General features: G+C 68.8%; 48 protein-coding genes and 1 tRNA gene (1 of these 49 running past the window's edge). 17 read left to right on the top strand and 32 right to left on the bottom strand.

Translation table 11 applies throughout. From position 1 onward, the window contains the following. Positions 1 to 156 precede the first annotated feature (156 nt). Complete coding sequence (gene nucS, locus CHB84_RS17310) at positions 157 to 837, bottom strand: endonuclease NucS (protein WP_089302677.1); 681 nt, start codon at positions 835 to 837, stop codon at positions 157 to 159. A 102-nt stretch (positions 838 to 939) separates the two neighbouring features. Between nucS and CHB84_RS17305 the strand changes: the two genes are divergently transcribed. The 3 genes from CHB84_RS17305 to CHB84_RS17295 all read left to right on the top strand — a co-directional run bounded on the left by CHB84_RS17305 (position 940) and on the right by CHB84_RS17295 (position 2,833). Then, positions 940 to 1,470 carry an NUDIX domain-containing protein gene (locus CHB84_RS17305; protein ID WP_089302676.1) on the top strand — a complete coding sequence of 177 codons (531 nt, stop codon included), beginning with the start codon at positions 940 to 942 and terminating at the stop codon, positions 1,468 to 1,470. A 118-nt stretch (positions 1,471 to 1,588) separates the two neighbouring features. Then, positions 1,589 to 2,356, top strand: coding sequence for an acyl-CoA thioesterase (locus tag CHB84_RS17300; RefSeq protein WP_089302675.1), 768 nt, complete (start codon positions 1,589 to 1,591; stop codon positions 2,354 to 2,356). Positions 2,357 to 2,389: 33 nt separating this feature from the next. Beyond that, entirely contained in the window at positions 2,390 to 2,833 is a 444-nt protein-coding gene (locus tag CHB84_RS17295; protein WP_089302674.1) for a winged helix-turn-helix transcriptional regulator, read from the top strand. A 25-nt stretch (positions 2,834 to 2,858) separates the two neighbouring features. On the opposite strand, the gene CHB84_RS17290 is transcribed toward CHB84_RS17295, so the two are convergent. Then, entirely contained in the window at positions 2,859 to 3,632 is a 774-nt protein-coding gene (locus CHB84_RS17290; RefSeq protein ID WP_089302692.1) for an enoyl-CoA hydratase-related protein, read from the bottom strand. Between the two features lie 181 nt (positions 3,633 to 3,813). Here CHB84_RS17290 and CHB84_RS17285 point away from each other — a divergent pair, with 181 nt between their 5' ends. Both CHB84_RS17285 and CHB84_RS17280 read left to right on the top strand, forming a co-directional pair. Continuing rightward, positions 3,814 to 4,008 (top strand): hypothetical protein, encoded by a 195-nt coding sequence (locus CHB84_RS17285; RefSeq protein ID WP_089302673.1) that lies wholly within the window; start codon positions 3,814 to 3,816, stop codon positions 4,006 to 4,008. A gap of 9 nt (positions 4,009 to 4,017) precedes the next feature. Beyond that, the gene (locus CHB84_RS17280; RefSeq protein WP_089302672.1) at positions 4,018 to 4,797 is read left to right on the top strand and encodes a hypothetical protein; all 780 of its coding nucleotides are present in this window, start codon (positions 4,018 to 4,020) and stop codon (positions 4,795 to 4,797) included. Between the two features lie 26 nt (positions 4,798 to 4,823). Here CHB84_RS17280 and CHB84_RS17275 read toward each other — a convergent pair whose 3' ends face one another. Then, positions 4,824 to 6,851 carry a protein meaA gene (locus CHB84_RS17275; protein WP_089302671.1) on the bottom strand — a complete coding sequence of 676 codons (2,028 nt, stop codon included), beginning with the start codon at positions 6,849 to 6,851 and terminating at the stop codon, positions 4,824 to 4,826. A 93-nt stretch (positions 6,852 to 6,944) separates the two neighbouring features. Continuing rightward, positions 6,945 to 8,207, bottom strand: a complete 1,263-nt coding sequence (murA, locus tag CHB84_RS17270; protein WP_089302670.1) for a UDP-N-acetylglucosamine 1-carboxyvinyltransferase — start codon at positions 8,205 to 8,207, stop codon at positions 6,945 to 6,947. A gap of 215 nt (positions 8,208 to 8,422) precedes the next feature. Between murA and CHB84_RS17265 the strand changes: the two genes are divergently transcribed. After that, positions 8,423 to 8,995, top strand: a complete 573-nt coding sequence (locus CHB84_RS17265) for a cob(I)yrinic acid a,c-diamide adenosyltransferase (protein ID WP_089302669.1) — start codon at positions 8,423 to 8,425, stop codon at positions 8,993 to 8,995. Positions 8,996 to 9,067: 72 nt separating this feature from the next. On the opposite strand, the gene CHB84_RS17260 is transcribed toward CHB84_RS17265, so the two are convergent. The 21 genes from CHB84_RS17260 to argS all read right to left on the bottom strand — a co-directional run bounded on the left by CHB84_RS17260 (position 9,068) and on the right by argS (position 31,046). Then, positions 9,068 to 9,502, bottom strand: a complete 435-nt coding sequence (locus CHB84_RS17260) for a DUF2550 domain-containing protein (protein WP_089302668.1) — start codon at positions 9,500 to 9,502, stop codon at positions 9,068 to 9,070. A gap of 24 nt (positions 9,503 to 9,526) precedes the next feature. Beyond that, positions 9,527 to 9,892, bottom strand: a complete 366-nt coding sequence (locus CHB84_RS17255; protein ID WP_089302667.1) for a F0F1 ATP synthase subunit epsilon — start codon at positions 9,890 to 9,892, stop codon at positions 9,527 to 9,529. Between the two features lie 188 nt (positions 9,893 to 10,080). Next, a complete protein-coding gene (gene atpD, locus CHB84_RS17250; protein ID WP_089302666.1) occupies positions 10,081 to 11,535 on the bottom strand; it encodes a F0F1 ATP synthase subunit beta in 1,455 nt (484 codons plus the stop codon). 4 nt (positions 11,536 to 11,539) lie between these two features. Continuing rightward, the gene (locus CHB84_RS17245) at positions 11,540 to 12,490 is read right to left on the bottom strand and encodes a F0F1 ATP synthase subunit gamma (protein ID WP_089302665.1); all 951 of its coding nucleotides are present in this window, start codon (positions 12,488 to 12,490) and stop codon (positions 11,540 to 11,542) included. A 12-nt stretch (positions 12,491 to 12,502) separates the two neighbouring features. Continuing rightward, positions 12,503 to 14,143, bottom strand: coding sequence for a F0F1 ATP synthase subunit alpha (atpA, locus tag CHB84_RS17240; RefSeq protein WP_089302664.1), 1,641 nt, complete (start codon positions 14,141 to 14,143; stop codon positions 12,503 to 12,505). A 99-nt stretch (positions 14,144 to 14,242) separates the two neighbouring features. Beyond that, positions 14,243 to 15,082, bottom strand: coding sequence for a F0F1 ATP synthase subunit delta (locus CHB84_RS17235; protein WP_089302663.1), 840 nt, complete (start codon positions 15,080 to 15,082; stop codon positions 14,243 to 14,245). 9 nt (positions 15,083 to 15,091) lie between these two features. Beyond that, positions 15,092 to 15,634, bottom strand: a complete 543-nt coding sequence (locus tag CHB84_RS17230) for a F0F1 ATP synthase subunit B (RefSeq protein ID WP_245818803.1) — start codon at positions 15,632 to 15,634, stop codon at positions 15,092 to 15,094. Between the two features lie 29 nt (positions 15,635 to 15,663). After that, positions 15,664 to 15,915 (bottom strand): ATP synthase subunit c family protein, encoded by a 252-nt coding sequence (locus CHB84_RS17225; protein ID WP_089302662.1) that lies wholly within the window; start codon positions 15,913 to 15,915, stop codon positions 15,664 to 15,666. A 62-nt stretch (positions 15,916 to 15,977) separates the two neighbouring features. After that, positions 15,978 to 16,754 carry a F0F1 ATP synthase subunit A gene (gene atpB / locus CHB84_RS17220; protein WP_089302661.1) on the bottom strand — a complete coding sequence of 259 codons (777 nt, stop codon included), beginning with the start codon at positions 16,752 to 16,754 and terminating at the stop codon, positions 15,978 to 15,980. Positions 16,755 to 16,940: 186 nt separating this feature from the next. Next, positions 16,941 to 17,417 (bottom strand): Cg1360 family ATP-synthase-associated protein, encoded by a 477-nt coding sequence (locus tag CHB84_RS17215; RefSeq protein WP_176440015.1) that lies wholly within the window; start codon positions 17,415 to 17,417, stop codon positions 16,941 to 16,943. A 25-nt stretch (positions 17,418 to 17,442) separates the two neighbouring features. Continuing rightward, positions 17,443 to 18,594 carry a glycosyltransferase family 4 protein gene (locus tag CHB84_RS17210; RefSeq protein WP_089302660.1) on the bottom strand — a complete coding sequence of 384 codons (1,152 nt, stop codon included), beginning with the start codon at positions 18,592 to 18,594 and terminating at the stop codon, positions 17,443 to 17,445. A 9-nt stretch (positions 18,595 to 18,603) separates the two neighbouring features. Beyond that, positions 18,604 to 19,254 (bottom strand): L-threonylcarbamoyladenylate synthase, encoded by a 651-nt coding sequence (locus CHB84_RS17205; protein ID WP_089302659.1) that lies wholly within the window; start codon positions 19,252 to 19,254, stop codon positions 18,604 to 18,606. Positions 19,255 to 19,277: 23 nt separating this feature from the next. Next, positions 19,278 to 20,144, bottom strand: a complete 867-nt coding sequence (gene prmC, locus CHB84_RS17200) for a peptide chain release factor N(5)-glutamine methyltransferase (protein ID WP_089302658.1) — start codon at positions 20,142 to 20,144, stop codon at positions 19,278 to 19,280. A 95-nt stretch (positions 20,145 to 20,239) separates the two neighbouring features. Then, positions 20,240 to 21,337: a peptide chain release factor 1 gene (prfA, locus tag CHB84_RS17195; RefSeq protein WP_089302689.1), complete on the bottom strand. Its 1,098-nt coding sequence runs from the start codon at positions 21,335 to 21,337 to the stop codon at positions 20,240 to 20,242. A 128-nt stretch (positions 21,338 to 21,465) separates the two neighbouring features. After that, on the bottom strand, positions 21,466 to 21,681 hold the full coding sequence (rpmE, locus tag CHB84_RS17190) for a 50S ribosomal protein L31 (protein WP_089302657.1): 216 nt from the start codon (positions 21,679 to 21,681) through the stop codon (positions 21,466 to 21,468). A 155-nt stretch (positions 21,682 to 21,836) separates the two neighbouring features. After that, positions 21,837 to 23,933 (bottom strand): transcription termination factor Rho, encoded by a 2,097-nt coding sequence (rho, locus tag CHB84_RS17185; protein ID WP_089302656.1) that lies wholly within the window; start codon positions 23,931 to 23,933, stop codon positions 21,837 to 21,839. A 675-nt stretch (positions 23,934 to 24,608) separates the two neighbouring features. Next, entirely contained in the window at positions 24,609 to 25,499 is an 891-nt protein-coding gene (gene thrB / locus CHB84_RS17180) for a homoserine kinase (protein WP_089302688.1), read from the bottom strand. A gap of 12 nt (positions 25,500 to 25,511) precedes the next feature. Next, positions 25,512 to 26,594: a threonine synthase gene (gene thrC / locus CHB84_RS17175; protein ID WP_176440014.1), complete on the bottom strand. Its 1,083-nt coding sequence runs from the start codon at positions 26,592 to 26,594 to the stop codon at positions 25,512 to 25,514. After that, the gene (locus CHB84_RS17170) at positions 26,591 to 27,934 is read right to left on the bottom strand and encodes a homoserine dehydrogenase (protein ID WP_089302655.1); all 1,344 of its coding nucleotides are present in this window, start codon (positions 27,932 to 27,934) and stop codon (positions 26,591 to 26,593) included. The genes thrC and CHB84_RS17170 overlap by 4 nt, the downstream gene beginning before the upstream one ends. Beyond that, positions 27,934 to 29,370: a diaminopimelate decarboxylase gene (gene lysA, locus CHB84_RS17165; protein WP_089302654.1), complete on the bottom strand. Its 1,437-nt coding sequence runs from the start codon at positions 29,368 to 29,370 to the stop codon at positions 27,934 to 27,936. Before lysA ends, CHB84_RS17170 begins: the two co-directional genes overlap by 1 nt. A gap of 5 nt (positions 29,371 to 29,375) precedes the next feature. Continuing rightward, positions 29,376 to 31,046, bottom strand: a complete 1,671-nt coding sequence (gene argS, locus CHB84_RS17160) for an arginine--tRNA ligase (RefSeq protein ID WP_089302653.1) — start codon at positions 31,044 to 31,046, stop codon at positions 29,376 to 29,378. Positions 31,047 to 31,317: 271 nt separating this feature from the next. On the opposite strand from argS, the gene CHB84_RS17155 reads away from it, so the two are divergent. Next, the gene (locus tag CHB84_RS17155) at positions 31,318 to 32,181 is read left to right on the top strand and encodes a thioredoxin-like domain-containing protein (protein WP_089302652.1); all 864 of its coding nucleotides are present in this window, start codon (positions 31,318 to 31,320) and stop codon (positions 32,179 to 32,181) included. Positions 32,182 to 32,221: 40 nt separating this feature from the next. Continuing rightward, positions 32,222 to 32,995: a DUF305 domain-containing protein gene (locus tag CHB84_RS17150; protein ID WP_089302651.1), complete on the top strand. Its 774-nt coding sequence runs from the start codon at positions 32,222 to 32,224 to the stop codon at positions 32,993 to 32,995. Between the two features lie 85 nt (positions 32,996 to 33,080). On the opposite strand, the gene CHB84_RS17145 is transcribed toward CHB84_RS17150, so the two are convergent. After that, positions 33,081 to 33,995, bottom strand: a complete 915-nt coding sequence (locus tag CHB84_RS17145; RefSeq protein WP_089302650.1) for a cation diffusion facilitator family transporter — start codon at positions 33,993 to 33,995, stop codon at positions 33,081 to 33,083. Positions 33,996 to 34,224: 229 nt separating this feature from the next. Between CHB84_RS17145 and CHB84_RS17140 the strand changes: the two genes are divergently transcribed. Then, positions 34,225 to 34,300, top strand: a tRNA-Arg gene (locus CHB84_RS17140). Positions 34,301 to 34,458: 158 nt separating this feature from the next. Here CHB84_RS17140 and CHB84_RS17135 read toward each other — a convergent pair. Together CHB84_RS17135 and CHB84_RS17130 are read right to left on the bottom strand one after the other, a co-directional pair. After that, the gene (locus CHB84_RS17135) at positions 34,459 to 36,153 is read right to left on the bottom strand and encodes a serine/threonine-protein kinase (RefSeq protein WP_245818801.1); all 1,695 of its coding nucleotides are present in this window, start codon (positions 36,151 to 36,153) and stop codon (positions 34,459 to 34,461) included. Between the two features lie 205 nt (positions 36,154 to 36,358). Further along, positions 36,359 to 36,868, bottom strand: a complete 510-nt coding sequence (locus CHB84_RS17130; protein ID WP_089302648.1) for a TrmH family RNA methyltransferase — start codon at positions 36,866 to 36,868, stop codon at positions 36,359 to 36,361. A 215-nt stretch (positions 36,869 to 37,083) separates the two neighbouring features. Between CHB84_RS17130 and CHB84_RS17125 the strand changes: the two genes are divergently transcribed. Then, positions 37,084 to 37,854, top strand: a complete 771-nt coding sequence (locus tag CHB84_RS17125; RefSeq protein WP_245818800.1) for an ABC transporter ATP-binding protein — start codon at positions 37,084 to 37,086, stop codon at positions 37,852 to 37,854. Between the two features lie 10 nt (positions 37,855 to 37,864). Continuing rightward, the gene (locus tag CHB84_RS17120) at positions 37,865 to 40,402 is read left to right on the top strand and encodes an ABC transporter permease (protein WP_089302646.1); all 2,538 of its coding nucleotides are present in this window, start codon (positions 37,865 to 37,867) and stop codon (positions 40,400 to 40,402) included. Between the two features lie 69 nt (positions 40,403 to 40,471). Here CHB84_RS17120 and CHB84_RS17115 read toward each other — a convergent pair whose 3' ends face one another. Then, positions 40,472 to 41,107 (bottom strand): TetR/AcrR family transcriptional regulator, encoded by a 636-nt coding sequence (locus tag CHB84_RS17115; protein ID WP_245818799.1) that lies wholly within the window; start codon positions 41,105 to 41,107, stop codon positions 40,472 to 40,474. Between the two features lie 124 nt (positions 41,108 to 41,231). Between CHB84_RS17115 and CHB84_RS17110 the strand changes: the two genes are divergently transcribed. The 3 genes from CHB84_RS17110 to CHB84_RS17100 all read left to right on the top strand — a co-directional run bounded on the left by CHB84_RS17110 (position 41,232) and on the right by CHB84_RS17100 (position 45,393). Then, positions 41,232 to 43,031, top strand: coding sequence for a hydroxysqualene dehydroxylase (locus tag CHB84_RS17110; protein WP_089302645.1), 1,800 nt, complete (start codon positions 41,232 to 41,234; stop codon positions 43,029 to 43,031). A gap of 220 nt (positions 43,032 to 43,251) precedes the next feature. Further along, on the top strand, positions 43,252 to 44,325 hold the full coding sequence (locus tag CHB84_RS17105; protein WP_089302644.1) for a glycerophosphodiester phosphodiesterase family protein: 1,074 nt from the start codon (positions 43,252 to 43,254) through the stop codon (positions 44,323 to 44,325). A gap of 264 nt (positions 44,326 to 44,589) precedes the next feature. Continuing rightward, the gene (locus CHB84_RS17100; RefSeq protein WP_089302643.1) at positions 44,590 to 45,393 is read left to right on the top strand and encodes a class I SAM-dependent DNA methyltransferase; all 804 of its coding nucleotides are present in this window, start codon (positions 44,590 to 44,592) and stop codon (positions 45,391 to 45,393) included. Positions 45,394 to 45,468: 75 nt separating this feature from the next. Here CHB84_RS17100 and CHB84_RS17095 read toward each other — a convergent pair whose 3' ends face one another. Both CHB84_RS17095 and CHB84_RS17090 read right to left on the bottom strand, forming a co-directional pair. Continuing rightward, a complete protein-coding gene (locus CHB84_RS17095) occupies positions 45,469 to 46,338 on the bottom strand; it encodes a hypothetical protein (protein ID WP_089302642.1) in 870 nt (289 codons plus the stop codon). Beyond that, positions 46,335 to 47,930, bottom strand: a complete 1,596-nt coding sequence (locus CHB84_RS17090; protein ID WP_176440013.1) for a glycosyltransferase — start codon at positions 47,928 to 47,930, stop codon at positions 46,335 to 46,337. The genes CHB84_RS17095 and CHB84_RS17090 overlap by 4 nt, the downstream gene beginning before the upstream one ends. Positions 47,931 to 48,120: 190 nt before the next feature. Between CHB84_RS17090 and CHB84_RS17085 the strand changes: the two genes are divergently transcribed. Further along, complete coding sequence (locus tag CHB84_RS17085) at positions 48,121 to 49,419, top strand: glycosyltransferase family 4 protein (RefSeq protein WP_176440012.1); 1,299 nt, start codon at positions 48,121 to 48,123, stop codon at positions 49,417 to 49,419. On the opposite strand, the gene CHB84_RS17080 is transcribed toward CHB84_RS17085, so the two are convergent. Continuing rightward, positions 49,412 to 50,389: an FkbM family methyltransferase gene (locus CHB84_RS17080; RefSeq protein WP_217898607.1), complete on the bottom strand. Its 978-nt coding sequence runs from the start codon at positions 50,387 to 50,389 to the stop codon at positions 49,412 to 49,414. The genes CHB84_RS17085 and CHB84_RS17080 overlap by 8 nt on opposite strands. A 425-nt stretch (positions 50,390 to 50,814) precedes the next feature. Here CHB84_RS17080 and CHB84_RS23940 point away from each other — a divergent pair, with 425 nt between their 5' ends. Further along, positions 50,815 to 52,605 (top strand): CDP-alcohol phosphatidyltransferase family protein, encoded by a 1,791-nt coding sequence (locus CHB84_RS23940; RefSeq protein ID WP_217898606.1) that lies wholly within the window; start codon positions 50,815 to 50,817, stop codon positions 52,603 to 52,605. After that, a protein-coding gene (locus tag CHB84_RS23935; protein WP_089302639.1) for a DUF5941 domain-containing protein crosses the window boundary here: on the top strand, positions 52,602 to 53,182 show its 5' portion. Its footprint extends 37 nt past the window's final position; the window shows 581 of its 618 coding nt (coding positions 1-581); the start codon lies at positions 52,602 to 52,604; its stop codon lies beyond the right edge, outside the window. The genes CHB84_RS23940 and CHB84_RS23935 overlap by 4 nt, the downstream gene beginning before the upstream one ends.

Genomic DNA, 53,182 nt, shown 5'->3' with positions numbered 1-53,182 from the left:
CACCATCACCACCCCCACCCGACGGCACTACACCGAACACCACACCCCACCAACACAGCCACAACCCCCCGAACCCAACGCCACCGACCCACCAGGCGACCCGCCGTTCTGAAGCTACGTTCAAACGGGAGACTCGGGCGACCGGGACCGGAACGTTCAGAACAAGCGGAACTCGTCGGGTTCGATGCCCCGCAGGGCGTCGTAGTCCAGGGTCACGCAGCGGATTCCACGATCCTCGGCGAGGGTCCGCGCCTGTGGCTTGATCTGCTGGGCGGCGAACACCCCGTATACCGGGGAGAGCAGCGGGTCACGGTTGAGCAGGTCGAGGTAGCGCGTGAGCTGCTCGACCCCGTCGATCTCACCCCTGCGTTTGATCTCCACCGCCACCGTGGAGCCGCCCGCGTCCTTGGCCAGAATGTCCACCGGCCCGATCGCGGTCGGGTACTCCCTGCGTATCAGGTTATAGCCGTCACCGAGCGTACCGATGTGCTCGGCGAGCAGCTCCTGCAGGTGCGCTTCGACGCCGTCCTTGACCAGCCCCGGCTCGGCGCCCAGCTCGTGCTCGGAGTCGTGCAGCAGCTCGGCGATGGTGACCACCAGCTTCTCACCGGACTTGTTCTGCACCGTCCACACCGACACGGCCTCGTCGTCCTGCCCGCTGTCGTCGATGAGCCAGCACGGGGGGCTCATCCAGTTCAACGGCTTGTAGGCACGGTCATCGGAATGCACCGACACCGAGCCGTCGGCCTTGACCAGCAGGAGGCGGTTGGCCATCGGCAGGTGTGCGGTCACCCTGCCGGCGTAGTCCACAGTGCAACGAGCGATCACGAGGCGCACGGCACGCAGCGTAATTCACCCGGCACCGGCCGCGCGCCACGGGGCGCTCGACGAACCGACCTCGGTGACCGGTGGCTGACCGGTGCGGCAGGATCGGTCGCTATGGAAACCGTGGGTACGCGCGAGGTCTACAGCAACAACTGGATGAGTGTCCGGGAGGACGTGATCCGGCGGCAGGACGGCTCCGATGGCATTTACGGAGTCGTCGACAAACCCGACTACGCTCTGGTCATCCCGCTCGACGGGGACCACGTCCGGCTTGTCGAGCAGTACCGGTACCCGATCGGCTTGCGCCGCTGGGAGTTCCCCCAGGGAACCGCGCCCGGCAGGGACGAGGACTCGCCACGTGAGCTGGCTGCCCAGGAGCTGCGCGAGGAGACGGGGCTGACCGCGAGCACGCTGAACGAGCTCGGCGTGCTCGATCTGGCTCCCGGCGTGTCGAGCCAGCGTGGCCGGGTCTTCCTTGCCACCGGCCTGTGCGCGGGTGAGCACGAGCGCGAGCACGAGGAGCAGGACATGCGCTCCGCGTGGTTCAGCAGGGCCGAGTTCGAGGCGATGATCACCCGCGCGGAGATCACCGACGCCCAGTCGATCGCGGCTTACACGCTACTCCTGCTGCACGAGCGCCGATGAGCTGACCGGCCCGGCATTCACACCGGAGACGGCGGCCAGTCTTGCGTTCCGAACTGGTAAGTTGGAAAATCCAACTTACCACTGCGGGCGCAAGCTCGGGAACGCGACGGGAGAACCTATGTCGACTTCGGTTCAGCTGGACAGCCTGGACACCACCTGGCAGTCCTGGGACGGGATGCATGGCGGGTACCTTGCCGGGCTGCTGGTCAGCCACGCTCGCGAGCAGCTACCCGGCGTCGCGAGCGGCGCCGCCGCACGCGCCCTGCACGTCAACCTGCTCACCGCGGTCCGGGGCGGCCGCATCGACCTGCGCGGCGAGGTACTTCGCGCCACGCGCAACACCACCACCGTCCGCGTCACACTCGCGGCGGCCGGGCAGGATGCCGTGACCGGTATCGCCACGTTCGGGCAGGCGGGCGAGGGCGCCGCGACCGACCGGCCCGGCGAAACCGCCCCGGATGTCGCGCCCGCGCCGGACTGCCCCGTGCTTCCCGTGGATGACCTGGTGCCCTTCGCGCGCAACGTGGAGATCCGGCCTGCGGACGGGCGCGCTCCGCTGCTCGGCGGACCGGAGCCCGAGCTGACCGCATGGCTGCGGCTGCGCACCCCGCCCGCCGACCCGGCCCAGGCCGCGGTGGTCCTGGTGGACACCCTCGCCCCCGGGTTGTACGGCGTGCTTCGCGAGCCGGTCCCCATACCGACCGTGGAGCTGGCTGCGCACTTCACCGAGAGCCTGCGCGGGTTCGAGCCGGGCGACTGGGTCCTCGGCAGGATCCGCACCGAGCACGCCGCGGCCGGGTGGTGCGTCGACGACTGCACACTGTGGAACGTCACTGGCACGATGCTGGCTACCGGAAGGCAGACCCGGCGGGTCCTTCTCTCCTGACCCGGACCGGCCGCACCCGAGGAGGTTCCCCGCATGCCACACCGTCCGCGCCAGTGCTCGATCGCCGATGCGCTGAGCATCGTTGGTGAACGGTGGAGCCTGCTGACGCTGCGTGAGGTCTTCCTCGGGGTCCGGCGGTTCGACCGGATCGCGCGCAACACCGGAGCCAGCAGGGACATCCTCACCGCGCGCCTGACCAAACTCGTCGAAACGGGACTGCTGGAAAAGAAGCAGTACGAGACGCACCCACCGCGCTACGAGTACGTCCCGACGGAAACAGGTCAGGCACTGCACTCGGTGCTGCTGTCGCTGATGGACTGGGGCGACCGCTACATCACGCGCACGGACCCGCCCACGGTCTGGGCGCATGACTGCGGGGCGACCCTGCGGCCGGTGATGGTCTGCGAGCACTGCCGCGAACCGGTTCGCCCGGAGGAGCTGACCGTAGTCCGTGTCGACCAGCCCAACCCGGAATGAGGCGCCCGGCGCGTCACCCGGCACCTCACTCCGGCCACTCCGGCTTGCGCTTGGCCAGGAACGCCGCCATGCCTTCCTTCGCAGCGGGCGACTGGGACGCCTCGGCCATCACCTCCAGCGCGACGTCGTAGGCCTCCGACTCGGGACGGTCGAGCTGCGCGTAGAGGGTGCGCTTGCCGAGTGCCTTGCTCGCCGGGCTACCCCGGGTGGCCCGGTCGAGCAGGTCGGCCACCGCGCCGTCCAGCTCGGCGTCCGGGACCACCCGGTTGACCAGCCCCCACTGCTCGGCTGTCGCCGCGTCCACGGTCTCGCCCGTCAGGGCCATCTCCATCAGCCGCTTCCTGCCGACCGCGCGGGCGACCGGCACGGCAGGGGTATGGCAGAACCAACCGCCCTTACCGCCGGGAAGGGCGAACCCCGCCGACTGCCCGGCCACGGCCAGATCGCAGGAGGCCACCAGCTGGCAACCCGCGGCCGTGGCGAGCCCGTGCACCCGGGCGATCACGACCTGCGGCACCGACTGGATCGTGCGCATCAGCCGGGTGCACAGCTCGAGCAGGCGGGCAACGCCCTCGTGGTCGCGCTCGGCGACATCGGCGAAGTCGTGACCTGCCGAGAACACCGGGCCGTTCGCTGCGAGTACGACCCCGCTCGCGTCCGAGTCCGCCGCCTGCTCGAAGGCGTCGAGCAGCGCGGCGAGGTGTTCCTCGGACAGCGCGTTGCGGCGCGCTGGTTTGTTCATCGTGACGGTCAGGGTCGCCCCGTCCCTGGTGAGAAGGACGCTGTCCTCGTGAGTCATGCCCTCACGGTACTGCCGCAGCCGCGGCGGCACCATGGTCGAACGTGTGACGCGATCACGCCACGCCGCGCGCGTCGGCTCCTGCCATTGTCGGTGTCCGGGCGTATGATCACAGCGGAACCGGTTCCGCCAGCACGACGTCGCAGCCCCGTACGTGAGCACAAGGCTCGAGTGAAGGCGGATGATGGAGATGGTCAGCGAGGAGGATCACCGGCAGCTGGAACAAGCCACCGAGCTGGTGCGTGGGGTCATCGAGCGGCACAGGAGCGAGGACCTCCGGGCGATTTCCGTGCTCAACTCGGCCATCCAGGAGATCCGCGTCGGGGAGCGCTATCTCGACTCGGACACCTCGCCTGCCGGTGACAGCGTCCGGTAGGTTCATACCGTGACTCGCAGCACCGGAGAACGCATCAGCAGTACCGTTACCATCCCGCGCCGCTTCACCGGCCCGCCACGCTCGGCCAACGGCGGCTACGCGTGCGGCGTGACGGCGCACGCGCTGACCGAAGGGGCCGCGGAGGTCAGCCTGCGCACCCCGCCGCCGGTCGAGCGCCCGCTGCGGGTGGCGGCCGACGACCAGCGGTGCGCCCTCTACGACGGTGAACAGCTGATCTCCGAGGCGCGGCACGCCAAGGTCGAGATCACCCCGCCGGAGCCGGTAACCGTCGCCGAGGCCGAGGCGGCCGCTCGCACCTTCGAGTTCGCCCCGTACCGCGCGTCCACACCCTTCCCCGGGTGCGTCGCCTGCGGGCCCGACCGGGCCGAAGGCGACGGGCTGCGCATCTTCCCCGGGCTGGTCGACCGGACGGAACCGCTCGTGGCCTGGCCGTGGACTCCGGACGACTCGCTCGACTCCGGGGACGGCGGCGTCGACGTCCCGACCGTGTGGGCCGCGCTGGACTGCCCGAGCGGCTGGGCCTGGTACCACCAGCCCGGCCCCAACCCGCCGCACGTACTCGGGCGGATGGCCGCGCAGATAGCGCGCAGGCCCGCCTGCGGGGAACCAACCGTCGTGGGCTCCTGGGCACTCGGCGACGCCAACCGGAAACGATTCTCCGCCTCGGCGATCTGGTCGGCCGACGGAACCCTGCTGGCCTGTGCGCGAGCCACCTGGATCGCACTGACCGAGGAGCAGATGGAGCAGTTCGCCGCGTCGGTGTCCTGAGCCCGCCTCAGCCGGATACGGGCGCGTCACACCGCGAGCTGCGGCTGCCCCAGCCCCTTCGCCTCGCGGACAACCGTGACCACCTCATCCATGATCTCGGTGAGCTCGTAGTCCTTGGGGGTGAATACGCGGGCGATCCCCCGGCTGGTCAGCTCCTCGGCGTCCGCCGGCGGGATGATCCCGCCGACGATCACCGGCACGTCGCCGGCGCCCGCGGCACGCAGCCCCTCGACCACATCCGGCACGACGTCCAGGTGCGAACCGGACAGCACGGACAGGCCGACCACATGCACGTCCTCCTGCACGGCCGCCGCGACGATCTGCTCCGGCGTGAGGCGGATGCCCTGATAGACCACCTCGAACCCGGCGTCCCGCGCGCGCACGGCGACCTGCTCGGCCCCGTTGGAGTGGCCGTCCAGGCCCGGCTTGCCGACCAGCATGCGCAGCCGCTCGCCCAGCTCCTCTCCGGTGGCCCGCACGCGCTCGCGCACCGTGGCGAGCTCGCCACCGGCTCCGGGCGCGGCCGAGGACGACACCCCGGTCGGCGCCCGGTACTCGCCGAAGACCTCGCGCAGCGTACCGGCCCACTCGCCGGTGGTCACCCCGGCACGCGCGCATTCGAGAGTGGCCTCGAACAGGTTCTCGTCGGTGCCTGCGACCTCCCTGAGCCGTGCCATCGCGCTGTCCACCGCCTCGGAGTCCCGCTGCGACCTCCAGGACTCCAGCGCGGCCACAGCGCTGGCCTCCACCTCCGGATCCACCGTCTCGATGGCTTCGGCCCCCTCCGCCTGCAGTGGGCTCGGCTCGGAGGTGTCGAACTTGTTCACCCCGACCAGGACCCGTTCGCCCGACTCGACCTTGCGCCGGTACTCCCCGAGCGAGGCCACCAGCTGGGACTTCATGTACCCGCTTTCCACCGCGGCGACCGCCCCGCCCATCTGCTGGACGTGGTCGATCTCCTTGCGCGCGTCGGCGACGATCTCGTTCACCCGCTGGGTGATGACGGTGGAACCCTCGAAGATGTCCTCGTACTCCAGCAGGTCCGTCTCGTAGGCGAGCACCTGCTGCATGCGCAGCGCCCACTGCTGATCCCACGGGCGCGGCAGTCCCAGCGCCTCGTTCCACGCGGGCAGCTGGATCGCGCGGGCGCGGGAGTCCTTGGACATCGCCACCGCCAGCATCTCCAGCACGATGCGCTGCACGTTGTTCTCCGGCTGAGCCTCGGTCAGGCCGAGCGAGTTCACCTGCACCCCGTACCGGAACCGGCGCGCCTTGGGGTCGGTCACGCCGTACCGGTCCCTGGTGATCTCGTCCCAGAGCTGGGTGAACGCGCGCATCTTGCACATCTCCTCGACGAACCGCACTCCGGCGTTGACGAAGAAGGACATGCGCGAGACGACCCTGGTCATCTCCGCGTCGTCCACGCGCTCCCGCACGGCGTCGAGCACCGCCATCGCCGTGCACATCGCGTAGGCGACTTCCTGCGTCGGTGTGGCCCCTGCTTCCTGCAGGTGGTAGCTGCAGATGTTGATCGGGTTCCACTTCGGTACGTGCTGCACCGTCCAGGTGATCACGTCGGTGGTCAGCCGCAGGCTCGGTCCCGGAGGGAAGATGTAGGTACCCCGGGACAGGTACTCCTTGATGACGTCGTTCTGCGTGGTCCCGGTCAGCTGGGCGAGCACCTCATCGGTGTCGCGCCCCTGCTCGCGGGCCTGCTCCTCGGCCACGGTGACATACAGGGCCAGCAACCACATGGCGGGCGCGTTGATCGTCATCGACGTGTTCGCCTCGGCGAGCGGGATCCCGTCGAACAGCTGCCGCATGTCGCCGATGTGGCTGATCGGCACACCGACCTTGCCCACCTCGCCGCGCGAGAGCGGGTGATCGGCGTCGTATCCGGTCTGGGTCGGCAGGTCGAAGGCCACCGACAGGCCTGTCTGCCCCTTGGCGAGGTTCCGCCGGTACAGCGCGTTGGACGCCTCCGCCGAGGAGTGGCCCGCGTAGGTCCGCATCACCCACGGGCGGTCACGCTGATCGTCTGTCGGGTACGGCATTCGCTGACCTTCCCTAAGTTCTACCCACCGTGCCGAGTGCTCGACTCGAGGATACTGGCCGGTAGTCGCGATGTCCCCGACGCTGTGACCAACTCACCCTTCCACGACGCGCTCGATGTGCGCGCCGAGCCGGTTGAGGTTCTCCACGAAGTACGGATAGCCGCGGTCGATATGGAACACGTCCCAGATCTGGGTGACCCCCTCCGCGCAGAGGCCTGCCAGCACCAGCCCCGCCCCCGCGCGGATGTCCGAGGCCCACACCGGGGCACTGGAAAGCTTGTCCACACCGCGTACAACGGCATGGTGGCCGTCGGTACGCGCGTCGGCACCCAGCCGGACCATCTCGTCGATGAACCGGAAGCGTGACTCGTAGACGTTCTCGGTGATCATCGACGTGCCGTCGGCGACGGCGGCCAGCACCACCGCGAACGGCTGCAGGTCGGTCGCGAACCCCGGGTACGGCAGTGTCACGAAGTCGATCGCCTTCGGGCGGTCGTGCTGTACCACCCGGAACCCCTCGTCGCCGAGCACCGTGACCTCGGCGCCCGCGTGCCGCAGCTTCTCGAGCACGAGATCGAGGTGATGCGCGTTGACGCCGTGCACCGTGATGTCACCACGGGTGGCCGCCGCCGCGAACGCCCAGCTCGCCCCCACGATGCGGTCACCGATCACGCGGTGCGTCGTCGGTCGCAGCGCGTCCACCCCGTGCACCGTCAGCGTGGACGTTCCCGCGCCCTCGATCTGCGCACCCATCTCCTGCAGCATCACGCAGATGTCGATGATCTCGGGTTCCCTTGCCGCGTTGTCGATGACCGTGGTGCCCGTGGCGAGCACAGCCGCCATGAGGATGTTCTCGGTCGCTCCCACGCTGGGGAAGTCCAGCCAGATCTGCGCGCCGTGCAGCCCCTCGGCCTCGGCCACCACGCAACCGTGATCGATGTGGCTGTTCGCGCCGAGCTTGCGTAGCCCGTTCTGGTGCATGTCCAGCGGGCGGGAACCGATCGCGTCACCGCCGGGCAGCGCGACGACCGCCCGTTTGAGCCTGCCAACGAGCGGGCCGAGCACGCACACCGAGGCACGGAGCTTGCCCATCGCCGTCGTACTCGCCTGGTGAGCCAGGTCCGCCGGTGTGTCGATCGTGACCGTGTCGGCATCGATCTCGACCGCGCAGCCCACGCTGCGCAGTACATCCGCCATCAGCGGGACGTCGAGGATCTCGGGGCAGTTGGTGATGGTGGTCGTGCCCTCGGCGAGCAACGCCGCTGCCATCAACTTGAGTACGCTGTTCTTGGCCCCGACGACCTGCACCTCACCCGCGAGTCGAGTGCCGCCATGGACGTCGAAGTGCTCGCTCACCCAATCCTCCTCAGCAACGTATTCAGTTCTCGGTCACCGCTGCCCCGAGGGAAGGCCTACACAGTACAGCAGACAGGCGCCACCGGACGGCCCTGTCGCCACGGCGGGTGTCGAGCCCGCGACTCCGGCGCAGCGGCCATGGTAAGCGAGCCCGCACGCCGCTGAAGGGTTCGGGTACTCCCCCGTCCCCGGTAGCCGCGGCGTAGAGTGCCGGTATGTCCGTTCGCATCAACCGCGTCTACACCCGGGTCGGCGACAACGGCACGACCGCGCTCGGGGACAGCTCACGGATCCCGAAAACCGCGCCGCGCATCGGCGCCTACGCCGATGTCGACGAGACGAACTCCGCGATCGGTACCGCGCTGGCTCTCGGCGGGCTCGACCAGGAGATCGCGGAGCTGCTCGGCTCCGTGCAGAACGACCTCTTCGACGTCGGAGCAGACCTGTGCACCCCGGTGGTGGACGGCCTGGAGTTCCCCCCGCTGCGCGTGACCGAGTCCTACATCGAGCGCCTCGAGGGGTGGTGCGACCAGTACAACGAGCAGCTGCCCAAGCTCACGTCGTTCATCCTGCCCGGCGGAACACCCGGCGCTGCCCTGCTGCACCAGGCACGCACGATCGCCAGGCGTGCCGAGCGCAGCGCCTGGATGCTCACCGAGTCCGATCCCGAACACACCAACGAGCTCGCCGTACGCTACCTCAACCGGCTGTCCGACCTGCTGTTCATCCTCGCCAGGCTCGCCAACCCGGACGGCGACGTGCTGTGGCGCCCCGGCGCGCAGAGCTGAGCCGGGACGAGCCGAGGGACTCCTCGGGTGCAGCATGCGCACCGAAGGAGCCCTTCGGCTCGGCACGTGGAACTAGCTGGCGCGCGGCATCTGACGGCCGGGCGGGGCCGACTCGAGCCAGGAGAGGAACCCCGTCAGCGGGCCGGGACCCATCGCGATCTCGATGAACGACCTGGTCCGTGACTCGCAGCTGAGCACCGTGGCTTCGGGCGGAAGCGCGTAGACCTCGGTCCCGCTCGGCTCGCGCCGGGCCGATATCGCCAGGTTGTTGCGGGAGAGAACCCGGTCGGGTCCGCTACGCACACTCATCACGCGGAACCACAGGAACTCCTCACCGTGGTACCGGCCGATGCCCAGGTGCCAGCCGCCATCACCGGCGCGGCGCCGCCATCGCAGCGCGACGTTGACGCCACCTGCCTGCAAAACCCTGCGCCAGCGCACGACCATCCAGCACAGGGCGAGCACCGCCACACCCAGGAGCCCGATGATGAGAAGCGTGATGTTCACGGCAGGCTCCCGATCGCGGCACGCTCAGTCTGACTGCCCCGCGACGCGCAATCGTGCGCTCGCTCTCGCGCGTTCGTCCTCGTCCTCGTCCTCGAGGGCCCGCCGTGCGGCCTCCACGTCGATCTCCCCGGCCAGCTCGGCCGACTCGGCGAGCACGCTCACGGTGTCCCCGGTCACCGACAGGAAACCACCCTGCACAGCCGCGCTCACGTGGTCGCCGTCCGAGGTCGTTACGGTGACGACGCCACCCTCGACGAGCTGACCGAGCATCGGCTCGTGCCCGGGCATAACGCCGATCTCACCCTCGGTCGTCTGCGCGACGACGAACGATCCGGTGCCCGACCACAACCGGCGCTCCACCGCGACAAGCTCGACGGACATCTCGGCCACGTGACTCTCCTTCACACAAGCATGTCACCGGCTACAAGCAGTGGCTCGCAGCAACGAACAACGACTGGCTCCGGCAGGCGCACTTCACAGTCTAATTGGTGTCCGATCCCACTCGGCAACACGGCGGGGTCGACTCCCCTCGACCGGGTCGAGGAGAAAAGCCAGTACGACCCCGCCGTGCCCGCAGGTCACTTGCCGGTGATCTCGGCGTGCTTCTTCTCCAGGTCCTCGAGCCCACCGATGCCCAGGAAAGCCTGCTCCGGGAAGTGATCGAACTCACCCGTGCTGATCTTGTCGAAGGCCTCGATGGTCTCGTTCCGCGGCACCGTCGAGCCGGGCTGTCCGGTGAACTGCTCGGCCACCAGCATGTTCTGGGACAGGAAGCGCTCGATGCGCCGCGCCCGGTTCACCGTGAGCTTGTCCTCTTCGGACAGCTCGTCGATACCGAGGATGGCGATGATGTCCTGCAGCTCCTTGTACTTCTGCAGGATCCGGATGACCTCCGAGGCGACGCGGTAGTGCTCGTCACCGACGATCGCGGGGTCCAGGATCGTCGACGAGGAGGTCAGCGGGTCGACCGCCGGGAAGATACCCTTCTGGAACACCGACCGGGACAGCTCCGTGGTCGCGTCGAGGTGCGCGAAGGTCGTCGCGGGCGCCGGGTCGGTGTAGTCGTCGGCCGGCACGTAGATCGCCTGCATCGAGGTGATCGAACGGCCCTTGACCGAGGTGATCCGCTCCTGCAGGAAGCCCATCTCGTCCGCAAGCGTCGGCTGGTAACCCACCGCCGAGGGCATACGGCCGAGCAGGGTGGAGACCTCCTGGCCGGCCTGGGTGAACCGGAAGATGTTGTCGATGAACAGCAGGACGTCCTGGTTCTGCACATCCCGGAAGTACTCGGCCATGGTCAGCCCGGACAGCGCGACGCGCATACGGGTCCCCGGCGGCTCGTCCATCTGGCCGAAGACCAGGGCGGTGTCGTTGATGACACCGTCCTCACTCATCTCGAGGAAGAGGTCGGTGCCCTCACGGGTACGCTCACCGACACCCGCGAAGACCGAGGTACCGCCGAAGTTGCGGGCCACACGGGTGATCATCTCCTTGATCAGCACCGTCTTGCCGACACCGGCACCACCGAACAGGCCGATCTTGCCACCCTGCACGTACGGGGTGAGCAGATCGATCACCTTCAGGCCGGTCTCGAGGACCTCGGTCTTGCCCTCGAGCTGGTCGAACGCAGGCGGGTCCCGGTGGATGGACCAGCGCTCGAGGTCGTCGCCGTAGCCGGGCTCGTCGAGGCACTCGCCGAGCACGTTGTAGACGTGGCCCTTGACCTTGTCCCCGACCGGCACCGTGATCGGCGAACCGGTGTCCCGCACGGGGCTACCCCGTACCAGGCCGTCCTGCGGCTGCAGGGAAATCGTCCGCACCAGGTTGTCACCGAGGTGCTGGGCGACCTCCAGGGTCACCGTCTTGGCGAGCTCGGCGAACTCGACGTCGACCTTCAGAGCGTTGAACTGTTCAGGCAGCGCACCCCGCGGGAACTCGACGTCGACGACCGGGCCCCGGACCGCCACGATCCGGCCCGTCGCTGCGCCGTCCTTTCCGGCTGCGGATACCGCTGTGTTTGCATCGGCAGTCATAGGTCTACTCTTCACTTCCTGCTGTGGCCAGCGCGTTCGCGCCGCCGACGATTTCGCTGATCTCCTGGGTGATCTGTGCCTGGCGAGCCTGGTTCGCCTCACGGGTGAGGGTGTCCACGAGCTCGTTGGCGTTGTCCGAGGCCGCCTTCATCGCCGTGCGTCGCGCGGCGAGTTCGGACGCGGCCGATTCGAGCAACGCCGCAAAGATCCGCGTGTAGATGTACTTCGGAAGCAGGGCCCCCAGCAGGGTCTCAGCGCTGGGCTCGAAGTCGTAGGACGGCAACAAGCTCGGCGCCGAGGACTCTCCGTCGCCCTCGTCCGCGTACTCGATCTCCAACGGAGCGACCCGTTTCGCCACCGGTGTCTGGGTGAGCATAGACCGGAACTCGGTGTAGACGACGTGAATCTCGTCGACGCCGGGGACCCCGTCCGGGCCGGGCCCTTGCTCGTCGTCGTCCGCACCGGCGAGGAACGAATCGACGAGAGCCTCGCCGGCCTCGGCCGCGTTGTGATAGTGCGGCTGGTCGGAGAACCCGGTCCAGCTCTCGGTGACCTCTCGGTCCCGGAACCGGAAGTAGTTCAGACCCTTCACACCGATCACGTAGAGCACTGGCTCCTTGCCCTGTTCCCGGAGCAGGGAGACCAGCTCCTCTGCCGTGCGAAGCACGTTGGAGTTGTAGCCACCGCACAGTCCCTTGTCACTGGTGACCACAAGCACCGCCGCGCGCTTGGGGTGCTCCCGCTCGACGAGCAAGGGATTGTCCAGATTGGTCGACGCGGTGGCCAGTGCCTGCAGGACCTTGGTGATCTCCTCGGAGTAGGGACGGGCGGCCTCCACCCGCGCCTGTGCCTTGGAGATGCGCGAAGTGGCGATGAGCTCCATCGCCTTCGTGATCTTGCCGACCGACTTGGTCGACTTGATCCTCGCTCGTAGTTCGCGAAGTTGCGCAGCCATCTACTTACCTGGTCACTTCTTCGGTGCCGGCTTGTTGACCTTCACAGTCTCCTGCCCGACCTTCTCGGACTCCATGGCCTCGGCGTCCTGAGGCACGACCGAGCTCCCGTCGGCGGCGGTGAACTGCCTCTTGAACTCGTCGACGGCCTCGTCGATGCGCTTGCCGTTCTCATCGGACCACTCGCCGGTGTCCCGCAGCTCGGCGAGCACGCCCTCGTGCTTGCGGCGCAGGTGGTCCAGGAACTCGCGGCTGAAGCGGTTCACATCGTCGATGGGCACCGTGTCGAAGTGCCCGCTGGTGCCGAGGTAGACCGTGACGATCTGCTCCTCGACCGGGACCGGCGCGTACTGCGGCTGCTTGAGCACCTCGTACAGGCGGCTACCACGATCCAGCTGCGCCTTCGACGCGGCGTCGAGGTCGGAGGCGAACGCGGCGAACGACTTGAGCTCGTCGTACTGCGAGAGGTCGATACGCAACGAACCCGCGACCTTCTTCATGGCCTTGACCTGTGCGTCACCACCGACACGGGAGACCGAGGTCGTCGGGTCGACCGCCGGGCGCTGCCCCGCGTTGAACAGGTCCGACTGGAAGAAGCACTGCCCGTCGGTGATCGAGATGACGTTGGTCGGGATGTAGGCCGAGATGTCGTTGGCCTTGGTCTCGATGATCGGCAGCCCCGTCAGCGACCCGGCGCCGAGCTCGTCGTTCAGCTTCGCGCAGCGCTCGAGCAGCCTGGAGTGCAGGTAGAAGACGTCACCGGGGAACGCCTCGCGGCCCGGCGGCCTGCGCAGCAGCAGCGAGATCGCGCGGTACGCCTCGGCCTGCTTGGTCAGGTCGTCGAAGACGACCAGTACGTGGTTGCCCTGGTACATCCAGTGCTGACCGAGCGCCGATCCGGTGTAGGGCGCGAGCCACTTGTAACCCGCGGAGTCCGAGGCGGGCGCGGCGACGATGGTGGTGTAGTCCATCGCCCCTGCCTGCTGGAGGGACTCGCGGACCGCGGCGATCGTGGACCCCTTCTGGCCGATCGCGACGTAGATGCAGCGCACCTGCTGCTTCGGGTCGCCGGTGTCCCAGTTGGCCTTCTGGTTGATGATCGTGTCGACCGCGACCGCCGTCTTACCGGTCTTGCGGTCACCGATCATCAGCTGGCGCTGTCCCCTGCCGATCGGGGTCATCGCGTCGATCGCCGTGATGCCGGTCTGCAGCGGCTCGGAGACCGGCTGGCGCTGCACGACCGAGGCGGCCTGCAGCTCGAGCGCCCGGCGGCTCTCGCTGGAGATCTCGCCGAGACCGTCGATCGGCTTGCCGAGCGGATCGATGACACGCCCGAGGAACTGCTCACCGACCGGGACGGAGAGGATCCGCCCCGTCCGCTTGACCTCCTGCCCCTGTTCGATGTCCTCGAAGTCACCCAGGATGGCCACACCGAGCTGTGTCGCCTCGAGGTTCAGCGCGACGCCGAACACGCCGCCGGGGAACTCCAGCAGCTCGTTGGCCATGGTCGACGGCAGCCCCTCGACGTGCGCGATACCGTCACCGGCGTCGACGACGACGCCGACCTCCTCCCGGCTCACGTCCGGGGAATAACTCGAGACATAGTTCTCGATCGCGTTGGCGACCTCTTCCGAGGAGATCGTCAGCTCCGCCATGTCGTTCCCGCTCTCACTTGTCGGTCTCTTCGATTGCCCTGATGGTTTTGTCCGAGTATGTCGTGTGGTCCCGCTCACATCGTGCGCAGGCCGGGCGAACTAGCGCGCAAGCTGCCCGCGCACGGACCTGAGCCTGCCCGCCGTACTTCCGTCGATGACCTCGTCACCGACCTTGATGAGCAGGCCGCCGATCAAGTCCGGTTTGACCTGTACGTGCACCGCCATCGACCTGCCGTAGATGCGCTGCAGGCGCTCGGTCAGTGCACCACGCTGCTCCTCGGTCAGCTCCGTCGCGGTGACGACGTGCGCCACGGACCGCTCGCGCCTGTGCGCAGCCTGCGCGGCGAGCTTGTCCAGCGCGTTCGCCACGCTCCGGCCACGCGGCTGAGCCGCCACCTGCTCCAGCATGGTCTGTGTCACGGAGGTGAGCTTGCCCGAGAAGAGCTCACGCACCAGCCTACGCTTCGAGTCCGCGGGAGTGGTCCGGTCGGCGAGAACGTTGTCCAGCGCGGACTCCTCGGTCAGCAGCCGCGCGGCCTGGAACAGCTCCGCCTCGACGGTCTCGAGGGTGCCCTCCCGCTCGGCGCCGATCAGCAAGGCGGATGCGCCGAGTACGGTGGTTCCCTCCAGCAGCTCACGCGGCGTGGACCACTTGCTTGCCACGACGGTGTCCAGGATCTGCAGGGTCGGCTCGCTGACCTTGCCCTCGAGGAGGCTACGCACCAGCCGCGTACGGCCTGCCTCCTCCGACGAGGCGTCCGCGACAGCTCTGCGCAGCGAGATCTCCGTGCTGAGCAGGTACGCGAATGCGTACAGTTCCTCCCCGACGACCGCAGGATTGGCCCCGGGGTCGTCGAGGATCTCGCCGAGGCGCCCCTCGGCGAGCTCGAGCGCCTCCCGGCTCGCCGCATGCAGTGTTGTCTCGGTTGACTCCGCCATGCGCCTGCCTTACTTCCCTGCTCCAGCCGAGTCCAGCTCCGCGAGGAAACGCTCCACGGTGCGGTTACGCCGCTCCTCGTCCTCGAGGGACTCACCCACGATACGACCGGCCAGCTCCACCGACTGCCGTCCCATCTCGGACCGCAGCTCGGCGATGATCTGAGCCTTCTGCGCCTGCAGCTGCGACTCGCCCTGCGCCACGATCCGAGCCGCCTCGGCCTGGGCCTCGGCGCGGATCTCCTCGCGGATCTGCTCGGACTCCAGCCGCGCGTCATCGCGAATCTTCGCGGCCTCCGTCCTGGCCTCGGCCAGCTGCTGGTTGTACTGCTCGAGGGCCTGCTGCGCTTCCGCCTGCGCCTTCTCGGCTTTCTCGATACCGCCTTCGATCTGGGATGCGCGCTCCTCGTAGAGCTTCTCGAAGCGCGGCACCGCGAACTTCCACAGCACGAAGAGCAGCACACCGAACGCGACGAGCCCCAGGATCACCTCGGACGTGTGCGGAAGGACCGGCGAGGGTTCCTCCGCAGCAAGCACGATCTGTGTAGTCAGCACAGCATCTCCCAACGTGTTGAGCAATCAACTCACGCCGCGGAGGCGATGAAGTACAGCACCAGACCGATCAGCGCCAGCACCTCGGTGAGCACGAAGGTGGTCCAGGCGATACCCATCAGCTTGCCCTGCGCCTCGGGCTGGCGGGCGGTGCCCGTGATGACGGAGGACCAGATCAGACCCACACCGATACCGGGGCCGATGGCGCTGAGGCCATAGCCGATCATGGCAAGGCCGGGGTTGATGTTCGTGGCTGCTTCTTGAGCGAGAACGATGTTGCTCACTTGCGAATCCCTTTCCAACTACGCTCCGCACCTGGCGGCCCGGAAGCCTCTCGGTCTTGTCTCTAGTGGTCCTCTGCCAACGCCATGCCAATGTAGCTGGCGGCGAGCAGGGCGAATACGTAGGCCTGAATCGTCATGATCAAGGCCTCCAAGAACGTCATCGCGATGGCGAAGGCGAACGACACCGCGGCCACCGGCTTCAGCGCCGCGCTCGCCTCGACGAGCAACCACTCACCAGCCAGCGTGAAGACCAGGATGATGAGGTGGCCTGCGAACATCGCGGCAAACACACGAATGGCCAGCGTGATCGGGTTCATCACGAACTTGGAGAAGAACTCGATCGGCGTCAGCAGGAGGTATATGGGGCCTGGTACGCCCGCCGGGAACAACTGGTTCTTGAGGTAGCCGCCGATACCGTGGCGACGCATCCCGACATAGTGATACACCGGGTACACCACCAGAATCGACAGCGCCAGCGGGAACCCGATGTGTGACATCGTCGGGAACTGAATGAGCGGGATAATACCGTAGATATTGTTCACGAATATGAACGTGAACAGGGTGAAGATCAGCGGAACGAACCGCTGGAAGTCTTTGGAACCAATGTGTTCCCGAGCAATGGTATTACGCGTGAAGCTGTATATGGATTCGGCGACGAACTGCGTCTTGCCGGGCACGACCTTCATGTTCCGCGACGTGATCACGAAGAACGCCGCGATGATGACCACCGACATGACGACCAGCAGCATCGGCTTGGTCACTGCGCCGAAGATCGGAGGGAGATTGAAGTCGCCCGCGCCGGGCGGAACAAAACCCTCAGCCAGCACCAACGTGCCCAACTGGACTCCTTCCGGTTCTCCCGCTCGGCCTCGAACCGGCGGGGGAATCGTCACGATCGGCCGTCAACGTACCCGATACGTTTCGGGACGAAGCAGGCGGCTGGTTCGCTCCACCGAGCCGCCGCTGGCCAGCTTTCTCCGGGGACCTTATCAGGCGCACCCGTTCCAGGAGTATGGGCGTACTACTTAGCCCTCGTCCCTGGTCTCGGGGATAACGGTCGGGATCTTGGCGCGCTGGAACGCGACGACCTCCGCGGCAGCCCACGCGAGCACCGTCACCAGCATCGTCACCCCGAGAGCGACCGGATCGAACACCTCGACACCCCGCAGTGTGAGCATGACCACAAGCAGCGCACCGAGCTTCAGGATGTAGCCACCGAGCACCAGACCGAACAGCATCTCCGGGGGCAACGCAGCCGTCTTGTGCATCATCCAGACGGTGACAAGGGAGGAGCCGAACGCCACGAGTGCACCGACAGCGGCGCTGGCCAGCCCCGGCCACCCGAGCAGCACCCAGGAGACGGCGATCGCGAGCAGCGCACCGGCAAGGCCGATCCGCAGGCCCATCCGCAGCATCGCCGTGGCGAGCGTGCGCACCGACGCCGCGTGCGGGTTGTCTTCCTGCCGGTCCCCCGGACCGGCACCCTGCGCTTGCTCCGCCACTGGCGACCCTTTCCTCGTTCGCGTGCTAACCACGAGCCTTCAGTCTAGGGACGTACGACGCGAGGATCGCAAGCACCAGCCCGATCAGCAGCGAGCCGACCACGACCAGAGCGTCGAACACCGTCAGCGCGACCGCGCCGAAGGCGAGCAGACCGGCCCAGAGGTAGATCAGCAGGACGGCCCGGCGCTGCGAGTGACCGATCTCCAGCAGCCGGTGGTGCAGGTGCATCTTGTCCGCGCTGAACGGGCTCTCCCCGCGACGTGTGCGACGGATCACCGCCATCAGCAGGTCCAGAACTGGGACGAAAAGCACAGCGGCCACCACGATCAGCGGGGACAGCAGCGCGAGCATGTCCGCGCCGCCGTCGTTCTCGGTGATCGACACGCGGCCGGACGCCGAGGTGCTGGCCGCGGCGAGCATCAACCCGATGAACATCGAGCCGGAGTCGCCCATGAAGATCTTCGCGGGCTGGAAGTTGTGCGGCAGGAAGCCGAGACAGGCGCCTGCCAGCGTCGCGGCGATCAGCGCAGGCGGGTAGGCGCTCACGTCACCCCCGGAGGAGTGCAGCAGCACGAGAGAGAACGCGCAGATCGCCGCAGCGGCGATCAGACCGATCCCCGCGGCGAGCCCGTCCAGCCCGTCCACGAAGTTCATCGCGTTGACCATCGTGACCACAAGCAGAATGACCAGCAGCCCACCCTGGTTCTGGTCGAGGATCAGCACCGAGCCGACCGCGCTGTCCTGCCCGCCCCACGGCACCCGCAGCACCGACCACTGCAGTCCGAACAGCACCAGAACACCCGCGCAGGTGACCTGCCCGGCCAGCTTGGTCCACGCGTCCAGGTCGAACCGGTCGTCCAACGCCCCGATCAGCACGATGACCCCGCCGCCGACCAGCACGGCGACCGGATCGAGCGAGAACTCGAACGCCCTGCGCAGCACCGGTAGCTGGTGCGCGAGCCCCATGCCGCCCAGCACGCCCGCGTAGATCGCGAGACCGCCCATGTACGGCATCGGTGTGGCGTGCACGTCCCGCGACCTCGGCATCGCCATGGCACGGATCCGGACCGCGAACCGTTTGGCGACGCCGGTCAGCAGGAACGTCAACGCGGCAGCGGTCAGCGCGACAAGCAGGTACTCCCTGATCGGCAGCCCGACACTCAGCGTTTCCGGCACGTCGGGTACTCAGTCCGCTTTCCCGACGCTCGTCCCGAGTGCTTCGGAGACCTCCTCGGTGGTGACCGCACCTTCCCGGAGCATCAGCGGCTCGTCGCCGGTGAGGTCCACGATCGACGACGGCACCGGGTCGCCGCACGGGCCACCGTCGAGATAGACCGACACGCTCTCCCCCAGCTGCTCGCGGGCCTCCTCAGCCGTCGCGGCCGGGGGTTTGCCGGAGGTGTTCGCGCTGGAGACAGCCATCGGGCCCACAGCGCCCAACAGCTCGAGCGCCACCGGGTGCAGCGGCATACGCAGCATCACCGTGCCCTTCGTGGTGCCCAGATCCCACGCCAGGCTCGGCGCGTGCGGCAGCACGAGGGACAGATCCCCTGGCCAGAAGGCCTCGACCAGCGTCCGCGCCTGATCGGGAACGCTCTGGACCAGCCCGTCGAGCGTCGACAACGAGCCGACCAGCACGCCGACGGGCATGTCGCGGCCCCGCTGCTTCGCGCGCAGCAGCGCCCGTACGCCGCCGGCGGAGAACGCCTCACAGCCGATGCCGTACACGGTGTCGGTCGGCAGCACCACGAGCTGCCCGGAGCGCGCGGCCGCCGTAGCCGCGGCCAAGCCTTTGGTGCGGGACTCCTGGTCCGCGCAGTCGTAGACCGTACTCACGCTCGTGAGCCTAGCTCCTCGGATCAGCCGGTCCGACGGGCCGTCGCGAACCGCGGTCGACCTGCCAGATCTGCATGGCCGGTGGCTTCGGACAGCACACGGCGCTGGGACAGCAGCGCGGGCACCGCCTGTCCGTGGTCGTCGTCGTGCTCGATCGCGACGCCGCCACCCGACCGGAGGAGCCGCGCCGCCAGCGTGACCACGCTCTTGATCAGGGCGAGGCCGCCGTCGGCGGCGAACACCGCGTGCTCGGGATCGTGCTCGGCCACCTCGGGCGGCAGCGACTTGCCGATCGGCACGTAGGGCGGGTTACACAGCACCAGGTCGACCAGGCCGTCCAGCTCGGCGAACAACCTGCCGTCGGTCACGTCGCCCGAGTAGAGGCGCACGGGGGTGTCCCCGGCCTCCGCCCGCTTGTCGGCGTTTCGGCGCGCCCAGGCAAGCGCGGCCGTGTCGTTGTCGACGGCGTAGACCTGCGCGTCCGGGCGTGCGTGCGCGACAGCGAGCGCGAGCGCGCCCGATCCGGTGCACAGGTCGACCACGACGGGGTGTGCGCGGGGGGCGAGCACGTCGAGCCCCCAGGACAGCACCAGATCGGTCTCCGGCCGGGGCACGAAGACCCCCGGGCCCACGTCGACGGTGATGTTCCCGATCGCGGCCCAGCCCGTGATGTGCTGCAACGGGATACGCTTGGCGCGCTGGGCGACCAGCTGCCCCAGCGCCTCGACAACGGGCGGGTCGACGAGGGGCACCAGCGGCAGCTCACCACGCTCGACACCGAGTACATGCGCCGCGAGCAGCTCCGCGTCGTTTCGCGCGGACTCGACACCCGCGTCGGACAGCATCCGGGTGGCTTCGAGAAGGGCGAGCCGCAACGGTTGTCTACGCACAGCTCTCACCCTAGTCGCAGCAGCTCACCCATTCCGGTAACGACCCGTCTGGCGCGCTGAATGACGCTTTCAGTCCGTCTCGTGGACTGAAAGCGTCATTCAGCGTTCCCTGGCCCCGGGGTCGGGGCGTTCTGCTGGGCGATGCGCTCGGAGCGGTCGGCCTCCTGCAACGCGTTGAGGACGCCGTTGAGGTCGCCTGCCAGCACCTGGTCGAGGTTGTAGGCCTTGTAGTTCACCCGGTGGTCGGAGATGCGGTTCTCCGGGAAGTTGTATGTGCGCACCCGCTCCGAACGGTCCACCGTGCGCACCTGCGAGCGGCGCGTGTCCGAGGTCTTGGCCGCCTCTTCCTCCTCGGCCATCGCCTGTAGGCGGGCCTGCAGCACCTGCATCGCCCTGGCCTTGTTCTGGAGCTGGGACTTCTCGTTCTGGCAGGAGACCACCACCCCGGTCGGCAGGTGGGTGATCCGCACAGCCGAATCGGTGGTGTTCACGCTCTGCCCGCCGGGGCCCGAGGAGCGGAACGTGTCGATACGCAGGTCGTTCGGGTCGACCTCCACCTCGACCTCCTCCGGCTCGGGGTAGATCAGCACCCCTGCCGCGGACGTGTGGATCCTGCCCTGCGACTCCGTCGTGGGCACCCGCTGTACACGGTGCACGCCGCCCTCGTACTTCAAGCGGGCCCACACGCCGTCCGGGCCGTCCCCACCGCCCTTGATCGATACGGTGACGTCCTTGTAGCCACCGAGGTCCGACTCCGTGGCGTCGAGCACGACCACCTTCCAGCCGACATGCTCGGCGTACCGCAGGTACATCTGCAGCAGGTCGGCTGCGAACAGCGCGGACTCCTCGCCGCCCGCACCCGACTTGATCTCCATGACCACGTCGGAGGCGTCGTACGGGTCGCGCGGCAGCAGCAGCTCGGTCAGCCGGGACTCGAGCTGCGGGACACGCGCGTCGAGCTGCTCGACCTCCTCGGCGAACGACGGATCCTCCCGGGCCAACTCCCGTGCGGCGGCCAGATCCTCGCGCACCGCGTCCAGCTCATTGATCGTCTTCACGATCGGCGTCAGCTCGGAGTAGCGCCGCCCCAGCTTGCGCGCGCGTTCGGCATCGGCATGCACGTCCGGATCGCCGAGCTGGCTTTCCAACTCCGCGTGCTCGGCGAGGAGGCCTTGCAGCGAGTCTCGATCCACCATGTCCTCATCTCGGCCCGTCCGCCGCCGCTGTCGTCGTCAACTCGTTGCGACACATACGCCCGCCCCTGCCGGCTGCGCAGGGACGGGCGCTGTCGTCGCGCTACTGTCGTCGAACCGGACGGCCGCTACTTCGCCGTGCGCTTGCCGTAACGCTGCTCGAACCGGGCGACACGACCACCGGTGTCCAGGATCTTCTGCTTACCCGTGTAGAACGGGTGGCACTTCGAGCAGATCTCGACGTAGATGTTGCCCGATTCCTTCGTGCTGCGCGTGGTGAACGAGTTGCCACAGGCGCAGTTCACCTGGGTCGTGATGTAGTCAGGATGAATACCGCTCTTCATGAGTGCCCTTTCGTCTCGGACGCCGGGTCCCCGCCCGCGGTGTGACGGGGTGAACCGGCGCCGCTGTTCGTACTGCGCACGGCGATTCCTACGGACCATTCTTCCAGACGCACGGCATCGCACCGCGCGTGCCCGTCAGGTCCGCGGCGCGAACCCTAGACCTGCTGTTGCTGCGCCGCTTCCTCTTCCTGACCGGGTGCCGTCTTGGACACCTGCATCAGGAACTCGATATTGGTCCTGGACTTGCGCAGGCGGTCGAGCAACAGGTCGATGGACTGCTGCGAGTCGAGAGCGTGCAGTACCCGGTGCAGCTTGTGGGTCACGGCGAGCTCGTCCGGCGACAGCAGCAGCTCCTCCTTGCGCGTACCCGACGGGTTCACGTCCACGGCAGGGAACACCCGGCGCTCGGCGATCTTGCGGTCCAGCTTGAGCTCGGCGTTACCGGTGCCCTTGAACTCCTCGAAGATCACCGTGTCCATCGTCGAGCCCGTCTCGACCATCGCGGTCGCGAAGATCGTCAGCGAGCCGCCTTCCTCGATGTTGCGCGCCGCACCGAGGAACCGCTTCGGCGGGTACAGCGCGGTCGAGTCGACACCACCGGAGAGGATCCGCCCCGATGCCGGAGCCGCCAGGTTGTAGGCCCTGCCGAGCCGGGTGATCGAGTCGAGCAGCACGACCACGTCGTGTCCCATCTCGACGAGCCGTTTGGCGCGCTCGATGGCCAGCTCGGCCACGGTCGTGTGATCCGATGCCGGCCGGTCGAAGGTCGACGAGATGACCTCGCCCTTCACCGACCGCTGCATGTCGGTGACCTCCTCCGGGCGCTCATCCACCAGCACGACCATGAGCCAGCATTCCGGGTTGTTCGTGGTGATCGCGTTGGCGACGTCCTGCAGGATCGTGGTCTTACCGGCCTTCGGCGGCGAGACGATCAGCGCACGCTGCCCCTTGCCGACCGGCATGACCAGGTCGATCACACGGGTGGTGAGCTTGTTCGGCTCGGTCTCCAGCCGCAGCCGCTCGTTCGGGTAGAGCGGGGTCAGCTTGGTGAAGTCGGGCCGCTTGACGTTGTCCGGCTCGAGCCCGTTGATCGTGTCCACGCGCACCAGCGGGTTGAACTTCTGCCGCTGCTGCTCACCCTCGCGGGGCTGCCTGACCACACCGGTGATCGCATCGCCCCTGCGCAGGCCGTACTTGCGCACGAGGGACAGCGAGACATACACGTCGTGCGGCCCCGCGAGGTAGCCGGAGGTACGCACGAACGCGTAGTTGTCCAGTACGTCGAGGATCCCGGCGATCGGCAGCAGCACATCGTCCTCGCGGACGTCGGTGGCGTCCGATCCGCCGCCGCCGCCGTCACCGCGTCCGCCCCGGCGCCTGCGATCCCGTGACCGCCTGCTGCGCCTGCCGCCGCGCTCGTCGTCGTCGGAGTTGGACTTGGTGTTGTTGCCCTGCTGGCGGCGTTGGTCCCCGCCGTCGCGCTGGGACTGCTCGCCCTCGTCCTGGCCGGAACGTCCACCGCCCTTGGCGTCGGGGCTCTTGCCGTCCTGCTCGGCTCGCTGGCTGTTGTTTCCGCCACCGGACCCACGCGACGAACCACGCCTGCGCCGCGACCCCTCACGGCGAGCAGGCTCGTCCTGCTGCTGGCCACCGTCGGTGTCCTTCTCCCGAGCCGGCTCGGTGACCTGCGTCGCGCCCTCGGCCCCGCGCGCACCGGCCGCATCGGTACCGGTCCCAGCGCTCTTGTCGGCGCTCTTGTCGGCGCTCTTCTCGGGGCTCTTCTCGGCGTTCTTCTCAGCGCTCTTCTCAGGGCCCCTGTCCGAACCCTTCTCCGCACCGTTCGGGACCGTGTCCTGCCCGGCTCCTGCCTCGCGGTCCGCGTTCGAGGCGCCGGCGTCGGGCTTGCTGCCGGTCTGGCCGGCACCGGACGTGCTCGTCACCCCGTCGAGAGGGAGGGAGTTCTCGTCGTCGGACGTCCCGGCGCGCTTCTTCGTCTTCCCCTGGCGCTCACGGATCGCCGCGATGAGATCGCCCTTACGCATCCCCTTGGTGTCGGTCACGCCGAGTTCGACGGCGAGTTCGCGCAGCTCGGCAATCACCATGCCGGACAGGCCGCCTCCGCGACGCTTCGGCTTCTCGGAAGTGCCGTTGCTGTCCTGCGCAGAATCTACCGTCACGTTATCGCTCCCCGAAGATGCCGACTGAGTTCCTGGCGCTTCCACGCTGCCGCTCAAAAGATCCGTGTTGCTCACGCAAGTCCTTCCTGACCGATCCCCGCCCCAGCGTGGATCAGCGACGCGTCACCCGCACCGTTACGCGGGCCGACGCCGTGTCTCATTGGAAACGTGCGGCCGAACGCACGTTGAGTTCCTACGGCTGTGTGCACGGATTCTGCGGCCCGGTACCCCTGAATTCTGCCTCCCAGAGTGTCGAGGCATCAGCTCCGCGCACGTGAGCCTGCTGCTACGTCAGTTCCTTTCGACGCGAACCTCACGTTCTCAACAGCTCCCACACCGTCCCGCTGCGGGCGGGCCTGGCGGGGATTGGGTACTCAACCACAGCAGGGCCGCACGCACGGGATTCTGCGTGCCTCCGAACGTACCCGGAGGCACACGAACTCGATCACCGTGACAACCGGGAACCCACCTCGCGGTCCCCTCGGCTTGGTCAGCCGAGAGTACGCCGGAAGTGAAAGATGCGTTCCGGGAAGAGGCCCGGAAGTCGCACCAGGTGCGGAATCCGCACGGTGAACGAACACCTCCGAGCCTAGACTCCCCGTCGACACCACGCAACAACCACCCCCGGTTTGTACACCCGTGTCGCCCTCGCGCCGGTCAGCAGGGCCCGCAGGGCCGTTCACCAGCCGGCTGACCGGCCGCGCCGGGAGCTACGCCGGGCCGGCGCGGACGAGAGGCCGACGGGCAGCGCTACAGGGCAGCCACGCGCACCCCGGAACGGTCGACCGGCAGCTCGACGGTGGTGAACCCGGTGAGATCGACCCCATCGGGCAACACCCCGTCGGTGGTCAGTGCCAGCACGGTCGGCCCGCCCCCGGAGACCACGGCGGCGACATCCCGCTCGCGGAGCTGCCGGACGAGGTGCACTGTCGCCGGGTAGGCGGGCTCCCGGTAGTCCTGATGCAGCCTGTCCTCCGTGCCCGGCAGCAACAACCCGGGGTCGGTGGTCAACGCGTGCAGGCCGAGCGCGGCCCGGCCGGCGGCGAAGGCCGCGTCGCCGTGCGGGACGTGCTCCGGCAGCAGCCCCCTGGCCGCCGACGTGGACGATCGTTGCTCGGGTACCGCCAGCACAGGGCGGATACCCGGATGCGGATCCAGCCGTTCGGCGCGCCAGCTCGGCACGCCGCCCCTGACGTCCTGCCACGCCAGCACGAGCCCGCCGAACAGGCTCGCTGCCGCGTTGTCGGCATGGCCTTCGAGCTCGGCGGCCAGCTCGAGAGCAGCGGCGTCCACCGACTTACCCGCCAGCGCGTAGCCCGCTGCGACGCCTGCGACCACGGCCGCCGCGGAGGACCCGAGACCCCTGGCATGCGGGATCGCGTTGTGGCAGCGCAGGTACAGGCCGGGACACGGGACATCGAGGTGCTCGCATGCCCGTCGCAGGGCCCGCACGACCAGGTGGCTCTCATCGGTCGGCACGTCCGAGACGTCTCCGGCACCGGCATCGATCGGCTCGATGAGCACGCCGTCGTCGAGCACCCGTAGCTCGATGACCTCGAACAAGCCGAGGGCCATACCGAACGTGTCGAAACCGGGACCCAGATTGGCCGTCGACGCCGGCACCGTGACGCGGAATCCGATCACGCCGTCCCCCTACTCGTCGGTGAGGTCGAGTGCGTTGACCACAGCCTGAGGGTCCACCGGGAGAGGCTCGACCTCGACGTTGCCCTCCAGCGCGGTCGCCGGGTCCTTCAGCCCGTGCCCGGTCACCGTGCACACCACGGTCGAACCGGCCGGGATCCGCCCGTCCGCCGCCGTCTGCAGCAGCCCGGCCACGCTGGCGGCGGAGGCCGGCTCCACGAAGATCCCTTCGGATGCGGCGAGCAGCCGGTACGCCGACAGGATCTGCTCGTCGCTGACCGCGTCGAACAGCCCCCCGGAGGAGTTCTTCGCCTCGACCGCCGGATCCCAGGACGCCGGGCTGCCCACCCGGATCGCCGTCGCGACCGTGTCGGGGTCGCTGACCGGCTCGCCGTGCACCAGCGGCGCGGCTCCCGAAGCCTGGAAGCCGAACATCCGCGGCGCCGCCTCGATCAGTTTGTCCGCCGCGTAGTCGACGTAGCCTGCCCAGTACGCTGTGATATTGCCCGCATTTCCGACCGGAAGGCAGTGCACGTCCGGGGCCACGCCGAGCACGTCGCAGATCTCCCAGGCCGCCGTCTTCTGCCCGATGAGCCGGACGGGGTTGACCGAGTTCACCAGGGTGACCGGGTGATCGAGCGCCGTCTTGCGGGCCAACTCGAGGCAGTCGTCGAAGTTCCCGTCGATCTGTAGCAGGCGCGCGCCGTGCAGGGTCGCCTGCGCGAGCTTGCCCATCGCGATCTTGCCCTGCGGCACGAGCACGGCACACGTCAGGCCGGCCCGGGCGGCGTAGGCTGCCGCCGAGGCCGAGGTGTTCCCCGTGGATGCGCACAGCACGGCCTTGATCCCGCTGGCGAGCGCGTGCGTGATCGCCACGGTCATCCCACGGTCCTTGAAGGAGCCGGTCGGGTTGACGCCCTCGACCTTGACGTAGACCTCGCAGCCGGTCAGCTCGGACAGCCGGGGGGCGCTGACGAGCGGTGTGTTGCCCTCCCCGAGCGTGACGACGGCCGCGTCGTCGGGGATCGGGATACGTTCGCTGTAGGCATGGATGATGCCCGGCTTGACCGGCCGGGCCGCCTGCACCGCATTCACGAGTCTTCGCCTTCCACTCTCATGACGCTGACGACTTCATGGACGACGTCGAGCTCGCCGATGTCGTCGACGGTCGCGCGCAGTGCCGCGTCCGGCGCCGCGTGCGTGACCACCACCAGGCTGGCCGTGGAGTGCTTGTCCCGCTGGCGTACCGCGGCGATGCTGACGTCGTGCTTGGCGAACACCTGGGACACCTGCGCGAGCACGCCCGGGCGGTCCGCCACCTGCAGGCTGATGTGGTACCGCGTCGGCGTCTCGCCCATCGGGCGCACCGCGAGCCCGGCGTGCGCGGACTCGCGTGGTCCCCTGCCACCGCCCGCGCGGTTGCGTGCCACATCGACGAGGTCGCCGAGCACAGCGCTGGCCGTCGGTGCGCCGCCGGCGCCCTGGCCGAAGAACATCAACTCACCGGCCCCGTCGGCCTCGACGTAGACCGCGTTGAACGCACCGCCGACCCCGGCGAGCTGGTGGCTACGCGGGATCATCACCGGGTGCACGCGCACGGAGACCGACTCGGACCCGTCCGGCCCGACGACGCGCTCGCAGATGGCGAGCAGCTTGACGGTCCGGCCGATCATCTTGGCGGCCGCGACGTCGGCCGCACTGACCGAACCGATTCCCTCTCTGTACACATCGGACGCGGCGATCCTGGTATGGAAGGCGAGCGAAGCGAGGATCGCCGCCTTCGAGGCGGCATCGTAACCGTCCACATCGGCTGTGGGGTCGGCCTCGGCGTAGCCGAGGTTGCTCGCCTCCTCCAGGGTGTCCACATAGCCCGCACCCGTGCTGTCCATCGCCGAGAGAATGTAGTTGGTCGTGCCGTTGACGATGCCCATGACGCGGGTGATGCGGTCGCCTGCCAGGGACTCGCGCAGCGGGCGCACGAGCGGGATCGCGCCGGCCACCGCGGCCTCGTAGTACAGGTCCGCCCCCGAGGCGTCAGCGGCCTCGGACAGCTCACGCGAGCAGTCGGCCAGCAGCGCCTTGTTCGCCGTGACCACGGACTTGCCGGATCGCAGGGCCGTCAGCAGCCAGCTGCGCGCGGGTTCGATCCCCCCGACGAGCTCGACGACGACATCGACGTCCGAGGCGATGAGACCCTCGACGTCCGAGGTGAGCAGGTCGGCGGGTAGTTCGGGATGCTTGTCCGGGCGGCGTACGGCGATACCGGCCAGCTCGACGGGAGCACCGGCGCGGGCGGCGAACTCCGCGGCCTCCTCGGTGAGCAGTCGCGCCACCTCGCTACCGACGGTGCCACACCCCAGCAGCGCCACCCGGACAGGTGTGGGCTCGGTCTCCGCGGGGTCACCCGACCACCCCAGCTCGGCGGAGAGGGCCATCACGACACCTCCAAACGCATCAGGTCGTCCCTCGTCTCCCTGCGCAGCAACTCTCGGGCGCTGCCGTTACGCACGCTGACCACGGCCGGCAGCGGCTGCCGGTTGTACCCGCTGGCCATCGAGTAGCAGTACGCACCGGTGGCCGCCACGGCGACCAGGTCACCAGCGGCGAGGTTATGCGGCAGCCAGCAGTCGCGGACCACGATGTCGCCGGACTCACAGTGCCTGCCGACCACCCTGCTCTGCGTCGCCTCGACAGCAACGGACCCGTCGTCACTCGACCGGGAGACCAGCCTGCAGTCGTAGGCAGCGTCGTACAACGCGGTGCGGATATTGTCGCTCATCCCGCCGTCGACGCTGACGTAGCGGCGCACGGCGCCGTCGCCGAGCGGGACGTCCTTGATCGTGCCCACCTCGTAGAGCGTGATTGCTCCCGGGCCCGCGATCGCACGGCCGGGCTCACCGGCGATCTTGGGCATCGGCAGCTCGGCGTAGTCGCACTCCCTGCGCACCATCTCCCGGATCTGGGTCACCATCTGCGCGGGCGGGGGCGGGTTGTCCTTCTCCGTGTAGGCGATACCGAACCCACCACCGAGGTCGACCAACCCGAGCTGCTCGGTGATCTCCGGGCCGTGCTCCTCACGCAGCTGCGCGATCAGGCCGATGACGCGCCTTGCTGCCACCTCGAACCCGTCCGGGTCGAAGATCTGCGAGCCGATATGGCTGTGCAGGCCGATGAGCTGCAGCGACTCCGCGCCGACAACCCTGCGTACGGCCTCGGCGGCGTCGCCTGCCGCCAGCGAGAAGCCGAACTTCTGGTCCTCGTGCGCGGTGGCGATGAACTCGTGGGTGTGCGCCTCGACGCCGACCGTCACGCGCACCAGCACCTGCTGCCGGACGCCGCGGTCGGCCGCGACCTTCGCCAGCCGCGCGATCTCCTGGAAGGAGTCGAGCACGACGGTGCCGACACCGGCGTCCACGGCCTCCTCGAGCTCGGCGACGGACTTGTTGTTGCCGTGGAAGGTGATCCGCTCGACAGGGAAGTCCGCCGCCCGGGCCACGGTCAGCTCGCCTCCACTGCACACGTCCAGGCTCAGCCCCTGGGCCGCGACCCAGCGCGCCACCTCCTTGCACAGGAAGGCCTTCGACGCGTAGTGCACCAGGCTCGGGTCCTCGAACGCCTCGGCGTACTCGGCACACCGGGACCGGAAATCCGCCTCGTCGATGACGAACAACGGCGTTCCGTGGGTGGCGGCGAGCTCCCGTACGTCGACACCGGCGATGCGCACCACACCGTCCGGGGCGCGGTAGACGTTACGCGGCCAGACCTTCGGGTACAGCCGGTCCAACTCGTCCGATGTGGACGGTGGATATCCTGAGGTATCCACGTGCGGGTGCACCTCGGCGTGCCGAGGGCCAGCGGGGTGAGCACACATGCTTCCTACATCCGATCCGGGGCCGAGACACCGAGCAGTGCGAGTCCATTGGCGACCGTCTGGCGAGCCGCCTCGCACAGCGCGAGCCTGGCGAACGTCGTCGGCGTAGCCTCCTCGTCGCCCTGCGGAAGGACCCTGGCGGCGTCATAGAACTTGTGATACGCGCTCGCCAGCTCCTCGAGGTAGCGAGCGATCCGGTGGGGCTCGCGCAGCTCGGCCGCGCGCGCGACCACCTTGGGGAACTCACCGATCGTACGGACCAGGTCACCCTCCCTGGGGTGGCTGAGCAGACCGAGATCGATCTGTGAGCCGTCCGTGCCCGCTACCGGCGGCAGCCCGAGCTCGGCGGCGTTGCGTTGCAGCGACGCCAGCCGGGCATGCGCGTACTGCACGTAGAACACCGGGTTCTCGGCGGTGTTCTTGCGCAGCAGGTCGAGATCGACGTCCACGGCCGAGTCGACCGAGTAGCGAGCCAGCTCGTAACGGGCGGCGTCCACGCCGACCGCGTCCACGAGATCCTCCAGCGTGACCACCGTGCCGGCGCGCTTGCTCATCCGCACCGGCTTGCCCTCGCTGACGAGGTTGACCATCTGGCCGATGAGGACCTCCACCACGTCCGGGTCGTCGCCGAGCGCGGCGGCGGTCGCCTTGAGCCTGCCGATGTACCCGTGGTGGTCGGCACCGAGCATGTAGATACACAGGTCGAAACCTCGGGAACGCTTGTCGGCGAGGTAGGCGATATCGCCCGCGATGTAGGCAGGCGCACCGTCGCTCTTGATGACCACGCGGTCCTTGTCGTCACCGAACTCGGTGGAACGCATCCACCACGCACCATCGGCGTGGTACAGGCGCCCGGACCGCTTCAGCTGCTCGAGCACCTCGTCCACGGCCCCGGATGCGTGCAGGGAATCCTCGTGGAAGAACACGTCGAAGTCGGTGCCGAAGTCGTGCAGGCTCCGCTTGATCTGCTCGAACATCAGCTCGATGCCCGTGCGGCGGAACACCTCGTCGCGCTGCCCGTCCGGCAGCTCGAGCACACCCGGCTCGGCGCGCACGACCTCGGAGGCGAGCTCGCTGATGTAGGCACCGCCGTAACCGTCCTCCGGCGGCTCGGCACCACGCGCGGCTGCGACAAGGGACGCGACGAACCGGTCGATCTGCGCGCCCGCGTCGTTGAAGTAGTACTCCCTGGTGACCACGGCGCCCCGGACGGTGAGGATCCTGCCGAGCGCATCCCCCACGGCGGCCCAGCGCGTGCCGCCCAGGTGGATCGGTCCCGTCGGGTTGGCCGAGACGAACTCCAGATTGACCGCCAGACCGCCGAACTCGTCGCCACAGCCGTACGCAGCGCCCTGCACGAGCACCTGACGGACGAGCTCGCCCTGCGCGTCCGTGGCGAGTCGCAAGTTGACGAAGCCGGGGCCCGCGACCTCGGCCGAGTCGAGCCCGTCGGTTCCGGCCAGGGCGTTCGCCAGCGCCTCGGCCAGCTCCCGAGGTGCCAACCCGACCTTCTTGGCCACCTGCAGCGCGACGTTGGTCGCGTAATCCCCGTGCTCGGGATTTCGGGGGCGCTCGACGATGACGGCCTCGGGCAGCGCGCCGGTGTCCAGGCCGCGCGCGGCCAGCACCTCGGCCGCTGCCGAGCGAACCAGGTCAGCTAGTGCGGAGGGAGTCACCTGGCGAGTGTATGTTGCCGGACCTGCCGCTACGTCGTCGGGCTGCCCGCGACGCGAGCGCGCGTGCGCGTACCCTTCCTCGCTGGTGACCCACCCGACAACGCCGCTATGGGGCCGCTACGGCGCCGCTGCGGGGTGGCCCCACCGATCGGTTGACAACGGTCACACACCGACTGCTTAGACTGGGCCGCGTCACACGCCAATCCGGCACCCCGCGCAGCATTCCGGCGGGCGCGGGGACTACGGCACGAGACGAGGTCAGCGCAGGATCATGGCCAAAGGTGGACGAAAGAAGGGCGCGAAGCCTTCCGGGATCGCCGCAGTGCGGTCGAGCATGGTGAGCACCCGCCAGATTCCGTGGGGAACGATCGCGGCGGTGGTCGCCATCGTGGCGCTCGCCGCCGTCGTGTTCGGCTACTACCTCGTGGAGTCGGCCCCGCAGCGGGCTCAGGAGCAGCGCGAGGAAGCGGCAGCCGAGGAGTTCACCCCGACGGCGGACAACCCGGACCCGTCCGAGGACATCGAGGGCATCACGATCGAGTCGTACGAGCCGGCCCTGCACATCCAGCGGGACCAGCGGGTCGACTACGACCACAGCCCACCGATCGGCGGGCCGCACGAAGGTACGTGGGCGGCGTGCAACGGGATCGTCTACCCCGAGGGTGTGCGTTCGGAGAACATGGTGCACGCGCTGGAGCACGGCGCGGTCTGGATCGCCTACAACCCCGATGAGCTCGACGCCGAGGAACGCGAGCAGCTCGAGGTCCGGGTCGAGGGTCGGCCGTACACCATGATGTCGCCGTACCCGGGACTGGACGCACCCATCTCGCTGCAGGCCTGGGGACACCAGCTCAAGGTCGAGGACGCCGAAGACGAGCGGATCGACCAGTTCATCGTCGCGCTGCGCCGGAACACGAACACCTACCCCGAAGCACGCGGTACGTGCGACGCGCTCGGCCCCGGCCAGTTCGACCCGGACAACCCTCCGCCGTTCGACCCCACGCCTCCCGGAGACGACGCCGTGTCGATGAACCCGGACCAGACCGAGCTGACCTCGGAAGACGCCATGGACGGGCAGCCGCAGGAGAGCGGGCAGCCACCGGCCGAGGGCGAGTCCGACGACGGCGAGGAGTGACGTCGATGCCCCATGCACGTGTGGCCGGACGGAGCGAGCCGTGACCGGGGAGGTGCCACCCGCGGAGCGTGAGCCGGGCAACAGCCCTGAGGCCCGTGGCGGCGCAGGCGCGAGCGCCGCGCGGGGCGGCGGGACGGCCACCTGGGCGCGCGTGGTGATCGTCAGCGGGGCGGCGCTCGCCTTGCTGCTTGTCGGTGCAACGGCCGGGCTGCTCCTCGGACGCGCGGAGCTTCTCAGCGAGCCGCGCACTCCGGAGCCCGGCGCGGTGGACGTCGGTTTCGCCCAGGACATGTCGGTGCACCACCAGCAGGCCGTCACGATGGGCAACTGGGTGCGTGACCACAGCACCGATCCGCGCGTGCGGCAGCTCGGCTTCGACATCGCCAGCGCCCAGCTCGGGGAGGTGGGCATGATGGAGGGCTGGCTCACGCTCTGGGACGAGCCGCTTGCCGCTCCCGGTGCGTACATGACGTGGATGGGGGACGGCGAGCACGGGCACGGGCACGGGCAGGCGAGTTCCGGAGGGGACGACGAGACCGAGGCTCCCATGCCCGGCATGGCCACGAACGACGAGCTCGCGCGCATGCGCTCGCTCTCCGGTACCGAGCTCGACGTGTACTTCCTGCAGCTCATGCACCGGCACCACCTCGGCGGCGTCGACATGGCCGAGTACGCCGTGAACAACGCCAGGGTGCCGGCCGTGCGCCGGCTCGCGCAGAGCATGCTCGACGTGCAGGGTGCCGAGGTCGAGATCATGGAGAACATGCTCGCCGACCGTGACGCCGAACCGCTCCCCTTCCCCACCCCCGAATGATGTGCTGAATGACGCTTTCAGTCCGCGTGCCGGACTGAAAGCGTCATTCAGCGTTCCGTGTGGAGCGAGAGCGTCATTCAGCACATCACCAGCTGGGGGTGCCGCAGTTCTCGGCGCTCTCGGGCGGTTCGACCTGCAGCGTGGTGTGCTGGATGTGGTACTCGACCGACAGCAGGTGACGGGCCCGTTCGAGCACATCGGCCTGATCGGCGTCGGCGTCGACCGTCAGGTGCGCCGAGGCGACCTCCATACCGGAGGTCAACGTCCACACGTGCAAGTCGTGCACATCGATGACCCCGGCCAGCTTGTCCAGCCTGCCTGCGAGGCCGTCCACGTCGATGCGCTCGGGCGCGTGCTGGAACAGGATTCGCAACGATCGCCGCGCCAGCGAGAACGCCCGCGGGAGCACGAACACCGCGATCCCCACACCCATCAGGGGGTCGGCGTAGCGCCATCCGGTCAGCAGTGTGATGACGCCGCTGACGAGCACACCGACCGAGGCGATCAGGTCGGCAAGCACCTCGAGATAGGCGCCCTTCAGGTTGAGGCTCTCCTTGGCCCCGGAGCGCAGCAGGAAGAACGAGACGAGGTTCGCCACGATCCCGGCGCCGGCCGCGAGCATCACGGGCAGCGCCGCGACCTCCGGCGGGTCGACAAACCGCCGGATCGCTTCGACGAGCACGTAGCCTGCGACCCCGAAGAGCAACAGCGCGTTGAACAACGCGGCGAAGACCTCGCTGCGGTACATACCGAAGGTCCGCGTCGCGGTCGGGACCGTGCGCTGCGCGACGAGGATGGCGATCAGGGCCATACCGACCCCGAACACATCGGTGAGCATGTGCGCTGCGTCGGAAAGCAGTGCCAACGAGCCCGTCAGGAACGCCACGGTGAACTCGAAGATCATGAAGGCGCCCGCGACACAGAAGGCAGCTGCGAGGCGCTTCACGTAACGTCCGGACGCGCTGGCCGGAGGCACTTCCGGCCCGTGCACGTGCCCCATCGAGATACCTCCCGTCGCGTCCGTGACCGGAATATATAGTGACATACGCATGTGTTCAACAGATGCGCACGCAGTGTGGCAGAGATCAAACACGCTCACCCGACGTGTGTGCTCACGTTCCGGCCGTGCCCGATCCCCGATGCCGAACACGCGACGGGCGCTGTGCGACTTGTCGAAAGCGTACGATAGGCTGGCTGCCGCACGCCGACAGAGATCGGCGCGTCCATCCGCCCCCGTAGCTCAGCGGATAGAGCACTGCCCTCCGGAGGCAGGTGTCGCAGGTTCGAGTCCTGCCGGGGGCGCCACCGACAACCTCGTAGAACCGGCCCTGGCCAGCGGAAACGCTGCCAGGGCCGGTTTACGTCGTGTCCGGCTAGACCTAGTCGGACCCGGCCAGCCGTGGCCGACATGCGCGGCGTCCACACTGGTCTCGCCGTCCGGGAGCCTGCCGCCGCACCGAGCGTCACTCCCCTTCGGTCCCGCCCTCCTCCGGCGGTTCCGCCGGGGACGTCTCGACTTCCGGCGGTTCGTCGTCGTCAGCAGGCGGGGGCGTCTCCTCCTGCTCGTCCTGGTCCTCGCCCTCCTCCTCTTCGGGCTCGCCGTCCTCATCGTCGTCCTCGTTGCCCTGCCCCGGCTGCGGTTCCGTTTCCTCCTGCGGGGTTTGTGGCGAGGGCTGGGGGTCGGGCGCGGGAGCGTCGACATCGCGCCGCAACACGTCATCGCCGTTGATCAACAGTTCGTCTTCGGCCGCGATGAGGGTGAGTTCATGGGCCTCGGTGACGACGCTGCCGTCGGGCATCGACAACTCGACCTCGACGCGCACCGAGTCGTCGCCGGTCGCGCGCGGCGGTGACGTCACAGCGACCGCCGACACCTCGGACCACCGCTCGAGGTAGGGCTGCTTGCCCTGCTCACGCAGTTCGGGACCGAGGCGGTTCCATGCCTGCTCGGCCCGGTCGGGCAGCAGCGCGTAGTACTCCGACACGGCACGTTCCCGCTCCGCGGCAGCCATGGACACGGCGGACCCGGAACCGGACCCCTCGTCCGGCCCCAGCAGTGCGTACAGGCCGAGACCGGCGAGCAACACCACGGCAAGGGCCGCGAACAGGTAGGCACGTTTGCGGCGACGGGCAGGACGTTCGGTCCCCGCCGCGCCGGGCACCACCAACGTGCGATCCGCACCCGCCGGTTCCTGCCCGCCCTCGGGCATCGTGCCGATCGCTGTCCGCCCTCCGGACGTGCTCGGCATCGTTGCCGTGGCGGCAGGCCTACCCGTCCGGTCGTCCCATTCCGCACTCGCCGCGGCCACCGCCGCCGGCAGCGGCAGACCGGATGCAACCGCCCGCAACGCCTCATCCACCTGCGCAGCGGTGATCCGCTGATCGGGATCGGCGCGCAACATGGCGCCCAGGACCGGCGTCAACGGGCCCGCGTTCCGAGGCGGCGGGACGGCGCCTTCGGCGACCTTGTACAGCAACGCCAACGCGTTGTCCTCGCTGGTACCGAACGGGGGCGCTCCCTCGACAGCCGCGTACAGCGTGGCCCCCAGGGAGAAGACATCGGAACCGGGCGTCGGCCGCTTGCCGCGCGCGACCTCGGGCGCGAGGTAGGCGGGCGTGCCCGCTACCAGCCCGGTCTGGGTGACGACGACGTCCCCGGTGGCGTGCGATATGCCGAAGTCGGTGATCTTGGCTGTCCCGTCCTCGGCGATGAGGACGTTGGCAGGCTTGATGTCGCGGTGGACGACCCCGGCCGCGTGTGCCGCGGCAAGCGCCGAAGCCACCTGGCTGCCGATCCCGGCTGCCGTCGCCGGATCGAGGTGACGCTGCTCGGCAAGGATATCGGTGAGGCTGCGCGACGGCAGGTACTCCATGACCAGCACCGGTAGGCCGTCGTCGAGGATGGCGTCGTAGACGGCGATGGCGTTGGGATGGTGCAGCCGGGCTGCGACCCGTCCCTCGCGCATGGCCCGCTCGCGCGCTTCGTCGGCGCGCTCCGGATCCAGAATCGCCTGCTGCAGGAGCTGCTTGACCGCCACCTGCCGTTGCAACCGCTCGTCGGTGGCCTCCCAGACAACACCCATGGCGCCGCTGCCCACCCGCTGTCGCAGGCGGTAGCGGCCGGCTAGCAGGTCACCCGAGTCGCTCAACAGCAGCACCCTTGACGCATGATGTTCACGGCACCAGGTTAGTCCTGTCGTCGCGGCAGGCCGATCGTGCCGTGTGACTGCGGCCTGCGCAGCGCATTCCGGTCGTGGTCGTGTGGCGTTCCGGTCGCCGGGGCCGCCGGAATGTCGCACGGTCGCGCCGCTACGGGCACACGGAGGACATCCCGCTGCCGACCGAGCCGAGTCACCGGAGGTCTCACGCGGTCCGCAGGGCGTACAGGGCGATCCCGGCAGCCACGCTGACGTTGAGCGTTTCCTTCCTGCCGTAGACGGGGATCTGCAACAGCAGGTCGCAGGCATCCCGCAGGTCGTGGTTGATCCCGACGACCTCGTCACCGAGCACCAGCGCGACCTTCCTCCCCGGTGAGTACTCGTCGATCGCGGCCGCGCCCGGGTCGTTCTCCAGGCCGACGACGGTGTAGCCGCCGTCGCGGAGCGAGTCGAGCAGCGCGTGCACATCCTCGTGGGTCTCGAACGGCACCATCCGTTCCGCCCCCGCGGCAACCTTGGCCAGACGGCGCGTCTGCTGCTCCTGCAGCTTGGCATCGCGCGGGTCGCCGGGATACGCGGGATGCGGGGTGAAGCCGGTGACATACACCGTGTCCACCGCGAAGACCTCGCCGGTGCGGAGCAACGAGCCGACATTGTGTACCGACCGGAGGTTGTGCGCGACCACCACGATGCTGCGCTGTTCGTTGCTGCTCACAACACAGGCAGCCTACCCGGCGCGGGTTCGGGCAACGACGGCCCGCACCGGAGGTCTCCCTGAGAAGCCCCTCAGGGAGACCCTGAAATCCTGTCCGGCATCCACCTGAAATCGACGCGAACGGGATGCGGAAACGGCGCGGACCGCTCTACTGTCATCTCGAACCGGGACAAAGTCGCACAGGTACTGGGGATACTCCACGGAAGGGGACAACCTTGTCCACAGCAGCCACAGGCTCGCACGTACCGACACGGACAGCCGCTCGCGCCGTCGAGCTCACCAAGGTCTACGGCAGCGGCGAGACCGAGGTTCGCGCGCTGGACGGCGTGGACGTCGAGATCCCGCGCGGCCGGTTCACCGCCGTGATGGGGCCGTCGGGCTCGGGCAAGTCGACACTGATGCACTGTCTCGCCGGGCTGGACACCGTCACCGACGGCAAGGTCTTCGTCGGTGACGTGGACCTGACCGGCCTCAAGGACGGCCAGCTCACCCGGCTGCGCCGGGACAAGATCGGCTTCATCTTCCAGGCGTTCAACCTGCTGCCGACCCTGACGGCACTGGAGAACATCACGCTGCCCTCCGACATCGCGGGCCGCAAGCCGGACACGGCGTGGCTGGACACCGTGGTCGAGGCGGTCGGCCTCGGTGACCGGTTGTCGCACCGTCCCGCCGAGCTATCCGGCGGGCAGCAGCAGCGGGTGGCGTGTGCGCGAGCGCTGGCCTCGCGTCCCGAGCTCATCTTCGGCGACGAACCGACCGGCAACCTCGACTCGCGTTCGGGTGCCGAGGTGCTCGGGTTCCTGCGCCGCAGCGTCGACGAGCTCGGCCAGACCATCGTGATGGTCAGCCACGACCCGACCGCGGCGGCCTACGCCGATCACGTGCTGTTCCTGCAGGACGGCAGGATCGTCGACGAGATGCCGGAACCGACCACCGACAAGGTCATCGAGCGTATGAAGGCGTTCGACGGCAGGCAAGACGGCTGAGGGGATCGGCATGTTCAAGGCGACGTTGCGTAGCTTCCTCGCACACAAAGGACGGCTCTTCCTCTCGGTGCTTGCCGTCACGCTGGCCACCGCGTTCGTGGCGGGCACCTTCATGTTCACCGACACGATCACGCGCACCTTCGACCGGATCTTCGCCTCGGCCAACCCCGACGTCACGGTCACACCGGCGGATGCGGACTTCGACGCCGACGCCATCTCCGGGCGCACCGCGAGCATTCCCGCCGAGACGGTCGACACGCTGCGCGGACAGGTCCCGGACGCGCAGGACGTCATGCCCGAAGTGATGTTGCAGAGCATCACGGTCGTCGACGCGAGCGACGAGAAGCTCAACCCCGAAGGGCCCCCGACGATCCTCGGCACCTGGTACGAGGCCGACTGGTCACCGCTCGAGCTGGCCTCCGGGACGTCCCCGGAGGGCGACGAGGTCATCGTCGACGCCGACACAGCGGAGAACAAGGACGTCGCCGTCGGCGACACGCTGCGGATCATCGCGGGCACCGGCGAGTACCGGGCAACCGTGTCCGGTATCGCCTCGTTCTCCACCACCAACCCGGGCGCGGCGTATTTCATGGTCGACCTGGCCACGGCCCAGGAGGTCATGGGCCAGGGTGATGCGCTGACCAACATCTCCCTGCAGGCCGCCGACGGTGTCAGCGACGAGGAGCTCAAGGACCAGGTGCTCGCCGCCCTCGGCGACGGCTACACGGTGGAGACCCGGGAGGAAGCCGCAGCCACGCAGTCGGAGGAGATCGGCGAGTTCCTGTCCTTCATCCGGTACGGCATGCTCGGCTTCGCCGGGATCTCGCTGCTGGTCGGCGGGTTCCTCATCGTCAACACCTTCGGCATGCTGATCGCACAGCGCACCCGCGAGGTGGGGCTGCTGCGCGCGGTGGGTGCCACCAGCGGCCAGGTCCGCCGGTCCATCCTCGTCGAGGCCGTCCTGCTCGGCGTCGTCGGCGCCACGCTCGGTCTCGGGGCCGGGGCCGGCATCGCGCTGCTGCTGATCTGGCTCATGTCCACGTTCGGGATGAATCTCAGGGGCACGGAGCTCGCGTTCACCCCGTCCGCGGTCGTCGCTGCCTACGCCGTCGGCATCTTCATCACAGTGGTGGCGGCGCTTGTTCCGGCACGCCGCGCGAGCCGCATCTCGCCGATGGCCGCGCTCACCGAGGCCGCGGCGCCGGCAGCCAGACCGCTGGCACCGCGTGTGATCTCCGGCGCGCTGCTCGGCGCGGCGGGGGCCGCCGGTCTCGTTGCCGCGATACAGGTCGACGGCGCCGCAAGCGGTCTCCTGTTCGGCGCGGGTGTGCTGCTCACGCTGCTGGCCGCGGTGCTCGTCGGTCCCGCGCTCGCCAAGATCGTCGTGCCGGTGCTGAGCTGGCCGTTCATCAAGGCGTTCGGCTCGGTGGGCAGGCTCGGCAGGCAGAACGTGCTGCGCAACCCGCGCCGCGCCAACGCGACAGCGGCGGCGCTGATGATCGGGCTGGCACTGGCGGGTGGGACGTCGATCTTCGCGGCGTCGATGAAGACCTCGTTCTTCGAGCAGATCGACAACGCGCTCGGCGCCGACTTCCAGGTCGGCGGCAGCTTCAACGCCCCGCCACAGCCGTTTCCCGGCACGGTGGCCGATGCGGTTCGCGACGTCGACGGCGTCGAGACCGTGACACGGCAGCGCATGGTGCAGGCGACCATGTCCGGCGACCAGGACGTGCAGGTCATGCTCAACGCGGTCGACACGAACTTCGGTGAGGCGATGGCCATCGACTATGCCGAGGGCGACGGTGAACAGGCCCTGCGCGGTGGGGAGCTCATCGTGACCGAGGACCAGGCCACCGACCTCGGAATCGCACAGGGCGACGTCGTCCCACTCGACTTCGGGTCCGGTGTGGCGGCGCAGCTGACCGTCGGTGCGATCTCGCAGGGCGGCCAGGCCATGAGCGCGGTCAGCATCGACACCCTCGAGGACCTGCTGCCCGGCACCCAGGACGTCGCGCTGATGGTCACCATGGCCTCCGGCGCCGACGCGACCGCTGTCGAGAAGGCACTCGGCACGGCGCTCGAGCCGTACCCGCAGGTGGAGCTGCGCGACCAGACCGAGATCAAGGACGAGGTCGCCGGGCAGGTGGACTTCCTGCTCTACCTGGTATGGGGCCTGCTTGCGCTGTCGATCATCATCGCCGTCCTCGGCGTGATCAACACCCTTGCGCTGTCCGTCGTGGAGCGCACGCGCGAGATCGGGTTGCTCCGCGCGGTGGGCACCACTCGCGTCCAGATCCGCCGCATGGTGCGCCTGGAGTCGGTGATGATCGCCGTCTACGGTGCCGCGCTCGGGCTCGTGCTCGGCCTGGCGTGGGGCGTCGCGGGGCAGCGGCTACTGGCCGGCGAGGGACTGACCGAGCTGACGATCCCGTGGGACACCATCGCCTACGTGCTCGTCGGGGCGGCCGCCGTCGGCCTGGTCGCCGCAATCGGCCCGGCCGTCCGCGCGTCGCGGATGAACGTCCTCGGCGCCATCGCGACCGAGTGAACCGTCACGGCCCCGCCCGGGGGCATGTCGTCACCGGGCGGGGCCGCCGTCGGTCACGCACGCCGCGCGTCAACCGAGCGCTCCCCCGGCACGCCGTGCCAGCCCGCTCCAGAGGAGGTCCATCGCCGCGTCGATGGCTTCGCCGCGGTCGATGCCGCGACGGTCGTGTCGCCATTCGACCGCCCTCGTCAACGCACCGACCAGCATCTCGACCATCAGCCCGGCACGCTTGCTCGACGGGTCGACGCCCGCGCTCGTGAGGTCGTCGGCCAGCAACTCGACGACCGCGTGATTGCGCTGCTCGGCGACCCGGCTCCACGCCGCGTCGATCTCGGCGTCCCCGTGCGTGGCGTTGACGAACAGCATCCGCCAGGCATTCGGGTAGCGCTCGGCGAAGGTGAACACGGTGTCGACCGTGGCACGCATCCGCTGCTCCGGCGTGCCCTCGCCGGTGATGCTCGCGCCGATATAGCCGAGGAAGGCCGCGCTCTGTTCCTGCAGTGCCGCGAGGAAGAGCTCCTTCTTGGACGGGAAGTAGTCGTAGACGACCGCACGCGTGACGCCCGACCGGGAGGCGACGTCACCCATCCCCGACGCGCCGTAGCCGCCGGAGGCGAACGTGTCGACCGCCGCGCTCACGATGCGCGCACGCCGCGCGGGAGCACTCATCCGGCGCTGCACACGATCGATCCGATTCACTTTCACATCCGCAGGTTAGCAGTACTTCCTCCAGTTCAGAGCGCTCATATGTGCCATTGACTACCGACATATCTGTTGGTTAAGTTTTGTTGTCATCGCGACAACTCCTCGGGAAGCGGGGTCAGCACTGATGACGGACACCCAGGCAAGCTCGGTCTCACGCCGCCGGTTTCTCCGCGGCACCGGTGTCGCCGCGGCTGCCGCCGGGCTCACCGCAGGCTCGTTGCCCACCGCAGGCGCCAGCCCGGCGTGGCGCGGCAGGAGGTCGGGCGGCAAGTCGGTAGCCGTGCTCGGGGGCGGGATGGCCGGGCTCGCCGTCGCCCACGAGCTGGTGGAACGCGGCTTCCGGGTGACCGTGTTCGAGCCGACCGCACTCGGCGGTAAAGCGCGCAGCATCCCCGTGCCGGGCACCGCCGAGGGCGGCAGGAAGGAGCTGCCCGGCGAGCACGGCTTCCGGTTCTTCCCCGGCTTCTATCACAACGTGCCGGACACGATGCGGCGCATCCCGTTTCCCGGAAACGCCAACGGTGTGTGGGACAACCTGGTCGCGGCGACCGAGGGGAAGTACCCGCGAGCCAACGGCCGTGCGGACGCCACGATGTTCGGGATGCTGCCCGACCCGGCGGGCGCGCTCACCCCGGACGGGCTGCGGCGGATCCTTGTCGAGGAGATCCTCAAGCAGCAGGGCGTCAAGCCGTGGGAGGCGGAGTTCTTCGCCAACCGGATCGTCGTGTTCCTGACCAGCAGTGACGAGCGCCGGTTCGGCCAGTGGGAACACGTCTCCTGGTGGGACTACGTCCGGGCGGAACAGTACTCCGACGAGTACCGCAACGTCGTCGCCGAAGGGCTGACGCGCCAGCTCGTCGCCGCCAAGGCCGATGTGGCCAGCACTCGCACCATCGGGAACATGGCCGAGGCGTTCATCATGAACATCATGGGCCGCGGCAACGACGGCGAGCTGGACCGCGTCCTCAACGCGCCCACGAACGAAGCATGGATCGACCCGTGGGTCCGGTTGCTCCGCACGCTCGGTGTCGAGTTCCGGCTCGGTGAGGCGGTGACGGCGCTGAACGTCGAGAGTGGACGGATCGGCTCCGTGCGGGTGCGTGACGAGGCCGGGCACACCGCCGACTTCGAGGCCGACTGGTTCGTGTGCGCGATGCCCGTTGAGCGCGCCAGGCAGCTCTGGTCCCGCGATGTGCTGGCGCTCGACTCCAGCCTGGCGGGCACCCGGGAGCTGGCGACCGAGTGGATGACCGGGATCCAGTACTACCTGCGGGAACACATCGACTACACGCACGGGCACATCAGCTTCGTCGACTCGCAATGGGCGGTCACCGCGCTCACCCAGGACCAGTTCTGGCAGGACCGGAACTTCCGCGCCGACTACGGCGACGGCAACGTGGCCGACTGCCTCTCCGTGGACATCTCGGACTGGAACACCCCGGGGATGCTCTTCGGCAAGCCGGCCAGCCGGTGCACCGCCGACGAGATCGCGCGCGAGACCTGGGCCCAGATGAAGGCACACCTGGAGGACACCGGGGAGTCGTGGCTGCCGGACGAGATCCTGCACTCCTGGTTCCTCGACCCCGCGATCGTCTGGGACCCGGACCGGCAGCGCAACACCAACGAGACCCCCTTGCTGATCAACACGACCAGCTCGTGGGAGAAGCGGCCCACGGCGCACACGGGGGTGCCCAACCTCTTCCTGGCAGGCGACTTCGTACGCACCGACGTCGATCTCGCGACCATGGAAAGCGCGAACGAGTCCGGGCGGGCAGCGGTCAACGCCCTGCTCGACGCGGCGGACTCCAACGCCGAGCGCGTGACGGTGTACGACCTGTACGACCCGCCGGAGTTCGAGGCCGTCAAGGCCACCGACGCGCAGCTCTACCGCGCCGGCCTCCCGCACGCCCTCGACCGCCCGTGACCGGTACGCGCCGGACATACCGGCCATCCCGCTTGCAGGGCGACGCGCGGTATGCCGGGATGCGGAGCGGGCACGCGAGTCCACCTCATCGCAGTCCGCGCTCCCCGGCGGTAGGATCGGCACCACGAAGGGCGGGCTGACCGAGCGGCCCGCGCGATGCTCGCCCGGACAAGCCGGTACGAACCGGTACGGCGAGAACGGAGAGAGCGAGTCAGGTTCCATGCCGGACGCGTCACCTGCCGCGTGCGGGCGCGCGCCCCAGCGGATCATCGGTCACAGAGGTGCGGCCGGATACCGGCCCGAGCAGACCATCGCCTCCTTCGAGCTTGCCGCGCGTATGGGGGTCGACTACCTCGAATGCGACCTGGTCAGCACCGCTGACGGCGTACTGGTCGCCGGCCACGGCACCACCCTCAGCCAGACGACAGACGTGACCGAGCGCCCCGAGTTCGCCCAGCGGCGAACCACCAGGACGATCAACGGGACGCGGATCGACGACTGGTTCGTCGAGGACTTCACCATCGACGAGATCAAGACGCTGCGCGCACGCGAGCCCGTACCGGCGATCCGCCGGTGCAGCACGCTCTACGACGATCGCTACGAGATCGCGACGCTGCGGGAGATCATCGACGTCACCACGGCACTGTCCGCGACGCTCGGCCGACACATCGGCCTCTACCTCGAGACCAAGCACCCGAGCTACTTCCGGCGGATCGGCAAACCGCTCGAGCCCGCCCTTGTCGAGACCCTGGATGAGTACGGGCTCGACGTCCCCGGCTCCGGCGTATACATCCAGTCGTTCGAGGTCACCAACCTCCGCGAGCTCCGCGAGCAGCTGCACCTGCCGCTCGTCCAGCTCACCTGGGTCGCGTCGGGACCATACGACCGGGTGTCGGCAGGCGACCCGCGCACCTACGCGGACATGATGAGCCCGGAGGGGCTCGCGGAGATCGCGACGTATGCCGAGGCGATCGGCCCGAGGAAGGACAGCATCATCCCCCGCACCGACGACGGCGCGCTGGGACAGCCGACCTCGCTCGTCGCGGACGCGCACGACGCGGGCCTCGCCGTGCACCCGTACACGTTCCGCGCGGAGAACGCCTACCTGCCCCGCGAGTTCCGGTCCTCGCTGCGGCGCACCGACCTGGGAGATTTAGAAAGCGAGATCGAGGCGTTCCTCGCGGTCGGTGTCGACCGCCTGTTCGTCGACCACCCGGACATCGCCGCGGAGGCGCTCGGCAAGCGGCACGCATCCACGCCGGGAGGATCGACGCTGAACGGCACGTTCACATGATCTTCACTGCCGCACGCGTCTAATACGGGACGTCACCGTGCCCGCCTTCCGTTGTAGGGTAGTTCCCTACCCGGGTATCGCCGCGACGGTGGCGAACCGCGCGCCGGACACGACCGCGCATCCGGTGGAGCATCGTCCGGTGCCCGCACGACACGCGTTCCGGGCAGGAGGAACGGTCGGATCTCGAGCTCGAGGACCAGCCGAGGGCCCCACCAAGGGGCCCGGTACAGCACTCCGTGGCGACAGCACGAAGAGGACGAATCGATGACCGCAGCCGACTTCGACGCACGCCGCTACTGGGACAAGCGCCTCAAACGGCGCTGGAGCCTGCACGGCGTCGGGATGGTGAAGCTGTCCCATCGCTACAACAGGTGGATGTACCGGGTACGCCGCTTCGTGTTCCGCCGGACGGTGCGCACGTTGCCCGTCGATGTGCGCTCCTCGGCTGTTGTCGACATCGGGTCCGGCACCGGCTTCTACATCGCCCTGTGGCAACGTCTCGGCGCCCGGAGTGTCAACGGAGTCGACATCGCCGACAGTGCGGTCGAGCGGTTGCGCACGAAGTTCCCCGATGTACGTTTCGAGCGCGTCGATGTCTCCGACGAACTCCCGTTCCGCGAAGGCGAGTTCGACATCGTCTCCGCCTTCGACGTGCTGTTCCACATCGTCGACGACGAACGCTACGAACAGGCGCTCGTCAACATCCACAAGCTACTCGGCCCGGACGGGTGGTTCGTCTTCTCCGAGCATTTCGTCTCCCGCAAGAAGCTGGGCGCCAAGCACTATGTGAGCCGCTCACGCGAGGAGATCGGCGACCTCGTCCAGCGGGCCGGTTTCGACGTCGTCAGCAGGCGTCCCGGCTTCGTTCTCATGGCCCCGCCGTACGGCTCGAACCATCGGTGGCGGTGGCTACTCTGGAACCGCGTCCAGCTTCCCGTCATGAAGCGGGAACGCTTGGGAGGTGTTCTCGGCGCGGTCATGTTCCCGATCGAGCTGCTGCTCACGCGCGTGCGGCGGCGAACTCCCAGCATGGAGATCGTCGTCTGCCGCAAACGAAGCGACCAGTGAGCGCCACGGGCCCACCCGCGGGCCCGTGCGTGTTCCTTCAGCCGACTGCCTGCCACAGGCCGGCAGTCGGCTCACTCATCCGGCCGTGCGCACCGACCGGTACGGCGCGCCGGCCATCTCCGCGACGGACACCGCATCGGCGCCGACCGCCAGGACCGTGTGCCGTCGCTCGGTTTCCAGCAGCGACGCCAGCCATTCGGCCTGTGCGCTGCGTAGGCTCGGGAACTCCGTGGCCACCGGGCGGTGCCGCTGGGCGCGACCGACTGTCCCGTCGGTATCGATCCACACGGACATCCAGCAGCGCCCCGACGTGTCCAGGTAACGGTGCGTCACGGCGCGGCCGGTGGCCGGGTGCAGGTCGACGGTGCGAACCAGCCTGCCGCGCTCGTCGATCTCGTCGCGTCGCGACGGCATGCTGCCGTGCTGGTAATGCTCGACGGCTGTCGTGCGGCCGCGTTCGGTGACCGCCATGGTCGGCCTACCCGCCTGGTAGTAACCCGTGTCCCACGACCGCTCGAGCGACCCGGGATGCGGCTCGGGCGCGTCGGCGGTGCCGGACGTGTACCGGGGCGTGGCTCCCCCGCCGTCGGGAGCGGCGTCACGCCAGAACAGCCGGACCGCGACACCGGCGGGGGCACCGGCCAGTGCCCCCGCCGCGGCCGGGTCGTTCGAGTAGTCCATGACGACAAGCTCAGCCGGTGCCCGCAAGCCTGCGGCGAAACGCACACACCGGACGGCTGTGCGCAGTGGTGCGGTCTCGGCCCCGGCCACCAGTACGTACACCCTGTGCCGCCGCACGCGCAGCGCCAGCACCAAGCCGCACAGGCGGACAAGTCCCACCGTCGAGCGGGCCCGACCGGCAGCGCGACGCGCGACAGGCCGGAGCCTGCGCACGGCGGGGCGCGCGTAGGGACGCGCCCGTTCCAGCAGGCTGCGTGCGCTCATGAGGTTCCGGCCGCACGACGGGTCGAACGGTCCGCGCCGTGGCCGCGCCGGGCGGACTCGACCGGGGTCGATGCCAGTGTGTGGAACAGCTCGAGCCATTCCCGTTGCCAGCGTTCGACGGAGAACCGCTCGGTGACCTCGGTCGCGCGCTCGCCGAGGGACCGCGCGAAGTCATCGTCGCCGAGCACGCGGACCATGGCCGCGGCGAGCGCGTCGATGTCGCCCGGCGGCACGAGCAGCCCGTCCACCTCGTCCCGGACCACCTCCGCGGGGCCGTAGTTGATGTCGTAGGCCACCACCGGGGTTCCGACGCTCATCGCCTCGGTGAGCACCAGCCCCCAGCCCTCGTACCAGGAGCTCAGCACCGCAGCCGACGCGCAGGCGAAGGCCTCCAGCGGGCGGTCGGTGAACCCGCGGAAGCGGACACGGTCGGCGAGGTCGAGCTTGTCGACCAGGGCCTTGAGCTTGGCCTCGTTGCTGCCGCTGCCGTAGATGTCGAACCGGGCGTCCGGTACCTTCGACGCAACGATCGCGAAGGCGTGAATCGCATGGCTCAGCCGCTTCTGCGGCTCCATGCGGGCAACCGTGACCAGCACACCGGGCTGCCGGGTCGCCCGCGTCTCCGGTGCGGGTGATGCCGCATGGTTGATCACGGTGGCGTTCCCGCCGCCGCACCGCGCGGTCAGGTCGCGGCGCTGCCGCTCGGTCAACACGACGACGGTGTCGAACGCACCGAAGTTGTCCACAAGCGGCCGCCATGTCGGGTTCGTCGGGTCCGTGGAACGATACGGCTGCGTGGTGTGGCAGTTGTGCAGGGCGGCCACCGTGCGGGCGCGCGGGTGGCGCAATGCCAGCAGCAGCCGGTCGAACGGGCGCCTGTCGGAGAAGACGACCGGCGCCGGGGAGTCGGCGAGCACCGCGTCGACCCACTCGGCGACGCACTCGTAGTAGCTGTCGTAGGCGGCAGGCTCCGGCCGGTGCCGCACCGACCGGGTCGTCTTACCGTCCTCGGAGATCCAGCTCGTCAGCCAGCACGCCCCCGAGCGGTCGAACCACCGGCGCAACGCCCGCGCACCGGTCTCCGGGTTGACGTCGTCCGCCCGCACCAGGCGACCGTCCGGGTCGAAGTACTCCCTGGTCACCACCCGACGGGCGATGTCGTGATGGTCGATGCGCACCACGCGCCGGTGTCCGTCGAAGTGCTTGGACTTGGCAAGCACCCCGTTGTCGTAGAAACGCACGATCCGGCCGGAACCCGACGGCTCGGCGAACGAGGTCAACCCCGGCTCCTCCGCGGCGGCCGCGAGCGGGTCGGGCTCGGTCCCACCCCCGCCGGGGGCTGCCTCCCGCCAGAAGTAGCGGATCTCCACCGAGTCGGGCAGGCCCCAACTCCGCCGGATCGCGGCCTCCTCGGCATCCTCGTGCGGCGAATGATCCGAGAGCAACAACCGCACAGGAATACCCGCCTCCGCGAACAGCCGCATGCGGGTGAGGATCATGCGGGTGACGCCTCCCCGCTTCGTGCCGAGCGTGCTGAACACGAAGACGGCTTCGCCGGCTTCCGAACGGGGCGCGGTACCGGTCTCGTTCACGTCACATCCCATAACACTCGAACGGCGGCTGGCGTCGGGTGCCGCTGACACGCACTCCGCCCGATGTTCGTACTATACGACCTGTCAACAGGGCGTGAATACTGTCGCAGCGGCAAGCAGACGCCGGACCGGTACCGCGTCACGCCGGTACCGGTCCGGCCGGCAACACTTCTACCGAGGTGATCCTCTCGTGAGTTCCACGGCGCGATGGTGGCCGAGGCTCGTCAAACCGCCCCTGCGGCTGACCCGGCGGCTCGCCGTCCGGTTGGTCCGGTACTGGGTCGCGCGGCCGGGCGCGGCGCGCGCGTCGCGCCCGGAGGGCGCCCCCGTCAAGATCACCTTTCTGCTCAGCCACGTCTACGGCATGGGCGGGACGATCCGCACAGTCCTCAATGTCGCAGGTCACCTGGATTCCGAGTACGACATCGAGATCACCACCGTGGTTCGCCGCCGGGAACGTCCGTTCTTTCCCATACCGCCCGGCGTGACCGTGCGGGTCCTGCACGACAAGCGCGACATACCCGGCCGATCACTCATCCGGAACGTCCTCACACGACTTCCGAGCCTGCTCGTTCACGAGGAGGACTGGGTACACGGTCTGTGCTCGCTCTGGACCGACCTGCAGATGGCCCGGATGCTCCGGGCACTTCCCCCGCAGATCCTGGTGACGACCCGGCCCGGGCTCAACTTGCTCGCAGCGCAGCTCGCTCCCCCGTGGGTCACGACGGTGGCGCAGGAACACGTCAGCTACCAGCGTCACCGGCCGGGGATCCGCAGGGCGGTCGCGCGGGACTACTCCCGGCTCGACGCTCTCGCGGTACTCACCCGCGAGGACGTCCGCCACTACACCGCGGTACTCGGCGACTCGGGCACGCATGTCGTACGGATCACCAACGCGCTTCCCTCCGCCGCGCCCTCCGCGGTGCCCCTCGAACCGGTCAGCAGGGAGAAGGTCGTGGCCGCCGCGGGCCGGCTGGTGCCGGAGAAGAGGTTCGACCTGCTGATCGCAGCATTCGAGCTGGTGACGGCGAAGCACCCGGACTGGCGGCTGCGCATCTACGGCTCGGGTGCGCAGCGGGAACGCTTGCAGCAGCAGATCACGCGCACGCAACTGGACAACCACGTGCACCTGATGGGCCGCAGCAACCGACTGGTCGAGGAGCTCACGAAGGCCTCGGTCTTCGCGTTGCCCTCCTACGTCGAAGGCTTCGGCCTCGTGGTCATCGAGGCGATGAGTGCCGGGCTTCCCGTCGCGAGCTTCGACGCGGGTGGTCCGGCCGAGATCATCACGCATGGCCACGACGGCCTCCTCGTCCCCGACTCGGGTGAGGAACGCACTCGGGCGTTCGCAGGCGCGCTGCTCGACACGATCGAGCACGCGGAGGACCGGGCGCGGATGGCCGCGGCCGCGGTCGAGACGGCGAACGGGTTCGACATCGACGCCGTCGGCCGTCGCTGGGACGAGCTCTTCCGGACGCTGACTAGGTGAGCGCTTCCGTCCGTGCCAGTACGCAGTCGAACTCCAGCACCCTGCCCGTACCGGCCTCGCGTGTCACAGGGAACATACCGGTGATCTCGAAGCCCGCTTTCTCGAACGTATCGATCGCCTCCGTCAGTCGCGGCATGCCCTCGTAGATCTGCAGCACGGCGACCTCGGACTGCATGCCCACCACCTCGTGCATCCGCTCGCCCATGCCGGCGAACACCTCGAGGTCGTACCCTTGTGTATCCATCTTCAGGTACAGGCGCGGCTCGGTGAGCTCGTCCGGGATGATCTCGTCGAGCATCTGGTCGAGCCGCCGGACCGGCACCTCGACAGATGTGATGTCACGGAACCGCTTGTAGCGCCCCGTGCCGTACTCGCTCGGCGGCAGGATGGAACTCATCGTCCCGGAAACGACGTTCATCTCGAGGGTGTCCTCGGCCCGGCCCAGCGCACACCCATAAACCGTCCATTTCGGATCTTTTTCCGCTTTGCTTTCGAGATGCGCGAAAATCTCGGGTACGGGCTCGAAAGACACGATGTGTCCGTTGTATCCCGCTTGGCGAAGCTGCCGAGCGTACTGTCCCTTATGGGCGCCGACGTCGATGACACAGTTCACGCCGTAGGCCTGAAGCTGGTCGGCGACATGCGCCGTGGTCATCCGCTGGAACAGTGCCTTGTGGATGTCGAAGACATGCCGGCGCGCCGCCCGGGGACTCTCGACCATCGCGGCGCCGTGCCCGAGCGGATGAACCTTCACCGCATTCGGGGCGTGGACCTCACCGACCCCGTCTACCAGGGAAGCCGCGAGTCCCGAACGCGCACTCGCGGCATCGTTCGGTAGCTGGTGCTTCGTAGCCGTCTCGCCGCGCGATACGAGCACCGTGCCGGGTGCGACGCGCCGGACGCGGAACCCCGCCCGTTCCAGCAGGCCGCGCACGCGCCTGCGCACGGCCGGCGAGATCAGTTTCGTCAACGAAGACCTCCAGTCAACGCTCTCGTATGGACGGACGCCGGCAGCGTAGCGCCGTGCGCACGGCTGTACCGCGCAGCGGGCACGACCGGCAGGACTTCCCGAGCCCTCGCGCGCGAGACGGGCTCGATCGGGAACGTACCGGCCCGGACGGCTCGCACCATCGACGTCGAATATAGTGGCCGGCTCATGTGATCGACGTGAGGCGGTGAAAGCCATCCGGCTTGTACTTCTGGCGCGCGTTGCCCCATAGGTACGCAACGCCGCGCTCGTCACCGTCGCCGTGCCGGCTCCGTGCGGTGCACGTTCGGGGGAACGGAACGGGGCAGCGCCACTCACACGACGTTGACAACAAGACGCGTATAACGAGGGGGTATCGTGCACACTACCGGTGAACCAACAGCTCACGATGCAGAGGTGAATGTCTGGTGACTGCGGCCGCAGTCCTCTTTGCCACGGTGGGTAGCCCGGACGGTCCCCCAGCCGCCGCCCTGAAGTGTGGCGCATCGACCTTGATCGGACGCCTGCTCGACCAGCTGGCCTCCCTGGGCGTCGAGAATGCCTGGGTGGTCACGCGACCGGAGTGGCACGGCGATATCGAGGCTGCGACCGCGCAGGCGGGGCTGAGTGTCGAGCTCCGAAGCAGCGCGAGCACCGCCGAGGACATGCGTGCCGTCGACGAGATCGCATCAGCCACGCGCCGGCCGCTGGTGATCGGTTCCGGAGACATCCTCACGCAACGGGAAGTCCTCGCGGGCCTGCTCGCCGACCCGCGCGTGGTGTCCGGCATCCTGACCAGGAACAAGCGCGTGCGCGACTCCTGGACCTCCCGCACCCGTGCCGAGCGGGGAAGGCTGGTCAGCGCGGGCAGCCCGTACCACAGGGTCCGCAAGCCGACCGGGTACTTCCTCGGCCTGATCAAGATCGACCAGCGTGACCGCGCATCGCTGGTCTCGGCGTCACGGAAGCTGGCCGAGCTGACCGAGGCAGGGCTTCCACCCCGCTGGGAAGAGGAGTTCGAGCACCTCCGCCAGACGTGGCGGCTGGGTCTGGTGCGGTCGGCGGCCGGCACCGGGGCAGACCAGCAGCCCGGCGAGCGCTCCGAGGGGCACGAGCAGGACGCGCAGCAGGGGGCGGCGCTGCTCAACGAAGACGAGGACGAGGATCCCGTCGACCTCGACAGCGTCGAGGACGTCGTGCTCGATCCCGAGTCCGAGCGGCTTCTGGCGCGGCGCACCGACATGGCCAGGAGGGATCCCGTCCCCTTGCTCCTGGTCGGCCTCGTCCGCTCGCAGGTGCACCTGACGAACAGCTACCTGCGCGAGCTGTACTGGTCACGGCCGCTGTCGGCGGAAGGCGTCGAGCGCTCCATGGAGCGGATGGAAGGCTACGACGAGGACCGCGTCCTGCTCGACTCGGCCGTCAAGGGCAGCGACGGGTTCTTCACCACGTTCTTCGTCAGCCCGTACTCGAAGTACATCGCGCGCTGGGCCGCGCGCCGCGGATGGACCCCCAACGGGGTTACCGTGCTGTCGTTGGCGCTCGGGATCGTCGCCGCGGCCCTGTTCGCCACGGGCACACGCGAAGGCCTCATCGCAGGCGCTGTCATGCTCCAGGCCTCCTTCACCTTCGACTGCGTCGACGGCCAGCTCGCCAGGTACACCCGCACCTTCTCCAAGCTCGGTTCGTGGCTCGACTCGGTCTTCGACAGGGCGAAGGAGTACGTGGCCTACGCCGGCCTCGCCATCGGGGCCGCCATCGGATTCGGTATCGACGTGTGGCCGCTCGCGGCCGCGGCGTTCGCGCTGCAGACGGTCCGGCACGCTGTGGACTTCTCGTTCGCCTCGGCCAGGCACCACGTTCTCTCGACGCTGCCTGCACTGCCGCTGGACCAACCGGAGGACCGCTTACTCACCGAACGGCAACCCGAAGGGGCATCCCCGCAAGCCGAGGAGACCGCTCTGCCTGCTGCGCGAGCCACGTTGCTGAACAGGCTCGGCCGGGGCGGTGCGGCGCTGTCGCGGGCCTTGGAGCGGCGCTCGGTGACCCGGTGGCCGAAGAAGATCATCGTGCTGCCCATCGGCGAGCGCATGGCACTGATCTCGGTGACCGCGGCGGTGTGGAACCCGCAGGTCACGTTCATCGCGCTGCTCGTATGGGGGTCGCTGGCGCTGCTGTATCAACTCACCGGGCGGACCATGAGGACGGTGGCGGCATGACGGTTCTGGTTGCCTACCGCGACGACGGTCCGCTCGCCCCGGTGATCGGGCGGACGCTCGGCAGAAGGCTGGCGTCCGTACCCGCGTCACTGCTGACGCTGGCAGGCGCGGTCCTGCTGGCTGCCGCGTTCGCCGGTACGGGTGGTCAGGTCACGCCGTGGCTTGGCGTGGCCACCGTCGGCCACGTGCTGCTCGCCGGGGTGGCCGCGGGTCACGCTCTCGCAGGCCAGTTCGACTGGCTCGTACCGCCGCTGCTGCGTGCCGCCGAGTACGGCACGCTGCTCACGCTCGTCGTCATGGCCGACCCGGCGGCCGTGCCCGCGTGTTTCGCGCTGTTCGGCGTCCTGGCCTTCCACCACTACGACACCGTCTACCGGTTGCGCCATCAGGGGCTGGCGCCGCCCCAGTGGATTCGCTACGCGGGCGGCGGATGGGAGCTGCGGCTCCTCGTGGCGTATGCGCTGCTGCTCGCAGGCGGCCTCGCGGTCGGCATGGTGGTGGCGGCGATCGCGCTCGGCGGGATCTACATCACCGAATCCGTGGCGAGCTGGCGCCGCTTCAGCCAGGCGCAGCGCCC

The organism is Haloechinothrix alba (genome assembly GCF_900188115.1).
Lineage (GTDB): Bacteria > Actinomycetota > Actinomycetes > Mycobacteriales > Pseudonocardiaceae > Haloechinothrix > Haloechinothrix alba.
The sequence above is the reverse complement of the archived record's forward strand: the minus strand, read 5'-3'. Positions and strand labels throughout refer to the sequence as shown.

Coding starts and splice junctions, on each gene's coding strand:
- CHB84_RS17305 (WP_089302676.1), top strand. CDS start 940: ATGGAAACCGTGGGTACGCGCGAGGTCTACAGCAACAACTGGATGAGT.
- CHB84_RS17300 (WP_089302675.1), top strand. CDS start 1,589: ATGTCGACTTCGGTTCAGCTGGACAGCCTGGACACCACCTGGCAGTCC.
- CHB84_RS17295 (WP_089302674.1), top strand. CDS start 2,390: ATGCCACACCGTCCGCGCCAGTGCTCGATCGCCGATGCGCTGAGCATC.
- CHB84_RS17290 (WP_089302692.1), bottom strand. CDS start 3,632: ATGACTCACGAGGACAGCGTCCTTCTCACCAGGGACGGGGCGACCCTG.
- CHB84_RS17285 (WP_089302673.1), top strand. CDS start 3,814: ATGATGGAGATGGTCAGCGAGGAGGATCACCGGCAGCTGGAACAAGCC.
- CHB84_RS17275 (WP_089302671.1), bottom strand. CDS start 6,851: ATGCCGTACCCGACAGACGATCAGCGTGACCGCCCGTGGGTGATGCGG.
- CHB84_RS17265 (WP_089302669.1), top strand. CDS start 8,423: ATGTCCGTTCGCATCAACCGCGTCTACACCCGGGTCGGCGACAACGGC.
- atpD (WP_089302666.1), bottom strand. CDS start 11,535: ATGACTGCCGATGCAAACACAGCGGTATCCGCAGCCGGAAAGGACGGC.
- CHB84_RS17245 (WP_089302665.1), bottom strand. CDS start 12,490: ATGGCTGCGCAACTTCGCGAACTACGAGCGAGGATCAAGTCGACCAAG.
- atpA (WP_089302664.1), bottom strand. CDS start 14,143: ATGGCGGAGCTGACGATCTCCTCGGAAGAGGTCGCCAACGCGATCGAG.
- CHB84_RS17235 (WP_089302663.1), bottom strand. CDS start 15,082: ATGGCGGAGTCAACCGAGACAACACTGCATGCGGCGAGCCGGGAGGCG.
- rpmE (WP_089302657.1), bottom strand. CDS start 21,681: ATGAAGAGCGGTATTCATCCTGACTACATCACGACCCAGGTGAACTGC.
- CHB84_RS17170 (WP_089302655.1), bottom strand. CDS start 27,934: ATGGCCCTCTCCGCCGAGCTGGGGTGGTCGGGTGACCCCGCGGAGACC.
- lysA (WP_089302654.1), bottom strand. CDS start 29,370: ATGTGTGCTCACCCCGCTGGCCCTCGGCACGCCGAGGTGCACCCGCAC.
- CHB84_RS17155 (WP_089302652.1), top strand. CDS start 31,318: ATGGCCAAAGGTGGACGAAAGAAGGGCGCGAAGCCTTCCGGGATCGCC.
- CHB84_RS17145 (WP_089302650.1), bottom strand. CDS start 33,995: ATGGGGCACGTGCACGGGCCGGAAGTGCCTCCGGCCAGCGCGTCCGGA.
- CHB84_RS17120 (WP_089302646.1), top strand. CDS start 37,865: ATGTTCAAGGCGACGTTGCGTAGCTTCCTCGCACACAAAGGACGGCTC.
- CHB84_RS17110 (WP_089302645.1), top strand. CDS start 41,232: ATGACGGACACCCAGGCAAGCTCGGTCTCACGCCGCCGGTTTCTCCGC.
- CHB84_RS17105 (WP_089302644.1), top strand. CDS start 43,252: ATGCCGGACGCGTCACCTGCCGCGTGCGGGCGCGCGCCCCAGCGGATC.
- CHB84_RS17100 (WP_089302643.1), top strand. CDS start 44,590: ATGACCGCAGCCGACTTCGACGCACGCCGCTACTGGGACAAGCGCCTC.
- CHB84_RS17095 (WP_089302642.1), bottom strand. CDS start 46,338: ATGAGCGCACGCAGCCTGCTGGAACGGGCGCGTCCCTACGCGCGCCCC.